Source organism: Rhodococcus sp. ACT016 (genome assembly GCF_050477185.1).
In the GTDB taxonomy this organism is placed as follows: Bacteria; Actinomycetota; Actinomycetes; order Mycobacteriales; family Mycobacteriaceae; genus Prescottella.
Genome location: NZ_JBEAET010000001.1, coordinates 3136648 through 3194318 on the forward strand (window position 1 = coordinate 3136648; position 57671 = coordinate 3194318).

General features: G+C 68.4%; 46 protein-coding genes and 5 tRNA genes (2 of these 51 only partly in view). 26 read left to right on the forward strand and 25 right to left on the reverse strand.

Going from position 1 to position 57671, the window contains the following annotated elements; translation table 11 throughout:
* The 4 genes from ACQ5DX_RS14400 to ACQ5DX_RS14415 form a co-directional block, all read right to left on the reverse strand.
* Nucleotides 1–1658 carry the 5' portion of an aerobic carbon-monoxide dehydrogenase large subunit gene (locus ACQ5DX_RS14400; protein WP_430333261.1) on the reverse strand. The gene continues 766 nt to the left of window position 1, outside the view, so the window shows 1658 of its 2424 coding nt (coding positions 1–1658); it begins with the start codon at nucleotides 1656–1658; its stop codon lies beyond the left edge, outside the window.
* Nucleotides 1655–2152, reverse strand: coding sequence for a (2Fe-2S)-binding protein (locus ACQ5DX_RS14405; protein WP_430333262.1), 498 nt, complete (start codon nucleotides 2150–2152; stop codon nucleotides 1655–1657). The genes ACQ5DX_RS14400 and ACQ5DX_RS14405 overlap by 4 nt, the downstream gene beginning before the upstream one ends.
* Nucleotide 2153: 1 nt before the next feature.
* Complete coding sequence (locus ACQ5DX_RS14410) at nucleotides 2154–3056, reverse strand: FAD binding domain-containing protein (protein ID WP_430333263.1); 903 nt, start codon at nucleotides 3054–3056, stop codon at nucleotides 2154–2156.
* 107 nt (nucleotides 3057–3163) lie between these two features.
* A complete protein-coding gene (locus ACQ5DX_RS14415; RefSeq protein ID WP_430333264.1) occupies nucleotides 3164–4300 on the reverse strand; it encodes an XdhC family protein in 1137 nt (378 codons plus the stop codon).
* Nucleotides 4301–4388: 88 nt separating this feature from the next.
* On the opposite strand from ACQ5DX_RS14415, the gene ACQ5DX_RS14420 reads away from it, so the two are divergent.
* The 3 genes from ACQ5DX_RS14420 (at nucleotide 4389) to ACQ5DX_RS14430 (ending at nucleotide 6423) form a co-directional block, all read left to right on the forward strand.
* Nucleotides 4389–5345, forward strand: coding sequence for a LysR family transcriptional regulator (locus ACQ5DX_RS14420; RefSeq protein WP_430333265.1), 957 nt, complete (start codon nucleotides 4389–4391; stop codon nucleotides 5343–5345).
* A gap of 60 nt (nucleotides 5346–5405) precedes the next feature.
* Nucleotides 5406–5482, forward strand: a tRNA-Arg gene (locus ACQ5DX_RS14425).
* 644 nt (nucleotides 5483–6126) lie between these two features.
* Nucleotides 6127–6423, forward strand: a complete 297-nt coding sequence (locus ACQ5DX_RS14430) for a type I restriction-modification enzyme R subunit C-terminal domain-containing protein (RefSeq protein WP_430333266.1) — start codon at nucleotides 6127–6129, stop codon at nucleotides 6421–6423.
* Nucleotides 6424–6603: 180 nt separating this feature from the next.
* Here ACQ5DX_RS14430 and ACQ5DX_RS14435 read toward each other — a convergent pair whose 3' ends face one another.
* Together ACQ5DX_RS14435 and ACQ5DX_RS14440 are read right to left on the reverse strand one after the other, a co-directional pair.
* Nucleotides 6604–7524, reverse strand: coding sequence for a hypothetical protein (locus tag ACQ5DX_RS14435; RefSeq protein ID WP_430333267.1), 921 nt, complete (start codon nucleotides 7522–7524; stop codon nucleotides 6604–6606).
* A gap of 284 nt (nucleotides 7525–7808) precedes the next feature.
* Nucleotides 7809–8390, reverse strand: coding sequence for a DUF3761 domain-containing protein (locus ACQ5DX_RS14440; RefSeq protein WP_430333268.1), 582 nt, complete (start codon nucleotides 8388–8390; stop codon nucleotides 7809–7811).
* 111 nt (nucleotides 8391–8501) lie between these two features.
* On the opposite strand from ACQ5DX_RS14440, the gene ACQ5DX_RS14445 reads away from it, so the two are divergent.
* The gene (locus ACQ5DX_RS14445; RefSeq protein WP_430333269.1) at nucleotides 8502–9026 is read left to right on the forward strand and encodes a hypothetical protein; all 525 of its coding nucleotides are present in this window, start codon (nucleotides 8502–8504) and stop codon (nucleotides 9024–9026) included.
* Nucleotides 9027–9532: 506 nt separating this feature from the next.
* A complete protein-coding gene (locus ACQ5DX_RS14450; RefSeq protein ID WP_430333270.1) occupies nucleotides 9533–9952 on the forward strand; it encodes a hypothetical protein in 420 nt (139 codons plus the stop codon).
* Between the two features lie 118 nt (nucleotides 9953–10070).
* On the opposite strand, the gene ACQ5DX_RS14455 is transcribed toward ACQ5DX_RS14450, so the two are convergent.
* Nucleotides 10071–14183, reverse strand: a complete 4113-nt coding sequence (locus ACQ5DX_RS14455) for a molybdopterin-dependent oxidoreductase (RefSeq protein ID WP_430335666.1) — start codon at nucleotides 14181–14183, stop codon at nucleotides 10071–10073.
* A gap of 217 nt (nucleotides 14184–14400) precedes the next feature.
* Entirely contained in the window at nucleotides 14401–14613 is a 213-nt protein-coding gene (locus tag ACQ5DX_RS14460) for a TOBE domain-containing protein (protein ID WP_430333271.1), read from the reverse strand.
* A 245-nt stretch (nucleotides 14614–14858) separates the two neighbouring features.
* On the opposite strand from ACQ5DX_RS14460, the gene modA reads away from it, so the two are divergent.
* On the forward strand, nucleotides 14859–15644 hold the full coding sequence (gene modA / locus ACQ5DX_RS14465) for a molybdate ABC transporter substrate-binding protein (RefSeq protein WP_430333272.1): 786 nt from the start codon (nucleotides 14859–14861) through the stop codon (nucleotides 15642–15644).
* Nucleotides 15645–15723: 79 nt separating this feature from the next.
* Here the strand turns inward: modA and ACQ5DX_RS14470 are convergent, their stop codons facing one another.
* Nucleotides 15724–17139 carry a DUF4185 domain-containing protein gene (locus tag ACQ5DX_RS14470; protein WP_430333273.1) on the reverse strand — a complete coding sequence of 472 codons (1416 nt, stop codon included), beginning with the start codon at nucleotides 17137–17139 and terminating at the stop codon, nucleotides 15724–15726.
* Between the two features lie 349 nt (nucleotides 17140–17488).
* On the opposite strand from ACQ5DX_RS14470, the gene gdhA reads away from it, so the two are divergent.
* Nucleotides 17489–18832: an NADP-specific glutamate dehydrogenase gene (gdhA, locus tag ACQ5DX_RS14475; RefSeq protein WP_430333274.1), complete on the forward strand. Its 1344-nt coding sequence runs from the start codon at nucleotides 17489–17491 to the stop codon at nucleotides 18830–18832.
* Between the two features lie 67 nt (nucleotides 18833–18899).
* Here gdhA and ACQ5DX_RS14480 read toward each other — a convergent pair whose 3' ends face one another.
* Genes ACQ5DX_RS14480 through ACQ5DX_RS14490 form a run of 3 tightly spaced genes read right to left on the reverse strand, consistent with a single transcriptional unit; the run spans nucleotide 18900 to nucleotide 21442 of the window.
* Nucleotides 18900–19112, reverse strand: a complete 213-nt coding sequence (locus tag ACQ5DX_RS14480; protein WP_430335667.1) for a hypothetical protein — start codon at nucleotides 19110–19112, stop codon at nucleotides 18900–18902.
* A 14-nt stretch (nucleotides 19113–19126) separates the two neighbouring features.
* Entirely contained in the window at nucleotides 19127–20317 is a 1191-nt protein-coding gene (locus ACQ5DX_RS14485) for a fatty acid desaturase family protein (protein WP_430333275.1), read from the reverse strand.
* Between the two features lie 33 nt (nucleotides 20318–20350).
* Entirely contained in the window at nucleotides 20351–21442 is a 1092-nt protein-coding gene (locus ACQ5DX_RS14490; protein ID WP_430335668.1) for a ferredoxin reductase, read from the reverse strand.
* Between the two features lie 144 nt (nucleotides 21443–21586).
* On the opposite strand from ACQ5DX_RS14490, the gene ACQ5DX_RS14495 reads away from it, so the two are divergent.
* Together ACQ5DX_RS14495 and ACQ5DX_RS14500 are read left to right on the forward strand one after the other, a co-directional pair.
* Nucleotides 21587–22216, forward strand: a complete 630-nt coding sequence (locus ACQ5DX_RS14495; RefSeq protein WP_430333276.1) for a TetR family transcriptional regulator — start codon at nucleotides 21587–21589, stop codon at nucleotides 22214–22216.
* A gap of 21 nt (nucleotides 22217–22237) precedes the next feature.
* Nucleotides 22238–23083 carry an alpha/beta fold hydrolase gene (locus tag ACQ5DX_RS14500; protein WP_430333277.1) on the forward strand — a complete coding sequence of 282 codons (846 nt, stop codon included), beginning with the start codon at nucleotides 22238–22240 and terminating at the stop codon, nucleotides 23081–23083.
* Here the strand turns inward: ACQ5DX_RS14500 and ACQ5DX_RS14505 are convergent.
* A complete protein-coding gene (locus ACQ5DX_RS14505; RefSeq protein ID WP_430335669.1) occupies nucleotides 23076–23654 on the reverse strand; it encodes a TetR/AcrR family transcriptional regulator in 579 nt (192 codons plus the stop codon). The genes ACQ5DX_RS14500 and ACQ5DX_RS14505 overlap by 8 nt on opposite strands.
* A 92-nt stretch (nucleotides 23655–23746) precedes the next feature.
* Between ACQ5DX_RS14505 and ACQ5DX_RS14510 the strand changes: the two genes are divergently transcribed.
* Nucleotides 23747–24592 carry an acyl-CoA thioesterase gene (locus tag ACQ5DX_RS14510; RefSeq protein WP_430333278.1) on the forward strand — a complete coding sequence of 282 codons (846 nt, stop codon included), beginning with the start codon at nucleotides 23747–23749 and terminating at the stop codon, nucleotides 24590–24592.
* Between the two features lie 61 nt (nucleotides 24593–24653).
* Here ACQ5DX_RS14510 and ACQ5DX_RS14515 read toward each other — a convergent pair whose 3' ends face one another.
* Entirely contained in the window at nucleotides 24654–26000 is a 1347-nt protein-coding gene (locus tag ACQ5DX_RS14515) for an MFS transporter (RefSeq protein ID WP_430333279.1), read from the reverse strand.
* 104 nt (nucleotides 26001–26104) lie between these two features.
* Here ACQ5DX_RS14515 and ACQ5DX_RS14520 point away from each other — a divergent pair, with 104 nt between their 5' ends.
* From ACQ5DX_RS14520 to ACQ5DX_RS14540, 5 genes are all read left to right on the forward strand, one after another.
* The gene (locus tag ACQ5DX_RS14520; protein ID WP_430333280.1) at nucleotides 26105–26665 is read left to right on the forward strand and encodes a PadR family transcriptional regulator; all 561 of its coding nucleotides are present in this window, start codon (nucleotides 26105–26107) and stop codon (nucleotides 26663–26665) included.
* Nucleotides 26666–26684: 19 nt separating this feature from the next.
* A complete protein-coding gene (locus tag ACQ5DX_RS14525; RefSeq protein WP_430333281.1) occupies nucleotides 26685–28715 on the forward strand; it encodes an FAD-dependent oxidoreductase in 2031 nt (676 codons plus the stop codon).
* A 45-nt stretch (nucleotides 28716–28760) separates the two neighbouring features.
* A complete protein-coding gene (gene cmrA, locus ACQ5DX_RS14530) occupies nucleotides 28761–29564 on the forward strand; it encodes a mycolate reductase (protein ID WP_430333282.1) in 804 nt (267 codons plus the stop codon).
* Between the two features lie 144 nt (nucleotides 29565–29708).
* On the forward strand, nucleotides 29709–31052 hold the full coding sequence (gene lysA, locus ACQ5DX_RS14535) for a diaminopimelate decarboxylase (protein WP_430333283.1): 1344 nt from the start codon (nucleotides 29709–29711) through the stop codon (nucleotides 31050–31052).
* Nucleotides 31053–31151: 99 nt separating this feature from the next.
* On the forward strand, nucleotides 31152–32270 hold the full coding sequence (locus ACQ5DX_RS14540) for an NDMA-dependent alcohol dehydrogenase (protein ID WP_430333284.1): 1119 nt from the start codon (nucleotides 31152–31154) through the stop codon (nucleotides 32268–32270).
* Between the two features lie 33 nt (nucleotides 32271–32303).
* Here ACQ5DX_RS14540 and ACQ5DX_RS14545 read toward each other — a convergent pair whose 3' ends face one another.
* Nucleotides 32304–34046, reverse strand: coding sequence for a helicase HerA-like domain-containing protein (locus ACQ5DX_RS14545; RefSeq protein WP_430333285.1), 1743 nt, complete (start codon nucleotides 34044–34046; stop codon nucleotides 32304–32306).
* Between the two features lie 84 nt (nucleotides 34047–34130).
* Between ACQ5DX_RS14545 and orn the strand changes: the two genes are divergently transcribed.
* Nucleotides 34131–34730 carry an oligoribonuclease gene (gene orn / locus ACQ5DX_RS14550; RefSeq protein WP_430333286.1) on the forward strand — a complete coding sequence of 200 codons (600 nt, stop codon included), beginning with the start codon at nucleotides 34131–34133 and terminating at the stop codon, nucleotides 34728–34730.
* An 83-nt stretch (nucleotides 34731–34813) separates the two neighbouring features.
* Nucleotides 34814–34886, forward strand: a tRNA-His gene (locus ACQ5DX_RS14555).
* Nucleotides 34887–35532: 646 nt separating this feature from the next.
* On the opposite strand, the gene ACQ5DX_RS14560 is transcribed toward ACQ5DX_RS14555, so the two are convergent.
* Together ACQ5DX_RS14560 and ACQ5DX_RS14565 are read right to left on the reverse strand one after the other, a co-directional pair.
* Complete coding sequence (locus tag ACQ5DX_RS14560) at nucleotides 35533–35760, reverse strand: hypothetical protein (RefSeq protein ID WP_430333287.1); 228 nt, start codon at nucleotides 35758–35760, stop codon at nucleotides 35533–35535.
* A 53-nt stretch (nucleotides 35761–35813) separates the two neighbouring features.
* On the reverse strand, nucleotides 35814–36950 hold the full coding sequence (locus tag ACQ5DX_RS14565) for a L,D-transpeptidase (protein ID WP_430335670.1): 1137 nt from the start codon (nucleotides 36948–36950) through the stop codon (nucleotides 35814–35816).
* A gap of 375 nt (nucleotides 36951–37325) precedes the next feature.
* Here ACQ5DX_RS14565 and ACQ5DX_RS14570 point away from each other — a divergent pair.
* Together ACQ5DX_RS14570 and ACQ5DX_RS14575 are read left to right on the forward strand one after the other, a co-directional pair.
* Nucleotides 37326–37398, forward strand: a tRNA-Lys gene (locus tag ACQ5DX_RS14570).
* Between the two features lie 22 nt (nucleotides 37399–37420).
* Nucleotides 37421–37493, forward strand: a tRNA-Lys gene (locus tag ACQ5DX_RS14575).
* A 161-nt stretch (nucleotides 37494–37654) separates the two neighbouring features.
* Here the strand turns inward: ACQ5DX_RS14575 and ACQ5DX_RS14580 are convergent.
* Nucleotides 37655–37876, reverse strand: a complete 222-nt coding sequence (locus ACQ5DX_RS14580) for a DUF3618 domain-containing protein (protein WP_430333288.1) — start codon at nucleotides 37874–37876, stop codon at nucleotides 37655–37657.
* A gap of 122 nt (nucleotides 37877–37998) precedes the next feature.
* On the opposite strand from ACQ5DX_RS14580, the gene bcp reads away from it, so the two are divergent.
* The gene (gene bcp / locus ACQ5DX_RS14585) at nucleotides 37999–38469 is read left to right on the forward strand and encodes a thioredoxin-dependent thiol peroxidase (protein ID WP_430333289.1); all 471 of its coding nucleotides are present in this window, start codon (nucleotides 37999–38001) and stop codon (nucleotides 38467–38469) included.
* Nucleotides 38470–38479: 10 nt separating this feature from the next.
* Here bcp and ACQ5DX_RS14590 read toward each other — a convergent pair whose 3' ends face one another.
* A complete protein-coding gene (locus tag ACQ5DX_RS14590) occupies nucleotides 38480–39850 on the reverse strand; it encodes a dipeptidase (RefSeq protein ID WP_430335671.1) in 1371 nt (456 codons plus the stop codon).
* Nucleotides 39851–39924: 74 nt separating this feature from the next.
* Nucleotides 39925–40653, reverse strand: coding sequence for a TetR/AcrR family transcriptional regulator (locus ACQ5DX_RS14595; protein ID WP_430333290.1), 729 nt, complete (start codon nucleotides 40651–40653; stop codon nucleotides 39925–39927).
* 111 nt (nucleotides 40654–40764) lie between these two features.
* Here ACQ5DX_RS14595 and ACQ5DX_RS14600 point away from each other — a divergent pair, with 111 nt between their 5' ends.
* The 3 genes from ACQ5DX_RS14600 (at nucleotide 40765) to ACQ5DX_RS14610 (ending at nucleotide 43259) form a co-directional block, all read left to right on the forward strand.
* Nucleotides 40765–41718: an ATP-binding cassette domain-containing protein gene (locus ACQ5DX_RS14600; protein ID WP_430333291.1), complete on the forward strand. Its 954-nt coding sequence runs from the start codon at nucleotides 40765–40767 to the stop codon at nucleotides 41716–41718.
* On the forward strand, nucleotides 41715–42500 hold the full coding sequence (locus ACQ5DX_RS14605) for an ABC transporter permease (protein ID WP_430333292.1): 786 nt from the start codon (nucleotides 41715–41717) through the stop codon (nucleotides 42498–42500). The genes ACQ5DX_RS14600 and ACQ5DX_RS14605 overlap by 4 nt, the downstream gene beginning before the upstream one ends.
* Nucleotides 42501–42605: 105 nt before the next feature.
* Nucleotides 42606–43259: a TetR/AcrR family transcriptional regulator gene (locus ACQ5DX_RS14610; RefSeq protein ID WP_430335672.1), complete on the forward strand. Its 654-nt coding sequence runs from the start codon at nucleotides 42606–42608 to the stop codon at nucleotides 43257–43259.
* Between the two features lie 21 nt (nucleotides 43260–43280).
* On the opposite strand, the gene ACQ5DX_RS14615 is transcribed toward ACQ5DX_RS14610, so the two are convergent.
* The 4 genes from ACQ5DX_RS14615 to ACQ5DX_RS14630 form a co-directional block, all read right to left on the reverse strand.
* Nucleotides 43281–44879, reverse strand: a complete 1599-nt coding sequence (locus tag ACQ5DX_RS14615) for an MFS transporter (protein WP_430333293.1) — start codon at nucleotides 44877–44879, stop codon at nucleotides 43281–43283.
* Nucleotides 44880–44886: 7 nt separating this feature from the next.
* A complete protein-coding gene (locus tag ACQ5DX_RS14620) occupies nucleotides 44887–45399 on the reverse strand; it encodes a hypothetical protein (RefSeq protein ID WP_430333294.1) in 513 nt (170 codons plus the stop codon).
* Between the two features lie 262 nt (nucleotides 45400–45661).
* Nucleotides 45662–46075 carry a holo-ACP synthase AcpS gene (acpS, locus tag ACQ5DX_RS14625; protein WP_127914271.1) on the reverse strand — a complete coding sequence of 138 codons (414 nt, stop codon included), beginning with the start codon at nucleotides 46073–46075 and terminating at the stop codon, nucleotides 45662–45664.
* Entirely contained in the window at nucleotides 46075–55383 is a 9309-nt protein-coding gene (locus ACQ5DX_RS14630) for a fatty acid synthase subunit beta domain-containing protein (RefSeq protein ID WP_430333295.1), read from the reverse strand. Before ACQ5DX_RS14630 ends, acpS begins: the two co-directional genes overlap by 1 nt.
* A gap of 457 nt (nucleotides 55384–55840) precedes the next feature.
* Between ACQ5DX_RS14630 and ACQ5DX_RS14635 the strand changes: the two genes are divergently transcribed.
* The 3 genes from ACQ5DX_RS14635 (at nucleotide 55841) to ACQ5DX_RS14645 (ending at nucleotide 56941) form a co-directional block, all read left to right on the forward strand.
* Nucleotides 55841–56506, forward strand: a complete 666-nt coding sequence (locus ACQ5DX_RS14635) for a hypothetical protein (protein WP_430333296.1) — start codon at nucleotides 55841–55843, stop codon at nucleotides 56504–56506.
* A 77-nt stretch (nucleotides 56507–56583) separates the two neighbouring features.
* Nucleotides 56584–56668: transfer RNA gene (locus tag ACQ5DX_RS14640), tRNA-Leu, on the forward strand.
* Between the two features lie 141 nt (nucleotides 56669–56809).
* Nucleotides 56810–56941, forward strand: a complete 132-nt coding sequence (locus ACQ5DX_RS14645; protein ID WP_430333297.1) for a hypothetical protein — start codon at nucleotides 56810–56812, stop codon at nucleotides 56939–56941.
* Between the two features lie 248 nt (nucleotides 56942–57189).
* Here the strand turns inward: ACQ5DX_RS14645 and ACQ5DX_RS14650 are convergent, their stop codons facing one another.
* Nucleotides 57190–57671: the end of a glycosyltransferase gene (locus ACQ5DX_RS14650; protein ID WP_430333298.1), read on the reverse strand. The gene runs 706 nt beyond the window's last position; 482 of the gene's 1188 nt are visible here — the last part of the coding sequence; its start codon lies off the right edge, out of view — the gene reads right to left on this strand; the stop codon is at nucleotides 57190–57192.

Consider the following 57671-nt stretch of genomic DNA (forward strand, 5'->3'; position numbering starts at 1 on the left):
GTGTCGCCGTGCACCACGTCGATGTCCGCGGGCGGGATGCCGAGTTCCTCGGCGACGATCTGCGCGAACGTCGTCTCGTGGCCCTGCCCCTGCGTCTGCACCGACAGTCGCACGACGGCCTTGCCGGTCGGGTGGACGGTCAGTTCGCAGCCGTCGGCCATGCCGAGGCCGAGGATGTCCATGTCCTTGCGCGGCCCGGCACCGACGGCCTCGGTGAAGAACGACATCCCGATGCCCATCAGCTCACCGCGCTCACGGCGCTCGGCCTGTTCGCGGCGCAGGTCGTCGTAGCCGATCATGTCCATGGCCTTGCGCATCGTGGTCGCGTAGTCACCCGAGTCGTACTTCCACCCGGTCTTGGACGTGTACGGGAACTGGTCGGGCCGCAGCAGGTTCTTCAGCCGCAGTTCGGCCGGATCCATGCCGAGGTCGAAGGCTAGACAGTCGACCAGGCGCTCGACCAGGTACACGGCCTCGGTGATGCGGAACGAGCACGCGTACGCGACGCCGCCGGGCGCCTTGTTGGTGTATACGGCGGTCATCTTGCAGTACGCGGCTTCGAGGTCGTAGCTGCCGGTGAACACCCCGAAGAAGCCGGCCGGATACTTCACCGGGGCCGCGGTGCCGTTGAACGCTCCGTGGTCGGCGAGGACGTCGGTTCGGATCGCGAGGATCTTCCCCTCGGACGTCGCGGCGATCTCGCCGACCATGATGTAGTCGCGGGCGAAGCCGGTGCTGGTGAGGTTCTCGCTGCGGTCCTCCATCCACTTGACGGGCTTGCCGGTGAGCAGCGACCCGACGATCGCGCACACGTAGCCCGGATAGATGGGGACCTTGTTCCCGAAGCCGCCGCCGATGTCCGGCGAGATGACCCGGATCTTGTGCTCGGGCAGCCCTGCCACGAGCGCGTACAGCGTGCGGTGGGCGTGCGGGGCCTGGCTGGTGGACCACAGCGTGAGCTTGCCGTTCACGGCGTCGTAGTCGGCCACCGCGCCGCACGTCTCCATCGGCGCGGGATGCACCCGCGGATAGACGATCTCCTGGCGCACCACGACGTCGGCCTTCGCGAACACCGCCTCGGTCGCGTCGGAGTCGCCCGTTTCCCAGTCGAAACAGTGGTTGTCCGCCTTACCGTCGAGGTCGGTACGGATGACGGGCGCGTCCGGCGAGAGCGCGGTCCGCGCGTCGATCACCGGGTCGAACGGCTCGTACTCGACGTCGATCAGCTCGAGGGCGTCGCGGGCGGAGTAGCGGTCCTCGGCGACGACGAACGCCACCTCCTGCCCCTGGAACCGCACCTTGTCGGTCGCGAGGACGGCCTGCACGTCGTTGGACAGGGTGGGCATCCACGCCAGGCCCTTCTCCGCGAGATCGGCGCCGGTGACGACCGCCGCGACCTTGGGATGCGCCTGTGCGGCAGTGGTGTCCACGCGCACCACCCGCGCGTGCGCGATCGGCGACCGGAGAATCGCCAGGTGGAGCATGCCGGGTAGTTGGACGTCGTCGACGTAGTGCCCCTGCCCGCGGATGAAGCGGGGGTCCTCCTTGCGCAGCATCCGGCCGTGCCCACACGGCTTGCCGTCGTTCGAGACGCTGTCGGGGTCGCTTGCTTCCGAGGCCGCGGGCGCTTCGGTCGCGTCGGGGTCGAGCGCGGTCACGGTGCACCTCCGGTCGTGACGGTGTCGGTGGTCGCCCCGCTGTGTTCGGCGGCCCATCGGACCGAGCGGACGATCGTGGTGTAGCCGGTGCAGCGGCAGATCTGGCCGGAGATGGCCTCGCGGATGGTCTGCTCGTCGGGGTCCGGATCGCGGTCCAACAGAGCGCGGGCGGTGATCATCATTCCGGGCGTGCAGAATCCGCACTGCAGGCCGTGGCACTGCATGAAGCCCTCCTGCACTGGGTCGAGGACACCGTCGTTCGCCAACCCCTCGACGGTGCGCACGGCGTGCCCGCCGGCCATGACCGCGAGCATCGTGCACGACTTCACCGGTTCGCCGTCCACCGACACCACGCACGTGCCGCAGTTGCTGGTGTCGCATCCCCAGTGGGTTCCGGTGAGCCCCAGCCGGTCTCGCAGGAAGTGCACCAGCAGCATGCGCGGCTCGACGTCCTCGGTCACCTCGGCGCCGTTGACCGTCATCGTCACCTGCATCTCACGTCTCCCTTCGTGTGGCGGCAGCCCGGTCCGCGGCGGTGCGCAGCGAGCGGACGGTCAATTCGTCGGCGAGGTGGCGCTTGTAGGCGGCGGTGCCGCGCGGGTCGGTGACCGGCGCGCACGCCTGCCCGGCGAGTTCACCCGCCCGCCGGAACGTCTCCTCCGTCGCGGGCTGCCCCTGCAGGAACTCGCCGATCTCGGCCAGCCGACCGGCGTCCGGCTCCACCGCGGTGAGACCGACGGATGCCCCGCCGATCCGGTCGCCGTCGAGCCACAGCGCGACCCCGGCTGCCGCGATGGCCCAGTCCCCGACGCGCCGTTCCACTTTCGAGTACGCGCTCGACGCGGGATGCCCACGCGCGACCCGCGGGATGCGGACCTCGACGAGGATCTCGTTGCCCCGCACCGCGGTCTCGTACGGCGCGACGAGGAACTCCGACATCGGCACCTCACGCACGCCGTCCGGCCCGCGGATCATGCACACGGCCCCGACCACCGAGCACACTGTCGTCAGGTCCTCCGCCGGATCGGCCTGGCACAGCGAGCCGCCGATGGTGCCGCGATTGCGGACCACCGGATCGGCGATCACCCGCTCGGCGTCCCGGAAGATCGGGAACACCGCGGCGAGGTCGTCGGACTCGAGGATCTGACGGTGCCGGACCATCGACCCGATCCGCACGTCATCCGCGCCCGCCACGTCCACGGTGATGTAGCCGAGTTCGTCGGCGAGATCGTTGATGTCGATGAGGTACTCGGGGTTGGCCAGCCGCAGCTTCATCATCGGCAGCAGGCTGTGCCCGCCCGCGACGACCCGCGCCTCGTCCCCGAGTCGGTCGAGCAGGGCGATCGCGTTCTCGACGTCGGTCGCGCGCTCGTATTCGAACAATCCCGGAACCTGCATGTGGCACTCCTCACAGTGCGGGATGGTTCCAGCCTGTGCTCGGCGGTCGCGGGCGTCAAGCACGATTCAGCGATCACTTGACGGCGGTGCCGCCGCGGGCGCCGCGATCATCCGGAATGTTCGTGATGGATGCGTCCGTGCAGGTCACGCAGGCGGCGGCCGTGTCCACCCCATCTGCCGGCGATGATCTCGGCCGCGATCGAGACCGCAGTCTCCTCCGGCGTGCGCGCGCCGAGGTCGAGCCCGATAGGACTCGCCAGCCGCGACAACTCATCGTCGGTGAGCCCGGCCTCGCGGAGCCGGGCGAGGCGGTCGAGGTGGGTGCGCTCGGATCCCATCGCGCCCACGTACGCCACCTGGGGCAACCGCAGGGCGACCTCGAGCAGCGGGACGTCGAACTTGGGGTCGTGCGTGAGCACGCAGATCACGGTGCGCCCGTCGATCTCCCCGGCCTCGGCCTGCGCCGCGAGGTACCGGTGCGGCCACTCGACGATCACCTCGTGGGCGGTCGGGAACCGCGTCCCGGTCGCGAACACCTGCCGCGCGTCGCACACCGTGACCCGGTAGCCGAGGAAGGCGCCCTGCCGCGCGACCGCGGCCGCGAAGTCGATCGCCCCGAACACCAGCATCCGCGGCGGCGGCGCATAGCTCGAGACGAACACGCGCAGGCCCTCGCCGCGTCTCTGCCCGTCCGGGCCGTACCCGAGCACCGAGGTCCGGCCGGCCGCGAGCAGGCCGCGCCCGTCGTCGGCGACGGCCTGGTCGGCGCGCGCGGAACCGAGCGTCCCGCTCGTGGTGTCGGGGCGGATGACGAGGTGCCGTCCGATGCGGAGACGATCCGGCGGGCACGCGTCTTCGATGACGGTGGCGACCGCGACGGGGCGCCGCGCCTCGATGTCGGCGGCGACGTCCGGGAGGTCCGGGAAGGTGCGGCGCGAGACCGGTTCGACGAAGACGTCGAGGATGCCGCCGCACGTCAGGCCCACCGCGAACGCGTCCTCGTCGCTCACCCCGTACCGCTCGAGCACCGGCCGCCCGGTACTCACGACCTCCGACGCCAGTTCGTACACCGCACCCTCCACGCACCCGCCGGACACCGAACCGGTGACCCGACCGTCCGGCGCGACGACCATCGCCGCCCCTGGATCGCGGGGCGCGGACCGGAACGTCGCAACGACGGTGCCCAATCCGGCGGTGCCCCCGGCGCGCCAGATTGCGAGCAGATCGGACAAGACGTCGCGCATCGCGTCAGCCTCCAGCTCCGGCCGTCGCCGCTGGTGAGACCGGTTCATTCGCGGGTTGCGGGCAGGGACGCCGACGTAGGCTCGAAACGTGACTCCCGCTCAACTGCGAGCCTATTCCGCGGTGGTGCGGCTCGGATCGGTTCGAGCGGCGGCACGGGAATTGGGCATGACGGATTCGGGCGTCTCGATGCATATCGCCCAGCTGCGCAGGGAACTCGACGACCCGCTGTACTCTCGCCGACCATCCGGTCTGGCCTTCACCCCCGGCGGGCTGCGCCTCGCGAGCCGCGCCGTCGAGATCCTCGGACTACAACAACAGACGGCCCTCGAGGTCAGTCAGGCCGGCCACGGACGACGACTCCTCAGGATCGCGGCATCGCCGTTGTTCGCCGAGCACGCCGCGCCCGGGCTCATCGACCTGTTCGCCGGGCGTGCGAAGGACCTGTCGGTGGAGTTGAGCGTCCATCCGGCCCGGCAGTTCACGAGCCTCATCTCGGCGCGCGCGGTCGACGTCGCTCTGGGCCCCCGAGTGCTCGGCGACCACCAACCGCTGTGCGTGTACCCGTTCCTCCACTACGAGGTGCTCACCGTGTGCGCACCGGACCACCCCCTGGCGCGCACGCGTCCCGCGCTGCAGCGACTGCGCGAACAGCAGTGGTTCCTCGGGCCGTCCGCCGCCGGCGGCGACGGGGTGATGCGCCACATGCTGCGTGCGCTCGACATCCCCCGGGACCGGCAGCGGATCTTCCAGAGCGACGCCGCGGCCGTCGAAGCCGTCCGCCGCTCGTCGGCCCTCACACTGGCGCTCGGTTTCGCCGTCAGCGACGAACTGTCCGGCGGCGCACTGGGAGTCGTCGAGGGACCCGAACTGCGTGCAGCCGGCGAATGGTGCGTGACGACACTGCACCACCAACACCTCCAGCCCGCCGCGTCCGAACTGCTGCACTTCGTCAGCACCCCCCGCTGCATCCAGGCGATGATCCGCGGCACCGGCGTGGAGGTATCCCACTTCAAGCCGAAGGTGCACGTGACACTCTGGAGTTGACGCCCCACCGGCCACCGGATGCACAAGGCACCGCCGTTCAACGGGTATGCTCTTGGCCGCGCCTCCGTAGCTCAGTTGGATAGAGCAAGAGCCTTCTAATCTCTAGGTCGCAGGTTCGATTCCTGCCGGGGGCACCAAGAATCGCAGGTCAAAGGATCAATCCTTCAGTGGAACTCCTGCCCCACATGGGGCAATCCCACGTTTATTCGCCCTTTATGGCCGAGATCGCCTCGTCCAACGCCTGCGCCGCGAGCCGGTGAACTCGCCTCCGACCGTGGTAGCGATCCTGGGTCATCGACACGTTTGCGTGCCCCAGATGGTCGGCGCCGACGCGCAGACAGCCCGGCCTCGTCGAGAATTGTCGCGGCAGTCTTCCTGAACACGTGGGTACCGACCCAGTCGAAGCCGAGGACGGCCCGCACTCGCCGCCACTGCCCCGCAAAGTTGTCGGGGTCGCGGTAGGTACCCGCACAGTGCGCTCGGCGCTGTCGTAGTCGCGCCACCTCAGCCCCAGCAGCTCGGAGCAGCGCAACCCGATACGGGCGAGCATGATGATCGGGTCGACGAGGTCGACGTCCCGTGCCCGCTGGGAGACGGTGCGCGTGCTGGTCGCCCTTTCTCGCCTTGGCGTGTGGCGGAAGTGGTGCGGTCGAGCTTTGCAGTCCGTCCAGCAATCCGGCCAGCTCCTCGCCGGTGAGCGCGTGCGTGGCGACCTTCCCCTCGGCGACCTCCACGCGGATCGGCTCGATGTCAGAACGGAGGCCTCGGTCCGTTCATTCGCTTGCTCGTCGGCCTTGACCATGCCGCAGCCACTGAGGCAATTGCGGACTACCTCGACGACTCGAAGTACACCGTCGAACAGGTGCGGTTCATCTCGCTGATCGTCGACGAGCTCACCGCCAACGGCGTCGTGGAGCCCGGGCGGCTGTTCGAATCGCCCTACATCGACCACGGGCCCGGCCCCGACCACTTCTTCCCCGACACCGACGTCGACAACATCGTCGGCATCCTCAGCAATTGTCAAGGCCCATGCCCTGCCAACCAGCGCCGCCTGACTGCACACCGTCGACGCCGTTGAAAGCTGTTCTGACACATGACGTCATCAACATCGCCGCCGGTGACTGACCGGCACCACTCGCTGAGGTCCTGATGCAATCACAGGCATTCACCTGACATAAGCGCCGATATCGGTGGGGAAGGTCGGCCCGGCCGACTCCTCCGGCCTTCCGGTGGGTCTCGGTCCGGAAGACTCGCTCCTCTAGTTGTTCTCGTTGAGTTTGAATATGCGGTGTGCATCGTCGATGAGACTCTGGAGCACGGCTTCACCGACGCCCTCGAGGTCCTCGGTGCGTCGGGCAGCGTCGGTGAGCTGCTGACGCTCCTGCTCGACAGCGATGGTGTTGTCGCGGCCGTCGTCGGTGGACTTTTCACGAATCCATTCGAGACGGTCGAACTCGCTGTCCAGGGTCTTAAGGTTGTCCCAGTAACGATTCAACGTCTGTACGCGCTCGAACAGCAGATCGATGCGCTCGTCGAGCGCGCCGCGGCGACTGTTGTAGATCGACATCACCTCGTCGTTCTTGGCGAGCTCGCCGGCGGGCTTGGGCCCGAGAGCCTCCTCGGCATCTCTGATGCTCACGGCTATCGCGGCGATTTGTCGTATCTCACCGTCAAGATCGATACGGATCGCGACGGAGTCGAGGATCGGGTTCGACCAACATTGCTGGAGCTCCATTGCGGTCGCCAGGGCACATGCCGCATAGAGCAGGCGTCCTGGTTGCGACACGCGGATCTTCAGCATCACCTGCAGATCGGTCGGGTTCAGCTTCGGGGATGACAGCATCGGCTCACCATTGCTGCCGTAGCGATCGCCCGACCCGCCGGTCGCCCAACGAGCGAGACGGCTCCGCTCGGCGTTCCGAGCGTTCTCCGCAACAAGCGCGTCGTACCGCGAGGACTTCTCCTGCCATGCGTCGATGGCGATGATGCCGAAACGAATGCCGGTCGCGCCCGCCGGTCGTTTCGCACCGAAGCCGCCCAGCCAGTAGGCGGGCTCGGCGTCCTTTCCCGCTCGGACTAGATCCCACTTGCGGTTGACCCGCGAACCAAGGATCCGACGTATGCCCATCTGAACTCCCTCAAGATAATCCGTCCGTACTATCCCGCACTTCGACTGCATGCAGCTGGAAATCGTGCACCTCACGCGGCGGCACACATGAACCTGTCCAGGTCTCGTGAGGTCTGTCGTCACAGATCCGCGGAACGAGCTGCCCTCCGGCGGAACGATCCTCGGTACAGTCCGTGTGGTCACTTTCCCACGGCCGCGCACAGATCGGGGTCGGTGATGTAGCCCGCCTGGCAGCCGGCCCGCGTCTGCAGATCGACGGAGTGATCGGCGGTCGACACCCTCCGATATACAAAGAGCGGCCCTGCTGGAAGCAGGGCCGCTCAACGCTCTGTCTTTCAGTCGAGCCAGACCGCGACACCTCCGTGCTTGGAGCATGCGCCGCGATGGTTAGTGCCGTAGCTGTAGGTTCCGTCTTTGCATTGAGCGATTGCTTCGCTGGGGGCGGAGGGGGCGGACTTCGGCGAGGGCACGTATGGAGCCGGCTCGGGTGCGGGCGCGGGCGCGGGTGCGGGTGCGGGCTCGGGTGCGGGCGGCGGTGCGATAAGGGGCGCGACGGCAACCTCGGTGGATGGATCCACCACAGGTGCCGGCGGGGGCGGTGCCACGGTGGTCGTCGGGGTCAGTGTTGTGGTGGTCGGCGGCAACGTCGTGGTCGGTGACGGCGTGGTGGTCGTCGTTGTCGGCCGAGCGGTCGTCGTCGCGGTGACCGATGTCGTCGGGCTCGAGGTGTCCGACACTGGCGCATCCTTGTCGGGCGCGATTGCACCGCTGACGAGTGCGAGGCCAAGTGCTCCGGCGGTCACGATGCCGGCGGTCTTGCGACTCGAGATACGCGCCCACTGCAGGTGCCCGCGGATCAGCGCGATGACACCGATGACCAGACCGATCAGGGCGACGAGCCCCAGGAACGTAGACAACGTACTTCCCCCGTGTGATTGAGCAGATGCGTCGCGACATCTAATCATGCGGTCGACTGTCCGGTATGTGAAATTCGAATCAAGTGCGATGGTCCGTGCGCGGCGGTCGTGATGGTCGCTGACAACCTCGCCCCCACGCACAGGCCAGCGATTCACGGGCGGGCAGTGTTCGCGCTCCCGGCCGGGACCTCCGCGCTCCGCAAGACCGTCGACTGCGAGATCGACATCGACGGCGTAGCTGTGCAGCTCAGCGTCCCAGACGCCCTTGGCGCGCTCGTCCTCAAGGGCGGCACCTATCGGGAAGACGCCCGCGACAGGGGCTGGCATCTCGAGGACGCCGCCGTCCTTGCCTGCACGCTCGACAATCCCGTCCGAGAGTGGGATCGCATGATCGGCAGCGATCGCAAACGGGTCAGGTACCTGCCGACTGTACTTGGCCCTAGTCCCAACTCCTTGCCAATTTGGATCGTCGACCAGCCCGCCTCGTACAGCTCTGTCGCGTGCGTGACGAGGCGTGGCGTCATTCTGGTTCGCGACCGCATCGCCACACCCTCTCGGTGCAAGTGCGCACTGACGGTCTGTCGGTGTATCCCGAATTGCTCAGCCAGCTCGAAGACAGTTGCGCCACGGCGGTAGGTATCGACTAGTTTGCTGATCTCGGCCGGCATCAGCTTGTGGTTTGGCCGGAGGGCGGCAGGTGAGTGCCGCGTAGCGGTCATCCTGATGCCACCTGGCGCTGTCGGTACAACGCCGACCTCATCGACTAGTCGCCGGAACGAACTTCTTTGGTTTGAAATGGCTTCACGCAGGAGCACCAAAAACACCTGGTAGATGGGTTGCAAACCCGACTCCATCGGTGACTGGTCCTGATCTCTCGCACCGGTTTCAGTGAAGACACCCGCAGGTAGCGCGCTCGCGCCGACGGTCTGATCGACGATGTCGGCCACCAATTCGTGAACACGACCGCGACCGAAGTACCAGTCTTTCGTCATCGAACTTCCCGGGTCGTTTTGCCGGATCCATGATCGGGTTCGGGCTACGATCCCCCGGACGCGCGGCCTGAGCGCGAGAGACGACTTGGGGAGGGTTCCGAGATGCTTGGTCGATCAGTCACGCCCGTGCGCAGGCCGACGAATTTGGTTGTGGGAGTTGTCGCCGCGGCCGCCACTGCCGCGATTGCAGTGGGTGGGGCCGGGGTGTCGTCAGCCGCCGACGCCGGATCTCTGGACGTGCAAGCGACGCGGATCTCGGTGGACGGCGTCTACCGCGTCGGATTCGACGTTCAGCCGGGGACGTACACGACCGCCGGCGCCTGGCCTGGCGGCCTGCTGCCCTGCGCGTGGGCCCGCACGAAGGATCTGCCTCTCGGCGGTATGGCGACGATTGCGAGTGGGATTTCCTTCGGGCCGGTCACCGTCACGATCGAGCCGGGAGACGACGGGTTCATCACCACCGGCTGCCGAGGGTGGAGTCAGCCTGGCGGAGCCGGCTCTCTCGATGCCGGATCGTCGAGTGGTTCGCTCGACTTCGGGTCACTCGGTACGGGCTCGCTCGGCTCCTGATCGAGAGGGCGCCCGTGGAAGACCGGCACCGCGCTGGCGCCAGTGACGTCAGGGACGCCCTGATCTCCAGGTCGCCGGTTCGATTCCTGCAGGGGACTTCCGAAAGCGGCCTTCGCCGTCAGTACACGTCACGCACGTAGCGCTTCTCGGCGGCGAGCGCCTTGACGTAGGCCTCGGCGCTGCGGGGTGCGAGCCGGCCGTGTTGCGCGACGATCCCGCAGAGTGCGTGATCGACGTCGCGGGCCATCCGGCTCGCGTCGCCGCAGACGTAGAAGTGGGCACCGTTCTGCAGCCATGCCCACAGTTGGGCGCCGCGTGCGCGCATCCGGTCCTGGACGTAGACCTTGTCGGCCTGGTCCCGGGAGAAGGCCAGGTCGAGTTCGGTGAGCACTCCGTCCCTGAGCAGTTCCTCGATCTCCTCGCGGTAGTAGAAGTCGGTGGCGGCGTGCTGTTCTCCGAAGAACAGCCAGTTCGGTCCGGTGTGACCGAGCGCGCGCCGTTCGTGCAGGAAGGCGCGGAACGGCGCGATGCCGGTGCCGGGTCCGACCATGATCATCGGGGTGTCGGAGTCCGCCGGGGGTCGGAAATGGCGCGACTTCTGCACGTAGATACCGATGTCGTCGCGCTCGGCGTGGTCGGCGAGGTACGTCGAACAAACGCCTCGACGCGGGATGCCGACGACGTTGTACCGGACCGCCGAGACGGTCAACTGCACTTCGCGGGGGTTCTCCTTGGGACTGGACGAGATGGAATACAGCCGCGGCTGAAGGGATTTGAGAACAGTGAGCCACTCGTCGACGGAGGCGCGGACGGGGTGCTGGGTGAGCAGGTCGAGGGATTGGCGGCCCCACGACCAGTCGTCGAGCAGCACCTTGTTCGCGGGCTTCATCAGCTCGGCCAGGTAGTCGTCGCCGGTCCGCTCGTGGACGAAGGCGAGCAGGTCCCCCGTGATGCGGGTAATCTCCAGTCTTTCGGCCAGCGCGGTGCGCAACGTCATCGCACCGTGGTCGGCGAGCTCGACGGTCGCCTCGCCGTCGAGGCAGGTGACCGCGAGCCACTCGTCGACGAACGGTCCACTGTTGCGGGGCCACACTCCCAACGCGTCACCCGCCTCGTAGTCGAGGGTTCCCTGAGGAAGGTGGAACCCGAACTGCCGCACGTCTTTTGCCGATCCGGGCAACGACAGCGCGACATTGCGGATCAGTGAGGTGAGCAGCGGAGCCTTCCTGTCGAACCGGGGCGCCGCATCCGACGACTCCGACAGCGGTGCCGGCGATGACATGGTCGTGGCCGACGCGGGCCGCAGTGCGTCGGTCACCGCCGTGAGCCACGCGGCCGCGGCGTCGTCGTAGTCGGGCTCGCAGTCGACGCGATCGAGGATGCGGGTGGCGCCGAGTTCGGCCAGTCGGGCGTCGAGTCTGCGGCCGTGCCCGCAGAAGTCGTCGTAGCTGGAGTCGCCGAACGCAAGCACGGCGTAGCGGGTGTCGTCGAGCAGCGGTGCATCGTCGCCGGACAGGGCGTCCCACAGCACGCCGCCGTTGTCCGGCGGATCGCCGTCACCGTAGGTACTGGTGATCACCAGCAGCTCCTGGGTGCCCGCGAGGTCCGTGACGGAGAACTCGTCCATGCTCCGCAACACGACGGGGAGCCCCGATTTCGTGAGCGCGGCCGCACAGCCGGTGGCGATCTCCTCGGCGTTGCCGGTCTGTGAGGCCCAGACGACCACGATCGGCGGGCGTTCGGGCGTGGAATTGCTCATCGGCCCCGGCACCGAGGGCGCGGCGGCGCGGACCGGGGCGCGGGAGAACAGCCCCGCCAGCACCCCGTCCACCCACGCCCGGCTTCCCGGCTCGAGAGGGGCGTCGGCCGGCACCACCGGAACCCCGGGTGCGCTGCGGCCGGCGTCGGTCCGCAGTGCACTGAGCAGTCCGGCGACGTAGCGGCGTTCGAGCGGGCCCAATTCGAGTGCGGGTTCGTCGGTCACGCCGAGGAGGTCGGCGACGGTGTCGAGTCGAGACACGCTGATCTCCTGCGTCGAAGGTGGCGCGGCGGTGGTCGGCGATGCCTGCGCGGGCGCGCCGGGGGTCGTGGCGGTGGCGTCGCCGTCAGCGTTGGCATCGACCTTGACGAGATCGACTGCGCAGGCCTTGAACTCGGGCTGTCGGGAGTCGGGGTCGATGGCGTCGTTGGTGACGGCGTTGATGGCGAGGTACTCGCCGAAGACGTCGTTCCAGTGGAACGGGGCGAAGCAGTTCCCGGGCCGGACCCGGTCGGTGACGACGGCGGGCAGGACCGCGCGGCCGCGGCGGGATGCCACCTCGAGCCGATCCCCGTCGGTGATCGCGAGACGCCCGGCGTCCTCGGCGTGGATCTCGACGAACGGGCCCGGGTTGAGCTTGTTCAGCTTGGCGACCTTGCCGGTCTTGGTCATCGTGTGCCATTGATGCGCCAACCGGCCGGTGTTGAGCAGGAACGGGTAGTCGTCGTCGGGCATCTCGGCGGGCGGCATGTGCGGGCGCGCGAAGAACACCGCCCGTCCGCTCGCGGTGGGAAACGCGAGTCGCGGTGCGGTGCCGTCGCCGCGGACCAGAAGCGTCTGACTGACACCGTCGTTGAGGTAGCGGATCGGATGACGGTCGGTGTCGACCCCGGGCGGGCACGGCCACTGGATCGGGGTCTCCCGCAGCCGCTCGTAGGTGACACCGCGCAGGTCGTATCCGGTCCTCGGGTTCCAGAACTGCTTGATCTCCTCGAACACCTCCTCCGACGACGCGTAGGTGAAGGCCTGCGAATGGCCCATCTCGCAAGCGATCCGGGCGACGATCTGCCAGTCCGGGAGTGCCTGCCCCGGCGGATCGAGCGCCTGCTGGAACAGGGTGAGGGTGCGTTCGGAGTTGATCATCACTCCGTGCGACTCGGTCCACAGGGCGGCCGGGAGCAGGACGTCGGCGTAGTCGTTGGTCTCGGTGTCGAGGAACGCATCCTGGGTGACGACCAGTTCGGCCTCCTCCAGGCCGGCGAGCACCGTCTTGCGGTTGGCAACGGTGGCAACAGGATTGGTGCAGATGATCCAGCAGGCCTTGATCTCACCGTCGGCCATCCGGGAGAACATGTCGATCGTGCCGCCGCCGATCTCGCTGCGCAGAGATCCGCGGGGAATGCCCCACCGGTCCTCGACGAACCCCCGGTCGGCGTCGGACGTCACCGCCCGCTGGCCGGGCAGGCCCGGGCCCATGTAGCCCATCTCCCGGCCACCCATCGCGTTCGGCTGCCCGGTGAGCGAGAACGGTCCACTGCCCGGTCGGCAGATCGCGCCGGTCGCCAGGTGCAGATTGCAGATCGCATTGGTGTTCCAGGTGCCGTGCGTGCTCTGGTTCAGCCCCATCGTCCAGCAGCTCATCCAGTCGCCGGCCTCACCGATCAACTGCGCCGCGGTGCGGATGTCGGCCTCGGGGATGCCGGTGATCTCAGCAACCCGGTCCGGGGTGTACTCGGCCAGGAAGGGGGGCATCGCGTCCCAGCCCTCGGTGAAAGCGCCGATGAACTCGGGGTCGGTGTGCCCGTTCTCCACGATCAGATGCAGGAGACCGTTGAGCAGCGCCAGATCCGTGCCGGGCGCGATCTGCATGAACAGGTCGGCTTTGTCGGCGGTCGTGTTGCGGCGGGGATCGACGACGATCAACTTCGCGCCGGCCTTGACGCGGTCCATCATCCGCAGGAACAGGATCGGGTGGCAGTCGGCCATGTTGGCGCCGATGACGAAGAAGACGTCGGCCCCGTCGAAGTCCTGGTACGACCCGGGCGGCCCGTCCGCCCCGAGGGACTGCTTGTACCCGGTCCCGGCGCTGGCCATGCACAGCCGCGAGTTCGACTCGATCCACTTGGTGCCGATGAACCCCTTGGCCAACTTGTTCGACAGGTACTGAGCTTCGAGGGACATCTGCCCCGACACGTAGAGCGCGACGGCGTCGGGTCCGTGTTCGTCGACGATCGCCCGCAGTCGCAGGGCGGTCTCGGTGATCGCGGCGTCCATGTCGGCGGACTCGATCGGCGCACCCCGCGCCGGACGCCGGTGAGGCACCGTCATCCGGCCAGGGCCGGCGAGCATGTCGGCGGTGGTCGTGCCCTTGGTGCACAGCCGCCCGAAGTTCGTGGGGTGGCTCTTGCGGCCCGGGGACTTCACGACCCGGCGGCGCCCCGTCCCCGGGTCCGCGGCAATCTCGAGGACCATCCCGCACCCCACCCCGCAGTAGGCGCACAGCGTGTCCACGCTCTCGGTATCGGAGCCCACAGTTCGACCGTCCTCCTCTGCCGGTGACGCAACGGCTGAGGACGATCATCGGACCCGGATGTTTCCGCTCCTTCGATCCGATGTTGCGGGGTGATGACACTTTCCACCCGGCAGTGACGGTTCGGTTGTGCGCGATCGGAAACGTCGCAGGGCTCGGCTACTCGACGCCGAGCATCACCTCGGTGGACTTGACGAGCACCGTCGCCGCAACCCCGGGCTCGAGTCCGAGTTCCTCGACGGCTTCCTTGGTGATCGAGGCGGTCACGATCTGCTCACCGCCGTCCAACTTCACTTTCACCGTGGCCATGACCGCCCCGGGGCTCACCTCGGTGACCGTTCCGGTGAGCTGGTTCCTGGTGGACAGACGCATCGCAGACCCCCTCGATCGACGTGTACGACGTCGAACGGTAGCCGGGCATTCCGCCGACGACCGGCAGTTCGCAGATACCGGCCCCGATCCGGTGGAACCGACGCGCGGGGAAGATTCACATCGATTCCGCATGAGCGGTGCGATACCATCCGTGACTCCGCAACTGCGCCGAAAACGCCCTCGTGCGCCCGAATGTCAACGTCAACGGCGCGGTCGGCACCCCACCACAACCCAGGAGACGATTGATGAGGAAGATCTTCGGCACTGCTCTGATCGCACTGACGGCCACCTTCCTGGCCGCCGGGTGTTCGAGTTCGGAATCGTCGTCGGCGAACACGACCAGCGAATCTGGGGTCACCGGTGACATCACCGTGTACGCGGCCGCATCGTTGAAGAGCACCTTCACGCGGCTCGGCGAGCAGTTCGAGAAGGATCACCCGGGCACGAACGTCGAGTTCAGCTTCGCCGGATCGTCCGATCTCGTCTCGCAACTGAACCAGGGCGCACCCGCGGACGTCTTCGCGTCCGCCGATACCGCGAACATGACCAAGGCCGTGGACGCCGGGCTGGTCGAAGGCGCCCCCGTCAACTTCGCCACCAACACCCTCACGATCGTCACCCCTCCGGGAAATCCGCGAAACATCACGTCCTTCGCGGATCTTGCCGCGCCCGGTAACAAGGTCGTCGTCTGCGCCCCGCAGGTGCCCTGCGGGTCCGCGACACAGAAGATCGAAAACGCCACCGGCGTGACCCTCTCGCCGGTCAGCGAGGAATCCTCCGTCACCGACGTCCTCGGGAAGGTCACCACCGGACAGGCCGACGCCGGCCTGGTCTACGTCACCGACGCGGCTGGCGCAGGGAACGCGGTGACCACCGTCCCGTTCCCCGAATCCTCCACCGTGGTCAACACCTACCCGATCGCCGAACTGAAGAACTCGGGGAACAAGGCGACGGCAGAGCAGTTCATCGCGCTCGTCACCGGACCGGACGGACGCCAGGTCCTCGCCGACGCCGGCTTCGGCGCCCCCTGATTCGCCGAAAGACCGCTCGAACATGACAGCGGCCCGTCCCCGGTTGTCGGGGACGGGCCGCTGTCATGACGTCAGGAACTCACTCCTCGACAGGAGTATCGAAACCGAGGAGCTTCTGCTCACCGGTCAGCGCCGGGTCCGGACGGTCGATCTGATCGGCGGCCGCCATCTTCATGGTGCTCAGATCGGTCTTCATGTAGATCACGTTGTACCGATCCCACGTCGTCAGCACGAAGTAGAGGTTCTTGTCCCTGTCCTTGTTCGACCAGGGATGCATGAATCCGCCGTACAGCGAGGGCAGCGTTACCCCGCTGATCAACGTCTGCGCGGCGCTCCAATTCACCAGATCCGGCGACTGACGAATCTTCAGTCCGCCCAAGTCCGTGTACATCGCGACGTATTGGTTCAGGTAGGGGTTCCACTGCACCGACAGCTCGCTGACCGCCGGCTCGATCACAGGCACGGCATCCTCGATGTTGGACGACCAGCCGGAACCCTTCCAGTACTCGTAACTGCCCATGTCGCGAATGTCGCCCGCTAGCACCCGCGCGAGCCGAGCGGCACCGGAACGCCCTGAGGGAGTGCCGAATTCGTAGACATACCCATCGCCACGGTTCGGAACGAAGGCGCTCATCTGCCAGTCCTCATTGCTCGGCGCGAACGCCGGCATGCCGTCGACCGGGGTCTTGAAGGCGTCTTCGCGATTGACCCGCACGGTCCGCGGATCCGTCTCCCAGGTCTCACCGTTGTTCGTCGAAACAGCGAGACCGGAGTAGTTCGTGGTCCACTCGCCCGGCGTGTCCCACGAACGAACCGACATCCACCGCACGTACTGCACACCGTCGACTGCCACACCACCGGTGGGGATGACCGTGAACTCGGGCCAGCCTCCCGGTTCGGACGAGAGCAGGCCCTGGATGACCTGCTTGGAGAACCCACGCGACGCCAACGGCGAGCTGTCGATCCGCATACCGTCGGACAGGTTGGTGTCGCCGCTCCGGAAGAGGACGTTGCTGCGCCATTGGTCGCCTCCGACGCCGCACGCGCCGACCGTGTCACCGAACAGCATCATCACGCCGCGGGCATCGCCGGTCTTGCCGTTGTCCCACATGATGCCGAGGTCGGTGCCGGAGACGCTGAAGCGTTCGATGCTCTTATTCGGGCTACCCGGCCCGGTGACCATCTCGAGAGCCTTGGTCTTGCCGGTCAGGATCGGCAGCGCACCGTCGGGCGAACCCGTGATCCACGGCAGCGAATTGGCCAGCGAACCCGTTGCGCTGCCGAGGCTTCCAGCACCCAGGCTGCCCATCAGGCTGCCGGTGAGGCCGGCGCTCCCCGAGCTACCCGAACTTCCCGAGCTGCCGACACTTCCGCCGCCGTTCTGCCCGCACGGCCCGCCAACTGCGACGGCCGGTGTCGCCATCGCGACCGACAGACCGACAGTCACCGCGGCCGCCGACAGCGCAGCGGTCAGCCCCCGATTCACTGCTCTCACAGACTGCTTCCTTCCGTACAGCGGGAGGCAATCCGTGCGCGGCCCATCGCGCTCTCCCCCCGAAGATGTGCATTGATCAACAGCACACCATGTCACAACCAAGAGATGGCCGGTACCGGTGTGATTGGTGTGAAAATTGAGACTACGCCGACTGCCGGGATCCCGGGCCTTTTGCCGGGATCGCGGCCGGGGTCCGATTCGCATCCGCCCAGGTCCCCAGGCCACGTAACACAATCTTCACACGTGGCTAATCTCACTTTCCCCAGGTAACCGTCGAATTCGACGCCCTGCGCGGACTAGCCTGTAACAGAAAGATTAATAACTGCTCACGGAATCAGGTAGGTGAAAGTTGTCTGTACGCGACCGCGTTGAGGAGATCTACAAGCAGGTACTCCTTCGCAATGCTGGCGAGCCGGAGTTCCACCAGGCGGTCGCCGAGGTCTTCGAATCGCTCACCGTGGTGCTCGATCGGCACCCCAACTACGCCGACGGCGCCCTGATCGAGCGTCTCTGCGAGCCCGAGCGGCAGATCATCTTCCGCGTTCCGTGGCAGGACGACAACGGAAACATCCACGTCAACCGTGGTTTCCGCGTGCAGTACAACAGCGTGCTCGGCCCCTACAAGGGCGGCCTGCGCTTCCACCCGAGCGTCAACCTCGGCATCGTCAAGTTCCTCGGCTTCGAGCAGATCTTCAAGAACTCCCTCACCGGCCTGCCCATCGGCGGCGGCAAGGGCGGCTCGGACTTCGACCCCAAGGGCAAGTCCGAGGCCGAGATCATGCGCTTCTGCCAGTCGTTCATGACCGAGCTGCAGCGCCACATCGGCGAGTACACCGACGTCCCGGCCGGTGACATCGGCGTCGGCGGCCGCGAGATCGGCTACCTGTTCGGCCAGTACAAGCGCCTCAACAACTCCTACGAGTCGGGCGTCCTCACCGGCAAGGGCCTCACCTGGGGCGGCTCGATGGTCCGCAAGGAGGCCACCGGCTACGGTGCCGCGTACTTCGTCGCCGAGATGATGGCCGCCAAGGGCGAGTCCATCGAGGGCAAGAAGGCCGTCGTGTCCGGCTCGGGCAACGTCGCCATCTACGCCGTCGAGAAGATCCACCAGCTCGGTGGCACCGCGATCGCGTGCTCCGACTCGTCGGGCTACATCGTCGACAACAACGGCCTCGACGTCGACCTGCTCAAGGAGATCAAGGAGGTCCGTCGCGGCCGCATCTCCGAGTACGTCGACGAGCGCACCGGCGCCCAGTTCTTCCCGGGCGGCAACATCTGGAACGTCCCGTGTGACATCGCGCTGCCGTGTGCAACGCAGAACGAACTCGACGACGTCTCCGCGAAGACCCTGGTGAGCAACGGCGTCAAGGCCGTCGCCGAGGGCGCCAACATGCCCACCACCCCCGGTGGCATCGCGGTGTTCCGCGAGGCAGGCGTTGCCTTCGCTCCCGGCAAGGCCGCCAACGCCGGTGGCGTCGCCACCTCGGCACTGGAGATGCAGCAGAACGCCTCGCGCGATTCCTGGAGCTTCGCCTACACCGACGAGCGCCTCGAAAAGATCATGCGCGGCATCCACAAGCGCTGCTCCACCACGGCCGAGGAGTACGGCAAGCCGGGCGACTACGTCCTGGGCGCCAACATCGCCGGCTTCGTGAAGGTCGCCGACGCCATGTTCGCCATGGGCGTCATCTGATCTACCCACGCACGGGATCGGGCCCGGCACCTTTCACAGGTGCCGGGCCCGATTTCTTTGTACCGCTTCAGCTCTCGTCGGACGCTGTCCGCTCGCGATCCTCGCGGGCCTTCTGCGCCGCCTCACGCATCTCGATCCCGTCGGTGATCCAGTCCCCCACCTCCCGGGTGACGTCCCGGACCGCGCCCGCGATGATCACTGCGATTCTTCCGACGTGTGTGGCCGCAGACTCGGTGAGCTCCTGCACCGTATCCTTGCCCCGCTCGAACTTCCCCACCATGTCCGACGTGCCTCTCATGCAGCGGTTTTCCGACGCTCGACGATAACACCGCGAGCCTGCTCGCGGCCGACGAGTGAGGGCGGCAGTGCCAGCCGGACGATCTTCGCCCACACGGTGCCGATCTGACGGAAGAATCCCCCGGTGTTGTACGGCAGGCCGTAGCGCTCGCACAGTTCCCGTACCCGCGGCGCCATCTCCGGGTAGCGATGCGCCGGGATGTCCGGGAACAGATGGTGCTCGATCTGGTGCGACAGGTTGCCGGACATGATGTGGAACAGCGGACTGCCGGTGATGTTCGCACTGCCGAGCATCTGCCGCAGGTACCACTGGCCGCGCGTCTCGTCCGCGGTCTCCTCCTCGGTGAAACTCTGCACGCCCGAGGGGAAATGGCCGCAGAAGATGATCGAGTACGCCCACACGTTGCGGACGACGTTCGCGGTCGCGTTGCCGAGCAGCGTCGAGACGAACAGCGGTCCCGTCAACGCCGGGAACAGCGCGTAGTCCTTGAGGACCTGGCGTCCGGCCTTGCGCCACCATCCCCGCACGAGCGGCTTGACGTCGGCCCAACTTCGATTGCCCCGGATCACGTTCTCGGCCTCGAGGTCGTGCAGCATGACGCCCCACTCGAATCCGAACATCAGCGCAGTCGCGTACAGCGGATTACCCAGATAGTAGGGATTCCAGCGCTGCGCGTCGTCCATCCGCAGGATGCCGTAGCCGATGTCCCGGTCGCGTCCGACGATGTTCGTGTACGTGTGGTGCATGTAGTTGTGGGAGTGCTTCCACTGGTCGGCGGGGCACACGGTGTCCCACTCGAACACCCGCGAGTTCAGACCCGGTTCACGCATCCAGTCGTACTGACCGTGCATGACGTTGTGCCCGATTTCCATGTTGTCGAGGATCTTCGAGACCGACAGCGCACCCACGCCGGCCAGCCAGAACGGCGGCAGGAAGCCGAGGTACATCAGCCCGCGACCGGCCACCTCGAACCCTCTCTGCGCCTTGATGATCCGGTAGATGTACTCGCGATCGGTCGCGCCTAGGTCGGCAACCACCTCCGCCCGCAGCGCGTCGAGCTCACGCCCGAGCGCCTCGACGTCGTCGTATCCGATCACCGTGAGCTCGTCTCGAGGTTCGTGGTCGCGAGCCCCGAACCGCACGAACCCGGGCATCGACAGGAACCCGGGAAGACTGATTCCGAACATGGTTTCTCCTCTTGGGTCGTGGCACCGGCACGGTCAGACGTCGATCTCGACGTCACCGACCGGCGCGGAGATGCACAGCTGGATCGGCTGGTCCGGGTCGTCGTGCGTGTCGCCGGTGCGAACGTTGCGGGTGCGACCGGAGCGCTTGACCGCGGTGCACGAGAAGCAAATCCCCATCCGGCAGCCGTACTCGGGCTGCAGGCCCGCCGCCTCGGCCTGCTCGAGCAGGGTCGCACCGGTGTTCGCCGCCACGACGCCACTGCGCGCGAAGGACACCGCGCCGTCGGCGGGTCCGGCCGGCACCGGGGGAACGAGCCGGAAGCACTCGGTGTGCATCTGTTCACCGAATCCGTCGGCATCGAGCAACTCCCGGAGAGCGTCGGTGAGGGCGTCGGGGCCGCACACGAACACCTCCGAGTCGGCCCCCAGCCACGGGGCCACGCCGCGCAGATGCTCGCGACACAGACGCCCCTCGGTCGACGTCTCGACGATTCGAACGGCAAGGTTGTCACGCGCCTCACCGAGCGCGCTCAACTCGCCGAGCACCGGAACGTCCGCGAGTGTCCGCGTGTAGTGCAGGAAGGCGATCCGGCCGGGAAACTCCTCGCGGACGAGGGTCCGCACCATCGCCAGCACCGGCGTGATCCCGCTGCCACCGCTGACGAGCACCACCTCCCGCGGCCGAGGCTCCGGGAGCACGAATTCCCCTGCAGCCGAGGACAGATCGACGACCATCCCCGCGCGGGCCTCACGGACCAGGTATTGCGAGACGAGCCCACCGGGGTGCGCCCGCACGATCAGTTCGACCGCGTCACGCGACGCCGGCCGCGCCCCCGTCGGCGAGTAGCACCGCGTGTGGCGCACCCCGTCGATCACCACGCCGACCTGCACGAACTGCCCGGCCTCGGCGCCCCGCCATCGCCGCGACGGACGCAATTCCAGCACGACGGAGCCCTCGGTCGGGCGCATGACCCGCACGATGCGGGCGCGCACCTCACGCACGGTCGCCATCGGATCCAGGAGTTCGAGGTAGCGGTCCACCGCATGCGGCGTGACCAACGCCTCGAACAGGGACGTGAGCGGTCGGAGCACCGCACCGCCGGAAGAACTCGCCGTCATGATCATCTCCTCACGAGAGATTTCAGTGCACACTCGTACACTGGATAGTGTGAACGCGACCACCCCCCGCCTGTCAATCCCACGGAAACGTGACCCCGGTCACCCCGGCGCTGCAGCGGACGCCGGCACCCGGTGCCTACACTCGACGCCGTGACCGAACCGGTGGAGACGCGAGCGCAGCGCAAGGAGCGCACGCGTCAGGCACTGCTCGACCGGGCACTCGAACTGCACGCCGACCGCAGTTTCGCGAGCGTGAGCCTGCGAGAGGTCGCCCGGGCCGCGGGCATCGTGCCGACGGCCTTCTACCGGCACTTCGCCTCGATGGACGAACTCGGCGTCGCGCTGGCTGAGGACAGCATGCGGGTGCTGCGTCGAATGCTGCGCGACGCGCGACGAAACCCGAGCACCGACAACGCCCGTGCATCGCTCGACATCCTCGTGCGCCAGGTGCACGCCCACCCGGCCGCGTTCCGATTCGTCGCCCGCGAGCGGTACGGCGGCGTATCGGAGGTGCGGCGTGCCATTGCCACCGAACTACGCCTGTTCGTCAGCGAGCTCACGATCGACCTGGGCCGCACGCCCGCGCTGGCCGATCGGGACGTCGAGGACCTCGAGGCAGCCGCAGACCTCATCGTCCAGGCGATGCTCGCTGTCGTGGCCGACCTGCTCGAGGTCGACCGTCCCGGCTCGGCCGGTGAGCGGGCGGTGATCGAGCGCGCCGAGAAACAGCTGCGGATGATCATGTTGGGCATCGGGAGCTGGAAACCCCCGCGCTCGTAACGGTTCCGCTACCGTGTCCCCATGACTGCAGAAGCTCGGATCGACCGAGTTCGCCTGGGCGACCTGACATTCGATGTCGCCGTCGCGGGACCGGACGACGGTACGGTGATCGTCCTGCTGCACGGGTTCCCCGAGAGCGCGGCGACCTGGCGGCCGATCACGCCGAGGCTCGTCGCCGCGGGCATGCGTGTCATCGCCCCGAATCAGCGCGGTTACTCCCCCGACGCCCGCCCACGGCCGGTCGAGGACTACCGCTTCGATCACCTCGTCGGCGACGTCGTCGGCCTGCTCGACGCCTACGACCTGCCGTCCGCGCACTTGGTGGGGCACGACTGGGGCGCGGCCATCGCCTGGCAGACCGCGGGACGCCACCCGAATCGGATCCGCAGTCTCACCGCCGTGTCGGTGCCGCATGCCAAGGCAATCGGGTGGGCTCTGCGCGAGGACGCCGACCAGAAGCGCCGATCCGGATACGTGGGACTGCTCCGCCAGGAGGGAACGGCCGAAGAGTATCTGCTCGAGGACAATTCGCGACGCCTACGCGCGGCGTTCGGTGAGGGCACCGCCCCGGACCTGATCGAGGAGCACGTACGACTGCTGTCGCAGCCCGGCGCGCTGACCGCGGCCCTGAACTGGTATCGGGCGCTGGTACGCGAGTTCAGTGACCTGCCACCGGTACGAGTGCCGACCACGTACGTCTGGGGCACCGCGGATCCGACGCTCGGCCCGGCGGCAGCGCGGCGGTGCGCCGAGTTCGTCGACGCGCCCTACCGATTCGTCGTCCTCGACGGCGCCGGCCATTGGATCCCCGAGGAGAACCAGGACGCCCTCGCCGACGCCGTCCTGGCACGGGTTGCACTCAGCTGACGGGCGTCACCAGCAGCACCTCGAGTTCGTCGACCACCGCCTCGAGCGGGTCCGACGTGCCCTGCGCCTGCGCCATCACCAGCGCGCCTTCGAGCGCGCTGACGACCAGCACCGACAGTGACGCCGCGCGATCGTGCGCGATGCCGTCGTCGACGAGGCTCGCCGCGATCAGCTCGCACCACTCGGTGAAGGTGGCCCCCGCCACCTCCCGGGCGCCGCGCTCGGTGCCGAGCGCGGCCGCGACGATCGGGCACCCGGCCGCGTAGTCGGTGGCCTCGAGGCCGCGCCGCCACAGGTCGACGAGCGAGCGCAGCGCCGACACGGTGTCGCCGGAGTCGAGGACCCGCGTCATGCCCCGTCCGAGATAGCCGGCGGCCGAGCGCGTCGCCTCCTCCACCAGCTGGGACTTCCCCCCGGGGAAGTGGTGGTAGATGGAGCCGCGTGGAGCACCGCTGTGGGCGAGCACGTCGGCGAACGACGTCGCCGCCACCCCCTGCTCGCGAATCAGTGCGACGGCGCTGTCGATCATCGCGGCCCGCGGGCCACCTGTGGGATCCTGCCGCCTCGCCATGTCCTCGCCCTTTCCGCCCGTCGTTCGGTTGCCGGTCCGTCCTATGTATGTTGTCATACTTAGAACCGGATCGTCACCCGTCAGGAGTCGTCGTGACCCAGATCGTCGCACCTACGCACCCATTCGACGCGGCCGTCGAACTCGCCTCCGAGGGGGGCTCACCCGACGCGTTCCGCGGACACACCTCCGCCGCGTACGCGAACATGGTCGGCCCGTTCGGCGGTATCACCGCCGCGACGCTGCTGAGCGCCGTCCAGCAGCATCCAGACTGCCTCGGCGATCCCCTGTCGTTGACCGTGAACTACGCGGGTCCCATCGCGGACGGCGAGTTCGAGATCGCCGCGCACCCGACCCGCACCAACCGGTCGACGCAGCACTGGAACATCGAGCTGATCCAGGACGGTGTCGTGATCACGACCGCGACCGCGGTGTTCGGCAACCGCCGCGACACCTGGTCGTCCACCGAGATCGCGGCACCCTCGGCGCCCGCCTTCGACGACGTTGCCGCACAGGCGTTCCCCGACTTCATCGCGTGGGCGCGCAACTACGAGCTGCGGTTCGTCGAAGGCGCGGTCCCCAATCCCGAAGACGACGCTGCCGGCTCCGACCTCGCCCAGCCGAGTTCGACCAGCACGCTGTGGATCCGGGACAACCCGCCGCGCCCGCTGGACTTTCCCGGACTCACCGCCCTGTGCGACGTCTTCTACCCGCGCGCGTTCCTGCGCCTGGGCCGATATCTGCCGGCGGGCACCGTGTCGCTCACGGTGTACTTCCACGCCGACGCGGCGATGCTCGCGGCGCAGGCCGACGACGCGGTCCTCGGCACCGCTCGCGCGCAGCGCTTCGGCAACGGCTACTTCGACCAGTCCGGCGAGATCTGGGGCCGCGACGGCGTCCTGCTCGCGACGACGCACCAGTTGGTCTACTTCAAGGACTGACCCTTTGGTGGCCGAATGTCACACGCGTTCAGTCGGACCGAACCGATGTGACATTCAGCCGTCAGCCGGGGAGGGCGCCCGCGACCTCGCGTTCGGGCGCGCGCACCGCCAGTAGGGCGGCGAGCCCGACGCCCAGCACCACCAGCAGCCCCACGATGCCGGCGCGGTCGGCACCGAACCACCACGCGAAGAAGCCGAACAGCGTCGGCGCGAGGAACGACACCGCGCGCCCGGTCGTGGCGTACAGCCCGAACATCTGGCCCTCACGCCCCGGCGGGGTGACCCGGGCCAGGAAGGTCCGGGCCGACGACTGCGCGGGGCCGACGAACAGGCACAGCAGCAGCCCGAAGACCCAGAACATCAGGGTCCCGGAGATCACCAGCAGCACGACGCCGACGACGATCATCGCGGCCAACGATCCGACGATGACGCTCTTGGGTCCGATGCGGTCGTCGAAGCGCCCGGCGACGATCGCGCCCAGTGCGGCAACCACGTTCGCCGCGACGCCGAACAGCAGCACGCTGTCGGACGCGAGCCCGTACACGTTGACCGCGAGGACGGCGCCGAACGTGAAGACGCCCGCGAGCCCGTCGCGGAAGAGCGCGCTGGCGATCAGGAAGCCGACGGTTCGGCGGTCGACGGCCCACAGTTCGCGCACGTCGCGCCAGAGCACCCGGTACGAGTCGACGAACCCGGCCTTCGCGGCGCCGGGGTCGGCGGAGGTGCGCGGCGCCTCGGGAACCATGACCAGCACCGGGATCGCGAACACCGCGAGCCACACCGCGGCCAGCAGTGCCACCAGGCGGATGTTCATTCCCCCGTCGGTGGTGATGTCCAGGAACCCGCGGGTGTCGCCGTCGCCCGCGATGAACCCGAGGTAGCAGACGAGCAGCAGCACGATTCCACCGAAATACCCCATCGCCCAACCGAACCCGGATACCCGGCCGATGTTCTCCGGCGTCGACACTTGCCGCATCATCGCGTTGTACGGCACACCCGCGAGTTCGAAGATCACCGATGCGAACCCCAGCAGCACGAGGCCGAGCCACAGGTAGTGGTAGTCGTCGACGACGAAGAACATCGCCGCCATCGCCGCGACGGTGAGGAACGTCAGGACCGCGAGCGAGCGCTTGCGCCGACCTGTGGCGTCGAACCGCTGTCCGCTCACGGGCGCGAGCACGGCGATGCAGAAACCCGCGAGGCCCAGCGACCAGCCCAGCCACGTACTGGCCGAGACCGAACCGGGCAGGTCGTCGCCGACGGCGTCGGTGAGGTACACCGAGAACACGAACGTGAGGATCACGGCGTTGAACGCCGCGCTACCCCAGTCCCACAGCCCCCAGGCTGCGATCTGTCGTCGCGTCGCCGCCTGACCGATGCCCGCCTCCCCCACCATGCCGCTGCTCATGGCCGCGAGCCTAATCGCGCCGGGCCGCATTTCCCCGACGACAGCACACCGAACGGTCTATTCATCTGGTTGCATACTCACCCAGTTGCATACAGAATGGCGGGGTGGCACTCGAACACGCGATCCTCGTCTCCCTCAGCGAGCAGACCGGCTCGGGATACGAACTCGCGCGCCGGTTCGACAAGTCGATCGGCTACTTCTGGAGTGCCACCCACCAGCAGATCTACCGCGTACTCAAGCGGATGGACGACGCCGGTTGGGTCACGGGCGAATCGATCGCACAGGACGGCCGCCCCGACAAGAAGGTGTACCGCGTGTCGAGCGCCGGACGGACCGAACTGGCCCGCTGGATCGCCGAACCCACCGAACCGGGGCACCTGCGCAACGAACTCGCCGTGAAGATCCGCGGCGCCTCGTACGGGGACCTGGCGCCGCTGCTCGCCGAAGTGCACCGGCACCGCGACGAGCACGCCGCCCGCCTGGACCTGTACCGCCGCATCCAGCAACACGACTTCCCCGAGTCCCGTCCCCGCAGCGGCCGGGCCCTGCACCAGTACCTCGTCCTGCGCGGTGGCATCCGTGTCGAGGCCGGGTTCGTCGACTGGTGTGACGAGGTCCTCGACGCCCTGACCGGCGAAGCGGACTCGGGACCCACGCAGCCCTGACCCGACCGAAAGGCCCGGCATGACTTCCCCGTTCCCGCACTTACTCTCACCACTCGATCTCGGATCCACGACGCTGAAGAACCGCGTGATCATGGGGTCGATGCACACCGGCCTCGAGGACCGCGCCAAGAACACCGCGCGCCTCGCCGAGTTCTACGCCGAGCGCGCGCGGGGCGGCGTGGGCCTGATCGTCACCGGCGGCTACGCCCCCAACCGCACCGGATGGCTACTACCGTTCGGCGCCAAGCTCACCAATCGGCTCGAGGCCCGCCGACACCGCACCATCACCCGCGCCGTGCACGACGCCGACGGCAAGATCGCACTGCAGATCCTGCACGCCGGCCGCTACAGCTACCAGCCCTTCAGCGTCAGTGCGTCGTCGATCAAGGCGCCCATCAACCCGTTCCGGCCGCGTCGGCTGACGAGCCGCGGCGTGCGGTGGCAGATCCGCAACTTCGTGCGCTGCGCGCGCCTGGCCCGCTCGGCGGGCTACGACGGCGTCGAGATCATGGGCGGCGAGGGCTATTTCGTCAACCAGTTCCTGTGCGAGCGCACCAACCGGCGCCGCGACGAATGGGGCGGCACCCCGGAGAAGCGGCGCCGCATCGCTGTCGAGATCGTCCGGCGTACCCGCGAGGCGGTGGGCCCGGACTTCCTCATCCTGTTCCGGTTGTCGATGGCCGATCTCGTCGAGGGCGGGCAGACGTGGGACGAGATCGTCGCGCTCGCACAGGAAATCGAGTCCGCCGGGGCGACGATCATCAACACGGACATCGGTTGGCACGAATCCCGCGTGCCGACCATCGTGACGTCGGTGCCGCGCGCGGCGTTCGTCGACGTCACCGAGAAGCTCGCGAAGCACGTGTCCATTCCGGTCGTCGCATCGAACCGGATCAACATGCCCGAGGTGGCCGAGGAGATCCTCACCCGCGGCGAGGTGCAATTGATCTCGATGGCGCGGCCGATGCTGGCCGACCCGATGTGGGTGCGCAAGGCCGCGTCCGGTGCGCCCGACGAGATCAACACGTGCATCGCGTGCAACCAGGCGTGCCTCGACCACGCGTTCGTCAACAAGCACGTCTCGTGCCTGCTCAACCCGCGCGCCGGCCGCGAAACGGAACTGACGCTGCTGCCCACGCGCCGCAAGAAGCGTCTCGCCGTCGTCGGCGCCGGTCCGGCGGGACTGTCCGCGGCACTGAACCTCGCGCAGCGCGGACATGCGGTCACGCTGTTCGAGGCGCGCGGCGAGATCGGCGGCCAGTTCGGCATCGCACAGAAGATCCCCGGCAAGGAGGAGTTCGCCGAGACCATCCGCTACTACCGGCGCCAACTCGCCCTCGCCGGTGTCGACGTGCGCCTCGGCACCCGCGCCCAGGCCGCCGATCTGATCGACGCCGGCTACGACGAGGTGGTGATCGCGACCGGCGTCGTCCCGCGCATCCCCGCGATCCCCGGCATCGACCACCCGAAGGTGCTCTCGTACGCCGACGTCGTCCGCGACGGCAGACCCGTCGGAAGGTCCGTCGCCGTGATCGGAGCCGGCGGCATCGGCGTCGACGTCAGCGAGTTCCTCACCCATGAGCACTCCCCCACGCTCGACCTCGCCGAGTGGAAGCGCGAGTGGGGCGTGACCGACCCCGAGACCTCCCCCGGCGCGCTGACGACCCCGCGGCCGTCGCCGTCGCCGCGCCAGGTGTATCTGCTGCAGCGCAAGCCCGGACGGATCGGCGCGGGACTCGCGAAGACCACCGGCTGGGTGCACCGGGCCGCGCTGAAGGCCAAGGGCGTCGAGGAGATCGCCGGTGTCAACTACGAGCGCATCGACGACGCCGGCCTGCACATCACGTTCGGCGAGAAGCGGGAAAGCCCACGCACCCTCGCAGTCGACACGGTGGTGATCTGCGCGGGCCAGGAATCGGTGCGCGACCTGGCCGACGAGCTGACCGTCGCCGGCGTGCCGACCCACGTCATCGGCGGCGCCGACGTCGCGGCCGAGCTCGACGCCAAGCGAGCGATCGAGCAGGGCACGCGCCTGGCGGCGGGCATCTGAGCGCATGAGCACCACGTTTCCGTCGACCCGCTACGCTGCACTGTCGTGAGCCTGCCGAATCCCAACCCTGACGCCCGCGCGGTCGTGACCGGCGCCTCCTCCGGCATCGGCGAGGCCCTCGCTGCCGAACTGGCCGCGCGCGGGCACTCGCTGATCCTCGTCGCCCGCCGCGGCGACGTCATGGAGAAGCTCGCCGCCCAGCTGCGTGAGAAGTACGGCGTCGAAGTCGAGGTCCGTGCCGTGGACCTGTCCGACCGCGACGGCCGCGCCCCGCTGGTCGCCGAGCTGTCCGAGCGCGAGATCTCGATCCTGTGCAACAACGCCGGCATCGCGACGTTCGGCCCGGTCGTCGACCTCGATCCGAGCTACGAGCGCGACCAGGTCGAGCTCAACGCGGTCGCCGTGCACGACCTGACGCTCGCGGTGCTGCCGGGCATGGTCGCCCGGAAGTCGGGCGCGATACTCATGGTCGGCTCGGCGGCCGGCAACATGCCGATCCCGAACAACGCCACCTACGCGGCCACCAAGGCGTTCGTGAACACGTTCTCCGAGTCGCTGCGCGGCGAACTGAAGGGCAGCGGCGTGAACGTCACGCTCCTCGCTCCCGGTCCCGTCCGCACCGAGACCCCGGACCCGGCCGACGCCTCCATCGTCGACAAGCTGGTCCCGGACTTCCTGTGGATCTCGAGCGAGTACGTCGCGAAGGTCTCCCTGGATGCCCTCGCCGAGAACAAGATGCGGATCGTGCCGGGCATCCTGAGCAAGGGCATGTCGGTGGCCGGCCAGTACAGCCCGCGCGCCGCCATTGCCCCCATCGTCGGCACGTTCTACAAGAAGCTGGGCGGCTGAACCGACCGCGTCAACCACGCGTCAGAGCTGTCTCGGCCGGCGTCAAACAGGCGTCAAGACCCGGCTACCGGGCACCGCACCGGCGTACTTCTGAAGGTTGAACCCGCTCCGACCGGATTGCGGGCACTTTCCAGGAGTACGCCGGTGACCCTGCTCGACATCTTCCCCTCGCTCCGCGCCGCGATGGTGCCGCGTCTCGACCCGGCGCTGTGGCCCGTGAACACGAGCTACGACGACCGCGGTCGCATCCGGGTCGGTGGCGTCGCCCTCGACGACATCGCCGACCAGTACGGCACCCCCACGTACGTGCTGGACGAGGACAACGTGCGACACCGATGCCGCACGTATCGCTCGATCTTCCCCGAAGCCGAGATCGCGTACGCGGCAAAGGCACTGATGGCCCGGGGCGTCACGAAGTGGGTGACGGACGAGGGTCTGTCGCTGGACGTCTGCTCGTCCGGTGAGCTCGCGATCGCGCTGTCCGCGGGCGCCGACCCGCGTCGAATCATCATGCACGGCAACGCGAAGACAGCATCCGAACTGAGGGCCGCCGTAGCCGCGGGAGTCGGCCGGATCGTCGTCGACTCGCACACCGAGATCCGGCTCCTCGCGTCCGTCGCCCCTGCACGCCAGAAGGTCCTGGTCCGGGTCACGCCCGGCATCGACATCCACGGACACCCCGCGGTCACGACCGGCGTCGACGACCAGAAGTTCGGATTCCCGCTCGCGGGTGGGCACGCCGACGCGGCGATCCGACTGGTGCTCGAGCAACCCAACCTCGAACTGGTGGGGCTGCACTGCCATCTCGGCTCCCAGATCACCGACTCCGGCCTGTTCGGCACCGCGGTGGCCCGGCTGATCGGACAGATGGATCAGGTCCGGCGCGACCACGGCGTCATCCTGACCGACCTCGACCTCGGCGGCGGACACGCGGTGCCCTACCGACCCGGGGACCCGCAGATCGATCTCACCGCACTCGCGCGCACCATCGACGACGCCCTCGACGACGCATGCGCCCGCAACCGCTTCCCGCGGCCGCAACTCACCCTCGAACCGGGGCGCGCGATCGTCGCGCGGGCCGGAGTGACGCTCTGCCGGGTGGTGTCGATCAAGACGGCCCCGAGCGGACGGATCTTCGTGGCCGTGGACGGCGGCATGAGCGACAACCCGCGGGTCGCGCTGTACGGCGCACACTACGACGTCGCGGTCGCCAACCGGCACCCGTCCTGCGCCCACGTCCCGATGACCGTCGTCGGGCGGCACTGCGAGGCGGGCGACATCCTCGCCGGCGACGTCATGCTCCCGGCCGACCTCCATCCCGGCGACGTGCTCGCGGTGCCGTGCACGGGCGCGTACCACCACAGCCTGGCGTCGTCGTACAACGCCGTCGGCCGCCCCCCGGTGGTGGCGGTCAGAACCGGAGACGCCCGTGAGCTGATCCGGCGGGAAACGGTCGCCGACCTACTGTCCCGAGACATCGGACTGTAACCCGATTCCAGTCAGTGAGACCGGTCACACCGGAGCAGACCGCCTGGACGGATAGTGATGCGCACCACACCATCACCATCCACACAGGAGGAGCCACACGTGAAGACTCGCGGAGCCGTCGTCACCGAAGCGCCCGGCACGTACAAGGTTGTCGAACTCGAGCTTGACGGACCTCGCCAGAACGAAATCATGGTCAAGATGGTGGCCTCGGGTCTGTGCCACTCGGACGACCACATCGCGCAGGGCGACCAGCCGTCCACGCGCTACCCGATCTGCGGTGGCCACGAAGGTGCCGGAATCGTCGTCGAGGTCGGACCGCACACGCCCGGCTTCGAGGTCGGCGACCACGTCATCTTCTCGTTCCTCGCCGGCTGTGGACGCTGCCGGTGGTGCGCGAAGGGCCACCAGAACCTGTGCGACCGCGGCGCCACGATCCTGACGGGCGGACGCCCCGACGACCCGGACAGCTACCGCCTGACGATGGACGGCACCCCGGTCGCGCAGATGTGCGGTATCGGCACGTTCAGCGAGTACTCCACCGTGCACGTCGATTCCGCGGTCAAGGTCGACAAGGACCTCCCGCTCGAGAAGCTCTGCCTGCTGGGTTGCGGCGTCGGCACCGGGTGGGGCGCCGCCGTCAACTCGGCCGAGGTCTACCCCGGCCACACGGTCATCGTGATGGGCATCGGCGGTATCGGCATCAACGCCGTCCAGGGTGCCGCGCACGCGGGCGCCGCCCACATCATCGCCGTGGACCCGGTTGCGTTCAAGCGCACCACCGCTCTGGAACTCGGCGCCACCCACGCGGTCGCGACGATGGAAGAGGCCACCGAGATCGCACGCTCCTACACCAACGGGCAGGGCGCCGACTCCGCGATCGTCACGGTCGGCGTCACCACCGGCGAGCATGTGGCGCAGGCGTTCTCGTCGATCCGCAAGGCCGGCACGGTCGTCGTCACCGGACTCGGCAAGCTCACCGACTTCGGCATCCCCGTCAGCCTGCTCGAACTCACCCTGTACCAGAAGCGCATCCAGGGCTCACTGTTCGGCGCCTCGGCCCCGAGCGCCGACATCCCGTGGATGGTCGAGATGTACAAGGCGGGCAAGCTCGAGCTCGACAAGCTGGTGACCACCACCTACACGCTCGACGACATCGCGCAGGGCTACATCGACATGCACGAGGGCAAGAACATTCGCGGCGTCGTGCTGTTCGACTGACCCCGCGGGTACCGGGCGCCGGCCGCGCCTCCCTCAGCGTCGACGCCGGCGTCCGGTACCGAAGATGCTCCGCGAGATCTCCCGGCCCGCGGCCGACCCCGCCGACCGCAGGAAGCTCTTGACGGCCGAATTGCCGAGAATCTGCTCCGCGACGCTCGGCCCCTCGGATGCGGGAGGGGGCGGCGGAGGCAGGTCCGGGAGATCCGGCAGCGGAGGCACGTCCAGCGCCGGATCGATGTCCGGCGCGGCAGCCACCTTCGCAGTGAGCTTCTCGTACGCCGATTCCCGATCGATCGTCTGCCCGTACTTGGCGTGGAGCGCGCTCGCCTCCGCCGCGGCCCGGATGGCGTCGTCGCCGATCGCATCCATCAGCGAACGCGGCGGGCGCACCCTGGTCCATGCGACCGGCGTCGGGGCGCCCTTTTCCGAGAGCACCGTGACGATCGCCTCGCCCGTGCCGAGTGACGTGAGTGCCTTCTCGAGGTCGTAGTGGTCCGTCTTCGGGTACGTCTTCACGGTCCGGTTGAGCGACTTCTGGTCGTCTGGAGTGAAGGCCCGCAGCGCATGCTGGACGCGCGCACCCAGCTGCGACAGCACCACGTTGGGGATATCGGTGGGCAACTGGGTGCAGAAGAACACGCCGACGCCCTTGGACCGGATCAGTTTCACGGTCTGCTCGACCTGCGCGAGAAACGCCTTCGAGGCATCGGCGAACAGCAGGTGCGCTTCGTCGAAGATGAAGACCAGTTTCGGCTTGTCGAGGTCGCCTGCCTCCGGCAGCGCCTGGAACAGGTCGGCCAGCACCCACATCAGGAACGTCGAGAACATCGCCGGCCGCGCCGCCTGCGCCCCCAGTTCGAACAGCGTGACGACGCCGCGCCCGTCGGGGCCCACGCGCAGCAGGTCCTCGGTTTCGAACTGGGGTTCGCCGAAGAAGGTGTCGCCGCCGTTCGCTTCGAGGTTGACCAACGCGCGCAGGATGACACCGGCAGTGGCAGCGGACACGCCCCCGATGCCCTTCAGGTCGGCCTTGCCCTCGTCGGACGTCAGGTGGGCGATCACCGCCCGCAGGTCCTTCAGGTCCAGCAGCGCGAGGCCCTGCGTGTCGGCCCAGTGGAAGATCAGACCGAGGGTGGATTCCTGGGTCTCGTTGAGTCCCAGAACCTTGCCGAGCAGGATCGGCCCGAAACTCGTGATGGTGGCGCGCACCGGGATCCCGATGCCGCCGGTGCCGAGGGAGACGAACTCCACCGGGAAACCGGCGGGCTCCCAGTCGGACTCACCGGTCTCGGCCGCGCGCGCCGCGGCCTTCTCGTTCGCATCCCCCGGCCTCGACAGACCCGACAAGTCGCCCTTGATGTCGGCCATCACGACAGGAACACCTGCGGCCGAGAGCTGTTCGGCCATACCCTGCAGGGTCTTGGTCTTGCCGGTACCGGTCGCTCCCGCGATCAGCCCGTGCCGGTTGACGGTGGCCAACGGAATTCGTACCCGCGCGGCCGGATCGACGGTGCCGTCGACCACGACGGTGCCGAGTTCGAGTGCGGCACCGTCCGATTGGTAGCCGGCAGCGATCTCTGCCGCGACACCGCCGGACTCCACCCGTGCCGAATCCGCCGACGCGACCTGGGCGGCCTCCATCTCACGCTCCGCTGCCTCCGCCGCGGCGGCCGCCTCTGCCGCGGCCCGGGCCGCTTCCTCCGCGGCCGCCTTCGCAATCCTGGCCTTCTCCGCCAGCGACTGGGCGTCGTCCCCCGGGACCGAATCATCAGCCATGAAGCGTCCTCCTCGAAGCAGAAGCGAGCGGGAAGTTCTCCACCGTGGACAATATCCCGGCCACGCCTGACTACTGTGTTTCTCGTGCAGGACAAATTGGTATGGATCGATTGTGAAATGACGGGCCTTCGGCTCGGCTCCGACAAGCTCATCGAGATCGCCGCCCTGGTGACCGACAGCGACCTGAATATCCTCGGCGACGGTGTGGACATCGTGATCCACGCCGACGACGACGCACTGGCCGCGATGCCGGACATCGTGAAGGAGATGCATGCCCGCTCGGGTCTCACCGAGGAGGTGCGCGCGTCGACGGTGACGGTGGCAGAGGCTGAGCGGATGGTGCTCGACTACATCCGCGAGCACGTGCCCGTCGCCGGCACCGTGCCGCTCGCCGGCAACTCGATTGCCACCGACCGCGGATTCATCGCCCGCGACATGCCCGACCTGGACACACACCTGCACTACCGGATGATCGACGTCAGCTCGATCAAGGAGCTGTGCCGACGCTGGTACCCGCGGATCTACTTCGGCCAGCCGGAGAAGGGGCTGTCGCACCGCGCCCTCGCGGACATCAAGGAGTCGATCCGCGAACTGCAGTACTACCGACGGACCGCATTCGTCGCGGATCCGGGACCGTCGACCGTCGAGATCGCGGCCGTCGCGAAGGAGCTGGGACCCGCCTGACCTGGCGATTGGCACTTTCGTCGATCGACAGGCTAATATTCATCTCGCTGCAGCAACCGGTTCCGCCGGAAGCGACAGCGATGGTGACTGTAGTTCAGTTGGTAGAGCACCAGGTTGTGATCCTGGCTGTCGCGGGTTCGAGTCCCGTCAGTCACCCCGAACAAACGCCCCCCGGCATTGCCGGGGGGCGTTTTTCGTTTCGGTCACCCGCGTCGGATGCCCGCGCCAGCCGCCCCCGAGCGTGCCCGCCGGCCCGTCGGCACACCCCTTGTGCGCCAGCTCCCCGACACCACCCGGTCGACACTCCACCCTCACACCGACCGTGTGATCCAGTTCACTTTTCTGATACCCGGCGATACACACAAATGCCGTTGAACAGGAAATTCACGCAAGTCTCACTCAGTGGGACTTGGAATTAACCGTTTGTTCAAGCGCGCCCTACTGTGACGCACAGCATCTTCGATGCACGGAATGGCCTGTGTCACTTCCGCACCCCGTTTGCATCCAACTACAGGAGTCAACATGCCTGAATTCGGTTCTTCCACCGCCGAGATCCGCAGCTACATCGGCCTCGGCGCCGGCCTGCTCAGCGGCATCGGCGCGATCCTGGGCCTCGGCGCCCTGCTCGGCCTCATCTGACACAGGCTGACGAGCAGAACCCGCAAGCTACGAGAAGTGGCCGGCACCCGAAAGGGTGCCGGCCACTTCTCGTTGCGGGACGTACCAGCCTCGCCGCCCTCGGTCCGACCGAGCTCGGCAGCACGTCGTCTCCCGCGCGGCGACGGGAGACGACGGACGCGTACTAGTCGAACAGCGTGGGCGCATCTCCGCCGTCGGCGCCGTCGGCCGTTCGAGGGGGACGCGTCCCCGCTTCCGCCTTACGAACCACGGTCAGCGTCGTCGTGCGACGCGACAGACGATGCCCGTCTGCGTGTTCCAACAGAGCCATGCCATGCCGGACCTCGAGCACCGTCCACGGGCCCGCATGTCCCGCGGCCTGAACGAGATCCCCGACTCCCACCGTTTCCACCGCTGCGCTCCCGTTCCTTCGGACGATTCGGTCGCCACCAGGATAATCGGCCGCTACGCGTTGCCGGCGCGCCAGGTCTCCCACGGAATGTTCCAGTCGCCGAGGCCTTCCGTACCCGACAGGGTGCCGCCGACCGTGTTCTTCACGATCACGATGTCGCCGCGCTTGGTGTTGTCGTAGATCCACTTCGCGTTCGACGGGCTCAGATTCAGGCAGCCGTGGCTGGTGTTGGTGTAGCCCTGTTCGCCCACCGACCACGGGGCCGAGTGGAAGAAGATGCCGCTGTACGACATTCGCGTGGCCCAGTCGACGGGCGTGCGGTAGCCGGCGGGTGAGTTGACCGGCACACCGTAGGTGGACGAGTCCATGACGAGATGGTCGAACCGGTCGCCGATGATGTAGACACCGTTGTCGGTCGGGGTGCTGTCCTTCCCCATCGACGTCGGCATCGTCTTCACGTCCTGGCCCGACCGGTTGACGGTGACCTGCTTGGTGTCGTCGTCGGCCGTGATCACGACGGCGTCGCCGATCGTGAAGGACGAGTGCACGTCCTCCTGCCCGAACATTCCCTTGCCGAGGTCGCGGCCGTACGCCTTGACGTCGACCGTGACCGTGGTCCCCGGCTGCCAGTATTGCTGCGGCCGCCAGCGCACCTCGCGGTTGCTCAGCCAGTAGAAGGCGCCCTCGACCGGCGGCACCGTGACGATCTCGATGGCCGCCTCGGCGGCCTTGCGATCGGGGATGTTCTCGTCGAACTGCACTGCGACGGGTTGCCCGATGCCGACGACACTGCCGTCTCCCGGCATCACGTAGGGCTTCGTGAGGTTTCCGGGGGCACTGGTCGTGAACGACATCGTGGTCGACGTCGAACCACCGAGTCCGTACGCGTCGGCCTGCAGCGAGTACTTGCGGTTGTAGCCGAGCGGCTCGGTGTTGGTCCACGACAGGCCGTCGGACGCGACAGTCCCTGCGACAACCTTGCCGTCGGGATTGCGCAGGGTCACGTCCGCGAGTCGGCCGTCGGCGACCCGCACCGTGACGGGGTCACCGGGAGAGAACCCGACCGCACCGTCGACCACGGACGTCGTGAGCTTGGGCTGGATCAGGGCGACGAGCGGATTGGAGTCGACCGGAGCCGAGTCGGCGGTCGACGCATCACTGGTGGAGATGGTGCAGCCGGTGACGAGCATCACGATGCCGAGCGCTGCGGACCCGACCGTGATCAGAGCCGGCCACCTCGAACTCGATTCGCCGCCCTCGCGACGACACTCGCGACCGCCCCAGATCCTCATGAAAACCCCACTTCACACTGCACAAACTTCACGGTGCACCCCTTCGGACGCACCCCCACCCGCGGACCGTCAGAGCGATCCCGACCTCCCGCGCACCTGAATGATGCCAGGTCACTCGGACACCACACCTCGACGTGCCGCGCCGGTGAATAACGGTCGAATACCAATCGCCACCTGCGGCTGGAGGGTTACAGCCGGACTGATTTGCTTTCGCTCGAAGCGGTCCGTTAATGTTCTCTTCGCACCGAGCGAGGGACACCTCGCGAAGGCAATGCGCCGCTAGCTCAACTGGCAGAGCAAGTGACTCTTAATCACTGGGTTCGGGGTTCGAGTCCCTGGCGGCGCACGCTAGTTCACTAGCAAGGTTGGCGCCTATAGCTCAGTTGGTAGAGCAAGTGACTCTTAATCACTGGGTCCGGGGTTCGAGTCCCTGTGGGCGCACCGAGAAGGCCCCCGCACGCATCGCGTGCGGGGGCCTTCGTCGTTTCCACCTTCGAAAATCCGAGGACGCCGGGAAACGAAAAGGCCGCCACCTCCCTCACCGGGATCCAGTCCCTGGGACTGGTCGCGGATCCGGAGACGACGGCCGGGTCGCCCGATCGTCAGCGGAAGATCTTGCGCAGCACCAGGAGACCGACGACGGCGCCGGCGCCGATGAGAGCCGCCTTCACCGCGGGCTCGTTCAACTTGGCGAGCACACTCTGCTTGGTGGTCTCGACGAGACGCTTGGGATTGGTGCGGACAGCGAGCACGTCGAGTGTCTGTGCGAGCTGATTGCGGGCGTTCTCGATGTCCCGCTCGATGGCCTCGGTGTCCCTGGACACGTGTCCTCCAACTGTCGAATCGGTGCGGCGTGATGCTGCTGTGCCGGTCACGCTACCGGCAACACTGGACACAACCGTAGAACAGAAGGGCGAACCGTACGTCTTCGGTAGCCTCAGACGCTGTGACCGACAACAGGCTTGCCCCCGGAGACATCGCCCCCGACTTCACGCTGCCCGACGCCGACGGCAACGAGGTGTCGCTCGCCGACTACCGCGGCCGCAAGGTGATCGTGTACTTCTACCCCGCCGCCAGCACGCCGGGCTGCACCAAGCAGGCCTGCGACTTCCGCGACAGCCTCGCCGAACTGAACGAGGCCGGCCTCGACGTGGTCGGGATCTCCCCCGACAAGCCCGCCAAGCTCGTGAAGTTCCGCGACAACGAGGGCCTGAACTTCCCGCTGCTGTCGGATCCGGAGAAGGCGACGCTCACCGCGTGGGGCGCGTTCGGCGAGAAGAAGATGTACGGCAAGGTCGTCCAGGGCGTGATCCGCTCGACGTTCCTGGTGGACGAGGACGGCAAGATCGAGGTCGCGCAGTACAACGTGCGCGCCACCGGCCACGTCGCCAAGCTGCGCCGCGACCTGTCCGTCTGATCCGGCGCGGTCAGTCCGCACGCCCGCCGAGGCTCTGCAGGAACAGAGCCTCGGCGACGGCCAGATTCTCGATCTCCGACGGATCCACGCTCTCGTTCGGGGCATGGATCAGCGCGCGCGGTTCCTCGACGCCCATGAGCACGATCTCGGCGTCCGGGAACTGCTCGGCCAGCACATTGCACAGCGGGATGGTGCCGCCCTGCCCCGCCACCGCGACGTTCGCGCCGAACGCGGACCTCAGCGCGGACTTCAGCGCCGTGTAGCCGGGCCCCGACGTCCGCGCCCGGAACGGCGCGCCCACGGACTCCCGCTCGACCGTCACCCGCGCACCCCACGGCGCCGCCTTCTCGAGGTGCGCGACAAGTGCGTCCTGGGCCCGCTGCGGATCCATTCCCGACGGCACCCGCAGGTTGAGGCGAGCGGCAGCCCGCGGCTGGATCGCGGCCGCGGACCCCACCACCGGTGGGGCGTCGATCCCCAGGATCGTCAGCGCCGGCCGCGCCCACACCGCGTCGGCCACCGACCCCGATCCGGTCAGCCGCACCCCGTCGAGCACGCCGGCATCTTTGCGGAACTGTTCCTCCGGGTACTGGACTCCGTCCCAGTCCTGCGCGGTATCGAGGCCGTCGACGACGGTGTTGCCGCCGTGGTCCCGCAACGTCGAGAGCATCTGCACCAGCGCCGCCAGCGCATCCGGTGCCGATCCGCCGTACATGCCCGAATGCAGCTCGCCGGCGAGCGTTTCCACGTGCACGACGACATTCGCGATCCCGCGCAGGCTGGTCGTGAGGGTGGGGGCGCCCACCGCGACGTTCCCGGTGTCGGCGATGACCACGACGTCGGCCACGAACAGTTCGGGCCGGTCCTGGACGAGCTTCTCGAGCCCGCCGGCCCCGAGCTCCTCCGATCCCTCCGAGACGATGCGGACTCCGACCGGTAGCGGCGCGCCCGACGCCGTCAGCGCCCGCAGCGCCAGCAGGTGCATGACGACGTTGCCCTTGCAGTCGGCGGCGCCGCGTCCGTACCACCGCCCGTCACGCTCGGTGAGCTCGAACGGCGGCGTCTCCCACAACGCCTCGTCCCCCGCAGGCTGAACGTCGTAGTGGCTGTACAGCAGAACCGTCGGCGCACCGTCCGGGCCGGGCTGGTGGCCGACGACGGCCGTCGACCCGTCGGAGGTCTCGATCAGTTCGACGTCCCCGATGCCGGCGGCGCGGAAGGCGTGGGCGACCCAGTTCGCGGCGCCCACGCATTCCTCCGGTGGCGCCTGACGCGCGTCGGCGATCGACCTGAAGGCCACAAGGGCCGCGAGTTCCTCGCGGGCGGTCGGCATCAATGCCGTGACCCGGTTCCGAATCTCGCCCGAATGCTCCGTCACCACGGCCACCTCCACACGTTCACGACAGGTCCCATCGAGCCTACGAGCCGGGGCCCGTCGGCGTACGGCAGAGCGCCCTAGGAGTCGTAGTGCTCGACGATGCGTTGCACACCGTCGAGGAGAAGGCCGAGTGCGAACCGGAAGTCCGAGTCCTCCCAATCCACGTCGTCCTCCGCGAATGCCTCCGCATCGAGAGCCGCGGTGAGCGCGGGGAACTGCGCCGGGTCGAGTACGCGCCGCAGGACGGTCGAGTAGTTGTCCGTTTCCGTGTCCAGGACGAGATCGACGGTGAAGCGCGCCCGACTGATGACGTGCACCGAGAGGTTGAGCGCGACCTGCACCTTGAGCGGCTCCGGTAGCCGGGTCGACGCGAGGCAGCCGAGGGCGGCCTCGAGCCAGGCGATGTTGTTCGGCCCCAGGGGCGGGCCGCTGATCGGCAAACGCAGCCACCATCGGTGACGCATGAGGACGTCGTACTCGGCGCGCGCCCACGTCTCGAGACCCTCCCGCCACGAGGAGGTCGACGGAATCTCCGGGGGTGTCCCGATGACCCGATCGGAGATCAGTTCGAGCAGTTCGTCCTTGCTCGCCACGTAGCGGTACAGCGACATCGTGGTGAAGCCGAGTCGCTTGGCGACCCGGGCCATCGACAGCGCGGCCACGCCCTCTTCGTCGGCGAGTTCGATTGCGGCGTCGAGGATCTCACCGAGGCTCAACCCGCGCTTGGGCCCCCGGCGCCCGGCCTCGTCCAGTCCCCATGCCAGCTCGACGAATCGGGGCAGCGTCTCCCCCTCGGTGGTGTCCATCCGCGTCATTGCTCCTGCCTGCCACTCGAGTCGACTCTTGCGCTCATCCTAAAACTGCGTATCGTCTAAACAGTTGTGTATCACGTACGCAGTTTCAGGGAGGAGAGGTCCATGGACCAGTCACAGTCCACACACGCCGTCTCGGTCACCGGCTTGCGCAAGAGCTTCGGCGGCCGAACGGTGCTCGACGGAATCGATCTGCACGTGCCCGCCGGGACCGTGTTCGCGCTGCTCGGCGCCAACGGGGCCGGCAAGACCACCACGGTCCGCGTGCTGTCCACGCTGCTGCCGTTCGATGCCGGAGAAGTCGAGGTCGCGGGCCATCGCCTGCCGTCCGACGCCCGCGCGGTCCGCGCCGACATCAGCGTCACCGGCCAGTACGCGTCGGTCGACAAGCTGCTGACCGGTCGCGAGAACCTCGTCCTGATGGGCGAACTGCACCACCTCGGTCGACGTCGGGCGCAGCGCCGCGCCGACGAACTCCTGAGCACGTTCGATCTGGTCGACGCGGCCGGCCGCCGAGCCGACACCTACTCCGGCGGCATGCGCCGACGTCTCGATCTGGCGATGAGCCTGGTCGCGCGCCCCAAGGTGCTGTTCCTCGACGAGCCGACCACCGGCCTCGATCCGCGCAGCCGCCGGGACATGTGGGAGATGGTGCGGGAACTGGTGCACGAGGGCACCACGATCGTGCTCACGACCCAGTACCTCGACGAGGCCGACGAGCTCGCCGACCGGATCGCAGTGCTCGACGGTGGACGGATCGTCGCCGAGGGCTCGGCCGACCAACTCAAGCGCCTCGTCCCCGGCGGACACGTCGAGCTGAGGCTCCACGATGCCGCGCAGGTGGCCCGGGCGAGCGCCGCGCTGCCCGACGCCGGCGTCGACCACGACAACTCGACGCTGACGATCCCGACCGACGGCAGCATCAGGTCCCTCAAGGAGATCCTCGACCGACTCGACGATCCGACGTTGTCCGTGGAGAGCTTCACCCTGCACACCCCGGATCTGGACGACGTGTTCTTCGCACTCACCGGCACCGCAACCAAGGAGGAAGTCCGATGACCACCACCACCGAATCGCGTCACCCCTCCACCGCCCTCGCCGATTCCTGGGCGATGCTGCGGCGCAACCTCGTCCACATCACCCGCAGCCCCGACACGATGGTGATGGCTCTCGCCCTGCCGATCATGCTGATGGTTCTGTTCGTCTACGTCTTCGGCGGCGCGATCGCGACCGACACTGCCTACATCGACTACGTCGTGCCCGGCATCGTGCTGCTCTGCGCGGCGTTCGGGTCGTCCACCACCGCGGTGAGCGTGTCGAGCGACATGACCGACGGCGTCATCGACCGGTTCCGGACGCTGCCGATCGCCCGCTCGGCGGTGGTCAACGGGCATGTCCTCGCGAGTGTGGTGCGGAACCTGGTCACGACCGCCGTCGTCGTCGCGGTCGCTCTACTGATGGGGTTCCGTCCGACGGCGGACCCGTTGCGTTGGCTCGCTGCGATCGCGCTCGTCGCGCTGTTCGTCCTTGCCCTGTCGTACGTGTCCACCGCCCTGGGCCTGTTGGCGGCGAACCCGGAGGCCGCCGGAGGGTTCACCTTCGCAATCCTGTTCCTGCCCTATGTGAGCAGCGCGTTCGTTCCGACCGACACGATGCCGACGTGGCTGCACTGGTTCGCCGCCAACCAGCCCGTCACACCGATCATCGAGACGGTGCGGGGCCTGCTCACCGGCACTCCGATCGGCGACAGCGCCTGGTTGGCGGTCGGGTGGTGCGTCGCTTTCACGGTGGTGGGTTTCGCGGCCGCAACCACGCTCTATCGTCGGCGGACCTCCCGTTAGCGGTACCGCGAGAAACACCAGAACGGGATCTTCGTCGAATCCAAGGCCAAAGACCGATAACCTGTGCTCGTGGAGTCCACTACCAGCCGCCGTCCGCCCCGCCGGGTGGACCCCGCGCTGGAGGTCGACAGCGACCCCCAGGAGCTGATGCCACGGCGGCGCCCGACACAGGAACGAAGCCGCCGTAAGTTCGATGCACTGCTCGCCTCGTCCCGCGAACTGCTGGTCGACGTCGGGTTCGAATCGTTCACGTGCGAGGAGGTGGCGGCGCGCGCCGACGTCCCGATCGGCACGCTCTACCAGTTCTTCGCGAACAAGTACGTGATCGTGTGCGAGCTCAACCGCCAGGACCTGGTCGGCGTGCAGCAGGAACTCGAGGCGTTCGACGGAGAGGTGCCGTCGCTGGACTGGCTGCGCTTCCTGAACAAGTTCGTCGACCACATGGCGGGGCTGTGGACGTCGGATCCGTCGCGGCGCGAGGTCTGGCTGGCGATGCAGTCGACGCCGTCGACGCGGGCCACCGGGGTGATCCACGAGAAGGAGTTCGCCGAGCAGGTCTCGCGGATGCTCGCGCCGCTCACCCCGCACACGCCGCGCGAGCGCCGCAAGATGATGGCCGAGGTTCTCGTCCACGTCGTGTACTCGATGCTCAACTTCTCGGTCCAGGACGGCCAGAGCCACGCCGACGCGGTCGTCGAACTCAAGCGGTTGATGGTCGCGTACCTGCTCGTGGCGGAGAAGGAATCCCGCTCGAAGTAGGTGCCGTTCGGGCACTCCGGGTCACTCGCGGCGCGCCGGCACCTCAGCGACGTCGTCGTAGCCGCCGTGGGTGGTCCCGCGGGCACGCACCGACGACACGACCGTGACCCCGGCCGCGACGAAAATCATGATCGCGGAGACCAGCAGTGCGGTGTCGAGGCCGGCGTGGAACGCTCGGTAGGTGGCGTCGATGACCTGGTCGACGATGGGGCCGTAGGCCGACGACGCCTGCTGGTCGCCGCCCGCGGGCACCGCACCGGTCTTGATGGCATTGATGACGATCGCCTGGAAGTTCGCCGGAATGTCCAGCTCGTTCAGCCGCCCGGTGAGGTCGGATGTCATGTGCGCGTTGACGAGTGCCCCCAGCGCCGCGACGCCGACGACGGCGCCGATCTGCCGCATCGTGTTCGTGGCGGCGGCCGCCATACCCGAATGCGCGGCCGGGACGCCGGTCAGGACGGCCGACGTCAACGGCACCACCGCCACCCCGAATCCGAGTCCGGCGACCGCGAGGGCCGTCGTGAGCGGCAGGAACGACGGGTCCCCGCTCAGAGCCGCCCGCGTGAAGAGGATGCCGATCGCGCCCACGACGCACCCCACGATCATCGGCACGGCGGCAGAGCTGCGCGCGACCCACCGGCCGCACAGGATCGAGCCGACCACGATCGCCACCGCCATCGGGGTGAAGATCGCCGCCGCGTGCAGACCCGAATATGCGTACACCTCTTCGAGATACAGCGCGGTGAAGAAGAAGATCGAGAACACCCCGAAGTACACGGCGAACGCCACGATCAGTGCGCTGCGCACCATCGGTGGGCGCAGATAACGGAAATCGAGCATCGGGTTCTGGACCCGCAACTCCACGACCACGAACGCGACGAGCGCCACCGCACCGACGACGAACAGGGTCACGACCGACGGCGCGTCGTAGCCGACGTTCTCCCCGGAGATCCCGGCGTAGATCACGCATCCGAGGAACGTCGAACCCAGCACGAAGCCGCCGAGATCGAGCGGGCCCGGTTGTGGGTCGGCGCTTTCCGGGACCAATCGCAGGGCGGCGACCAGCAGTACGACGCCGAGGAGGAGGTTGAACCAGAACACGGCGCGCCAGTCGTAGGTGCCGACCAGGATTCCGCCGACGACCGGGCCGAGGGCCAGGGCCAGCCCGGACACCCCCGCCCACACGCCCAGCGCCCGTGCCCGCTCGCCGCGGCCGGGGAACACGTGGCGGATCACCGAGAGGGTGCCGGGCTCGGACGCCGCCGCCCCCACCCCCATCACCGCCCGGCCCACGATGAGCAGTGCCACCGATGCGGCCGCGGCGCTGATCACGGAGCCCACACAGAAGATCACGATGCCGGCGACCATGACGCGCTTGCGTCCCCACCGGTCGCCGAGCGAGCCGGCCGTGAGCATCAGACTCGCGAACACGAGCGTGTACGCGTTGACGACCCACTGCAGCGACACCACACCGGCATGCAGGTCGGACTGCACGCTGCCCAGCGTGACGCTGACGATCGTGGTGTCGAGAAACGTCAGGAAGAGCACCGCGCACACGGTTGCGAGCGCGGCGCGCTGTCCCGACGCCGTGCCCGACCGTGCTGCGACGCCGGGCCTCATGGCGAACTCAGCTCGGGGCGGCCGGCGAGGTCGTGGGCTGTCCGCACGCCGGCGGCGGGTTGCCCTGGAGGACCAGCAGGTCGCAGAACGTCGCCTGCGCGACCTTCCACTGGCCGTCCACCTTGACCGCCTCCCCCATCTGGTTCGCGAGCACCGGCTGCCCGTTCATGGACACCGAGTAGGTGACGGTGGCGTGGGTGGGCGTGTCGACGTCGACGTTCGTCACCGTCGCGGACGTCCCCTGTGCGATGGGCGACGCGGCCTGCGCGTTGATGATCTCGGCGAACTCCTGGCCGTTCTCGACGAGCATGATCTTCTGCTCACCCGAGGTGGTACTCGAGAAGAATCCGACGAACGCGTCGTTGACGGCCTGGGCGTCCCCCGACATCGCGGCCGTCCCCGACATGGTGGTCGACGGTGACGACGACTTGCTCGACGAGTCGTCGTTCGACGAGCTGCAGCCCGCCGCCGCGGCCAGCAGCACTGCACCGAACGCCAGCGCTGCCGCGGCTCTGATCACGCCGGCCGGGCCTCCGGTTCGGTTCCTCGGTGTCGAATCGCGCATGTCACGTCCCTTCCGTCGTCGTCTCTCGGATCTCGAACGGTTTTCGAACGGCTTTCGAACGCCATCGAGCGGCGCCTCACAACGCGGAACAGTTCCTCCCACTGTTCTACGCCGCTTCGACGATCTTCACGTCGGGTTCGGTGCGACGGGCGCGCAGACGACGAGGCCGGTCGACGGATTGTGTCCGTCGACCGGCCTCGTATTTTTCCGTGCTCGATCAGCCGATGGGCTGGATCGGGTCAGGCTCTTCGATGACCACCATCGCGCCGGCGACGTCGCCGTCGTGGGTCAGCGACAGGTGAATCTTCGCGCTGGGCAGGAACTCGGCGGCCTCGCCGTGCAGCTTGATGGTGGGACGCCCCCACGCATCGTTGACCACCTCGACCAGCACGTAGGCGTTGTCGCCGACGGCCGGCGGCCGGGCGAACCGCGAGGCCGCCCAGGCCTTGATCACCGCTTCCTTCGCGGCCCACCGGACCGCGTAGTGCCGCGCCGGGTCGGTACTGCGGGATTCGCAGTACCGACGCTCGGCGGGCCGGAAGCTGGACAGCATCGCGGTGCCCGGACGCTTCATCTGTTCCGCGAACTCCGAGATCGTGACGACGTCGAAGCCGATTCCGAGAACCGCCATTACTGGCACCCCGGCTTTCCGCTGCGGTACACGTCGTCGGCGCCCAGACGTGCCTCCTCGGTGAGGAGCATGTCGGCCTCGAGCTGACGGGCAGCCTTGGCCGGGACCGAGTCGCCACCGAAGCGGCGGTCGGCCGGACGCTCGTACAGGCTGTCGCCGCCGCACATCGCCGACGCGAGTCGACGCTGGCCGTCGATCGTGCGCTGCTGAGCCTGCGCCAGGTACGCCTCGCGCTGATCCGCCGGGATCGACTCGACGAACGCCTGCGAGTGCACGATCGCGATCAGACCCGACACGTGACCGAAGCCGAGGCTGGTCAGCAGGCCGGCCTTGAGCGGGAACTGCTCGCCGAAGCGCAGCGGCGTCCGCGGCCACACGAGGTGGGAGAACTCGGCCATCTTGTCGTCGACGCAGTCAAGGCTGCGGTTCGGCGGAATCACGCCCTGGCTGAGGACCTGGCACAGGCCGATCAGCTGGAACGCCGCCGCACCACCCTTGGCGTGGCCGGTGAGCGTCTTTTGCGAGATGACGAACAGCGGGGCGCCGTCGCTGCGGCCCAGGGCCGCGGCCAGACGCTCGTGCAGTTCGGCCTCGTTCGGATCGTTCGCCGCGGTCGAGGTGTCGTGCTTGGAGACCACCGAGATGTCGTCGGCGGTGATGCCGAGCGCGTTGAGCGACAGCGCGAGCTGCGAGTCCTGTCCCCCGCGACCGGCGCCGAGGGCACCGATGCCGGGAGCCGGGATCGAGGTGTGCACGCCGTCGGCGAACGAACCCGCCCACGCGACCACACCGAGGACCGGCAGGCCCATCTCCAGCGCGACGTCACCGCGTGCCAGCAGGATCGTGCCGCCACCGGCCGACTCGACGAAGCCGCCGCGACGACGGTCGTTGGCCCGCGAGAAGCGGTTGTCGGCGATGCCCTTGGCGGACATCTCGTCCGACTTCGCGGTCGCGGACATGTCGCCGAAGCCGACGATGCCCTCGATGCCCAGGTCGTCGAAGCCGCCGGCGACGACCAGCTTGGCCTTGCCGAGCTTGATCTTGTCGACGCCCTCCTCGACGGAGACCGCGGCCGTGGCGCACGCCGCGACCGGGTGCACCATCGCGCCGTAGCCACCGACGTACGACTGGACGACGTGCGCCGCAATCACATTCGGCAGGGCTTCCTGCAGGATGTCGTTCGCGCGGGACTCACCGAGCAGCGTGTCGATGTACAGCGAGCGCATCGACGTCATGCCGCCCATGCCGGTGCCCTGGGTGTTGGCGACGAACGCCGGGTGCACCCAGCGCAGCAGCTCGGACGGGGTGAAGCCGCCGGTGAGGAACGCGTCGACGGTCGTGACGATGTTCCACAGGCCGACGCGGTCCACGGATCCGGCCATGTCGGCGGGGATGCCCCACTTGGTGACGTCGAATCCGGTCGGGATCTGACCGCCGACCGTGCGGGTCAGCTTCACCTTGCGCGGCACGCGGATCTCGGTGCCGGCCTTGCGGGTGACCGTCCAGTCGCCGCTCTCGGCGTCGACCGAGGCGACCGTGTTCTCCGGATCGGAGTCGACGAACGCGCGGGCCTCGGCCTCGGAGCCGACGACGAAGGACAGGTCCTTGTCGATGAACACCGACGTCAGCAGCGGGGCCGTGTTGTCGACCATCGCGCCCTCGTCGCCGTAGGTGCGGATGCCGCAGCGCTCGACGACCGTGTCGTGGTAGCGCTCGGCGATCTCCTCCTCCGGCACCAGGTCACCGGTCTCGGCGTCGTACCAGCCCGGCTTGGGATCGTTCTCCCACGCGACCAGCCCGGTGTTCCACGCGAGCTCGAGCACACCGGCGGCCGAGAGCTGTTCGTCGACCTCCATCTCGAAACGGGTCCGCGAGGAGCCGTACGGGCCGAGCTCACCGGCACCGACGATCACGACCAGGTCGGCAGGATCGACGTCCAGTTCCGGCCACGACGGCGCATCGAGCGCGTCGATGATCCGCGGCGGGGCAGGCAGTGCGGCAATCGAATTCGCATCCGCTGCGGCCTCGTCCTCGGCCTTACCCGCGGCCTCGGCTGCCTCGGCGGCCTCCTTGGCGAGCGCCGGCAGATCGAGATCGACCTCGGCGAGCCCACCGGTGAGATCCACGACTCGCGGTGCGTCCGCGGCGGCGCGCTTGGCGTCGGCGGTGCACGAGAGCAGCAGCTCGGTGGCCATCTCCTCGGTGGACCACGTGCGCACGCCCTTGGCCTCGACAGCCTCGACCATCGGGTCGTTGCCGCCCATCAGGCCGGTGCCGCGCACCCAACCGATCAGCGCGTGGACGATGGTGACCCGCTCGGCCCACGTGCGCTCGGCCGACCAGCGGCCGACGACCGCGTCGAGTGCGGCCTTGGACTCGCCGTAGGCACCGTCACCGCCGAACAGACCACGGTTCGGCGAACCGGGCAGCACGACGTGCAGGTGGGTGTCGACGTCGCTGTCGTAGCCGATCTTCGACAGACCACCGATCAGGCGCTCCACCGACCACAGCAGCACCCGCATCTCCATCTCGGCGCGGGCGCCGGCGTCGGAGAGCTCGCCCGCGACACGCGGAGCGGCGAACGGGAACAGCATCGTCGGAGTCATCGCCTCCTTGATCAGCTTCTTCGCGCCACCGGCGGTCTCGGTCTGGACGTTGCCGACCCACTCGACCAGCGCATCGACGTCGGTGTACGACGCCATGTTCGCGGACACAACCCACAGGGCGGCGCCGGCGCGAGCATTCTGGCTGTAGAGCTTGCGGTAGAAGCCCAGGCGCTCGCTGTCGAGGCGCGAGGTGGTCACGACGACCGTCGCACCGCCGCCGAGCAGCTTGCCCGCCACGGACGCGGCGATCGAGCCCTTGCTGGCGCCCGTGACGACCGCGATCTCACCGGTGTACTGGCCGGTCTCCTCGATCGGCGCGACCGCGACCTGTGCGATGCGGCCGTAGATCTCGGCGAGCGTGGTGCGACCGGACTCGGTCGCCCGCTGCTGCCACCACTGCGCGTGGGTGGCCACGGCGGCGCCTGCGCCGTCGAAACGCTCGACGGTGATGTCGATCTCGCCGCTCCAGGCGCGGGCCAGGTCCTCGCGTGCGGTGGCCCAGCGGTCGTCGATCAGGACGGCCTTCTTGGCGTCGAACGCGGGGGCGACCAGGCGCGGCCAGTCGGAGCCCAGCTCCGCCGACACGAGGTCGACGAGAGTGGTGTCCTCGGCGGCGACGGCGGCAGCGGACTCGCCGAAGCCGAGCTGCTCGAGCACCAGCCGGGCCGCGGAGGCGAGCACGCCGTTGCGTCCGGTGATGTGCTCGGTGAACTCGCCGAGCGCGGCCGCGTCGACGGTGCCACCGGCACCGCCACCGGCGGCCGGCATGGAGACCGCGACACCGCGGCGCGACGCGACCGCCTGCACAGCGGCGTCGACGAGCGCGTCGACGGCCGCACCGTCGGCGATCGCACCCTCGTGCAGGCCACCCATCGCGCCACCGCGGACGCTGGAGCCGTCACGGGTGCCGAGTGCGACCTCGGCGGTCACGTGGTTGGCCCAGCCGTCGCCGAGCTCCCAAACCTTCTTGACGCGGTCCGCGATCGCCGCGGGGCGACGGCCCGACGGGCCGAACACCTTGCGCAGGTGATCGTTGATCGAGTCGCTCAGCACCGGGCCGAACGGCTTGTAGGTGCGGGCCAGTCGGTCGACCGTGACGGCAAGCGAACCCATGTCCGCGTCTGCGGCACCGTCGATCGCACCGAGCGACAGCTCGGAACCGAGGTCGACGAGCAGCTGGTTACGGCGCGAGGACACGCCGTCGCACAGCGCCTCGATCGTGTCGGCGGGGCCGATCTGATCCGGGCGCAGCTTGGTCCACAGTGCGATGAGCACCTTGGTGGCGTCGGCGGCCTTGAAGGCGATGTCGTCCGGACGCGGGCCACCGGCCGGTGCGGCCGGGGCCGCGGCGGGTGCGGCAGCGGCCGGAGCAGCGGCAGCGGCCGGAGCGGCGGGCTCGTCGGCAGGATCCTCGTCGACCGGCGCCGGATCGACGTCGGTGCTGTAGACGATCGACGCCTCGCGCTCGATGTTGAGCACCTCGACCTTGGTGTTGGCGTGCTCGTCGAGCTTGAGCGTCTGCGACGCCAGGTTCGCGACGGTCGGGGTGGCACCCAGACCGATCTCGACGAAGCGCTCGACACCGAGACCACCGGTGATCTCGTCGGCGAACAGCAGGTCCTGCGTCTCGATCCAGCGGACCGGGCTCGCGAACTGCCACGCGAGCAGCTCGACGAGGATGACGCGGGTGAGCGCGACGGGACGCTCGCTCCAGCTGTCGAAGTCGGCGAGCACGGCCTGCAGCTGCTCCGACGGCACCAGGTCGGCGATCTCCTGGACGAAGTCGCGGCCCAGGTTGAACAGCTTGGGCACCAGGTTCGGGATGTAGCGCCCGATCAGCAGCGACGGGTCGATGTCCTGCGGCAGCAGCTCGTCGAGCTTGGCGCGGAAGTCGTCGACGCCGCCACGCAGGACGGTCGAGTGGAACGGCACGTCGATGCCCGGAACCAGGATGAAGGCACGCTTGCCACCGAAAGCCTCACGGCGGATGTCGATCTCACGCTCGAGGGCCTCGAGGCCCTTGACCGTGCCGGCGATCGCGTACTGCGAACCCTTGAGGTTCAGGTTGACGATCTGCAGGAATTCGCCGGTCGCGTCGGCAACACCGCTCACGAACGCCTGCAGTTCGTCGTCGGCGACGCCGATCTGCGACGGACGGATCGCGGCCATGCGGTAGTCGCTGCGGCCCGCGGCGTCGCGGGGCACCAGCTCGTGCATCGCCGAGCCGCGCTGAAAGACGACCTCGAGCAGCGCCTCGAGCGGCAGCACCCCGGCGACCGCGGTCAGGGCGTTGTACTCGCCGACCGAGTGGCCGGCCAGGTAGGAGCCCTCGACGAACGCGCCGGACTCACGGAGCTCGGCGACCTGCGCGACACCGAGGGTCGCCATCGCGACCTGGGTGAACTGGGTCAGGTGCAGCACGCCGTCCGGGTGCCGGTGCTCGACGCCGCGCGCCTTGACCAGCGTCGGGTTGTCGCGGACGACCGCGAGGATCGAGAAGCCGAGGGCCTCACGGGTGTGCTTGTCGGCACGCTCCCAGATCTCGCGGGCGGCCTTGCTGCGCGAGCGGGCGTCGAGGCCCATGCCCGGGCGCTGGATGCCCTGGCCGGGGAACGCGTACACGGTCTTCGGGGCGGCGGTGCGGCCGGTCGCGACCATCACCAGGTCGCCGTCGACACGGCAGCCGACCTCGACGATCTCGTCACCGCGGTCGGTGGCGACCCGGTCGACGCGGACGTCGATCTCGGCGCCGGGGCGGACCATGCCCAGGAAGCGAGCGGTCCACGCGGTCAGACGCCGTGCCGGCACCTTCGACTCGGGATCGATCGCGGTGACGGCCTGCTGCGCCGCCGCCGACAGCCACATGCCGTGGACGATCGGGCTGCCGAGCCCGGCGAGCAGTGCCGCGGAATCGGAGGTGTGGATCGGGTTGTGGTCACCGGAGACCCGGGCGAACGCAGCCATGTGGCGCGGCGCCACCATCGTCAGGTCGCGGCGACGACGACGCGACGTCTCGGCGACGTCCTCGCTGAGCGAGCCGCCGGCACGCGCCGGGTCGGCCAGCTCACCCTTGCCGGTGCGGCCGCGGATCGCGAAGCGCTCCACCAGCTTTGCGACGGCCGGGGCGTCGAGGCCCTCACCGAGCATCGCGCCGATCTCGACGCGGACCTCGACGACGCGACCCATGTCGGTGTCGACGACGTCGCCGGCCTCGGCACGGACGACGAGAATGCTGGTCTCGGTGGGCAGTTCACCGACGAGTTCGACCGCGTGGTCGAGGTGGACCAGGTCGAGCATGCCCTCGATGACGTGGACGCCGGACTCGGTGGTGGCTGCGCCGAGCACCGCGAACACGGCCGGCCAGCACGCGCCGACGACGACGTCGGGCACGGCCTTGCCGCTGGTGCTCACGGTCGCGGGCAGACCGGAACCGGTGACGCCGGCGTGGTCGGCGATCAGGTCCGGGGTCCACGCCAGGTTGATGTGCGCGACACCGTTCTTGACCGACGGAAGCTCCTGGCCGGCGGCGACGCCGAGCAGCGCGGACATCGACGCCTCGGCGTCGGCCTCGGTGATGACAGGGGCACCGCCGTCACGGACCGCGGCGGGGACGGTGATGCGGATCTCCACGGCCTTGCCGAGTGCCAGCGGCACGGTCAAGTCGACGTGCTCGGCGTCCGCGACGACCAGGCGCGCGCCGGTCTTGTCGTGGCTCGCGACGGTGTCGGACTCGATGGTCCACTCGACGACCTCGCCGAGACGGCGGACCGGGTTCTGCGTCAGACGCGCAGCCCACAGGATGTCGGGGGCGGTGAGGACGGCGTCGAGCAGTCCGGTGCCGAAGCCGCCGTGGCGACGACCGGCGATGGGCGTCGGGGTGGCGCCGGAGGCGACCAGCTCGTCGGCGGTGGCCTTCTCGAAGCGATCGAGCAGCTCGCCGACGGGCTCGTCGACGCGGGTGATGCCGGCGACCGCGACGGTGCCGGGGATGATGCAGACCTGGTCGGCGGTGTAGCGCGGATCGTGCGCCTGCCACAGCGAGTCCGACCGCCACCATCGGCGCACGTCGCCGTCGACGACGGGCACGAAGTTGACCGGCTTGCCGGGGGTCTTGCACAGCGCGACGAAGAACGGGACGTCGGCCGGATGCAGAACGGTGGTGGCGTAGTCGGGGTACGCGGCCTCGAGCGCGCACAGCGCAGCGAACGGCTGGTCGAGCGTGGCCGAGTCGGCGAACAGGGTCTGGATCGGACCACGGTCGTTGCGGTGCAGGCGGGCCTCGGCGCGCTGCAGCATCTCGCCGAAGCGGTCGCGCCACGACACGTCGATCCACACCGACTGGGTGGCGTCGGTGATCGCGTCCTGCAGGTCGCCGCCGCAGTCGAACGCCTGCGGGGAGTCGACGCCCACGGCCAGCTCCAGGTAGCGGCGCAGCCACCGCTGGTACGTCATGGATACGACGTCGCCGAAGTACGGCTTGGCGGTCACGTCGAGCGCGGCGATGATCTCGTCGCGGCGGGCCGCGACGGCCTCGGCGTCACCGGCGACCTCGTCGAGCAGACGCCCGGTGCGCGATGCCGCGTTGTCGATCTCGTGGATGTCGGCGCCGAGCTGGCTGCGGCCGGAGGCCATGCCGCCCTGAGCGGTGCCCGCACCGACCCAGTCGGGGGTGCCGGGGGTGTCGACCAGCATCTGCTTGACGTCCGCCGAGGTGGTCGCCTCGAGCGTCGCCATCGCAGCGGTGCCGACCAGGATGCCGTCGAGCGGCATCGCCGGGAAGCCGTACTCGGTGGCCCAGCGACCGGTCAGGTAGTCGGCAGCCCGCTCGGGCGTACCGATGCCGCCACCGACACACAGGACAAGGTTGTCACGGGTGCGCAGCTCGGCGTACGTCGCGAGCAGCAGGTCGTCCAGGTCCTCCCACGAGTGGTGGCCGCCGGCGCGGCCGCCCTCGATGTGGACGATGACCGGGAAGTCCGGAACCTCGTTCGCGATTCGGATCACGGAGCGGATCTGCGCGACGGTGCCCGGCTTGAACGCGACGTAGCTGAAACCGGCCTCGGTCAGTTCGTCGATGATCGTGACGGCTTCCTCGAGCTCCGGGATGCCGGCGGTAACGACGACGCCGTCGAACGGGGCACCCGCGGCGCGGGCACGCGGGACCAGGCGCTTGCCGCCCACGTGCAGCTTCCACAGGTACGGGTCCAGGAACATCGAGTTGAACTGGACGGCGCGGCCCGGCTCGAGCAGGCCCTTCAGCTCCTCGACGTGGTCGGCGAAGATCTGCTCGGTGACCTGTCCACCACCGGCCAGCTCGGCCCAGTGGCCGGCGTTGGCGGCCGCGGCGACGATCTTCGGGTCGACGGTGGTCGGGGTCATGCCCGCGAGCAGGATCGGGGAACGTCCGGTCAGTCGCGTGAACGCGGTCTCGACGGCGACGCGGCCGTCGGGCAGCGCCACGGCCTGAGGCGCGAACTCGGTCCACGCCCGCGACACCTCGGGCGCTGCGCCCGGCGTGAGCAGGTTGCGGTGACCGGCGCGGGTGGAGGCAGCGATGATGCCCACGCCCTGACCGCGCAGGCCCGCCGAGGTCATGCGGGTGAGCAGGTCACCGGGGCCCAGGTCCAGGATCCACGCGGCGCCGGCAGAAATCGTGCCCTCGACCTCCGCGACCCAGTCCACCGGGTCGACGAGGACGGCCTGGGCGAGTGCCCGCACCTGGTCGGCGTCGAGACCACAGCGGGTGGCCCAGCCGCCGATGATGTCGACCGCCTCGTTCAGGGCCGGGTGGTGGAAGCCGACCTCGACGGGCAGCGACTCGAAGACAGGCGAGAACACCGCGCCGCCACGGGACTTGGCCTCGCGGGCGCGGGTCTCGTCGGCCGCGATCTGCTCGCAGCGCTGCTGCACGCGAGCCAGCTGCGCGGGCGGACCGGACAGCACGACGCGGCGGCGGCCGTTGCGGATCGCCATGACGGCGGCGCGGTCGGCGTCGACGCCCTCGGCCAGTTCGGCGACGATCGCGGCCAGGCGCTCGGGATCGATGTTGGAGACGGCCAGCATCGGCGAGCGGTCCGCGGTGGCGAGGATGCCGCGGCGGCGGCCCACCAGGCCGGCGCCGGCTCCGATGAGCTGTGCGGTCGCGAGAAGCGCGCCGTCGGCGGCGCCGGCCCCGGCGACCGCGGCGGCGGCGATGAGGCCCTGCGAGTGGCCGATGGTGGCGACCGGCGCGGTCACGGCGGGGTCGAGGCCCTGCTGCTGCAGCGCCCGCAGCGCGGCGAGCTGGGTCAGGAATACGCCGGGCAGCGAGACCGCGGCGGAGGTCAGTGCGGCCGCAGACGGGCCGGCGGCGTTGGCAGCGTCTTCATCGTCCGCGAGTTCCTGCTCGAGAATCCATGCGATCGGGTCGAACCCGACCGGGCGCACAACGAGCAGTTCCTCCGCCACCGGTTCGAGGATGGTGGAGGCTTCGTTCACCAGTTCGGTCAGCGTCGGCTCGAGGCCGCTGTCACGGGTGAGCTCGGCGAGCGCGCTCAACCACGGCGCGCCCTGGCCGCCGAACGCCAGCGCGTACGGCTCCCCGGCGCGCAGCCGGTCCACGAGCGGCCCCTGCGCGGCGGACCGGATGGGGGTCCGATCGGCACCGAACTGGCCGCGCTCCTTCGAGGTTCGTCCGTTTCCTGCAGTGTCGTCAATCGTCACTGAAGTTGTGTCCTCTCCTGGTTCCCTGACGGGAGGTAGGTCGTGGTCGGCCGCCCTCGGCAGAGCTGACGCGCGATTTTCCAGAGACATCCCGAGAAACCCGCGGCACCCCTCGAACACGCTTCGAAAGAGCGAATTCGGGCTCGTCAAGGTTGGCACAAAATCATGAGGGAAGCCTCACGTTTGGTTTCATCCACGGTTCCTACCAGCGAGTATCGAGTGACGTTGACCACAGGATGCCACTCAAGTGACCCGCGAGTAGACCACGTATCCGCGGGTCACGGGCCATGCGTGGACGTCCACAAACCTGAGGAAACCCTCACGTTGATTGTTATCAATTCGTGATCCTCTTGACGGCGGGGCCTCGACGTGCGGTCCGGGAGCGCGGGCGCTGTCGGAGGCGCCGACTAACGTGCCGCCCCGAGCACCTGACAACCGAACATCCTGGGGGGGAACCATGAGCACACCGGAGGTCCGCGCGCTACTCACGTTCGTCGACGACGTCCTGCCGCCCGATCGGTCCCACTGGCCGGCGGGCTGGCACGGCGAGGCGGAGGCCGCGCTGCTCGACGCCGTCTTCTCGGCCCGCGCCACGTACGGCACACCGACGTCCGGTGTCCGCCGGGTGATCGGGAACTGGAGGGAACACCGCGCCGCGAGCCTGGACGACTTGGCCGCGCTGGCCGCGTTCACCGGCACACCCGAGGGACTTGCGGAGATCCTCGGCAACCGCCAGCGGGTGCCGGGCAACTACACCACCAAGGCCGAGGCCGCGGCCCTCGCCGCGGCGGCGCTGGTCGAGGCCGGGATCGGCGGCAGCGGCCGGATCGGCGACGGCCGCGCGGCATGGGAGGCGATCGCGGCGGTACCCGGGCTCGGCGCCACCACGTGGGAGACGTTCATGCTGCGGCTCGGACTGATCGGACCTTCAGCGCTCGATGCGGTGCGCCAGTTCGCGGCAGAGGCCCTCCGCGCCGACGAGTCGTCCTCGACGGAGGCGCGGGCCCTCGAGTTGCTCGGTGCCGCGGCCGAGAGCGCCGACATCGACCCGGCCGCACTGCTGGGCGCGATCTGGCGATACCACCGGACGCGGGACCGCACACCGAAGCCGTTGTCCGCGTAGCGGAGTCGACCCGCACTCCCCGGCGGCCGATCCTGCGGATCGGGACCGGCCACCGGTGGCGTAGGCTGACACCGCTCGCGCGAGTGGCGGAATTGGCAGACGCGCTGGATTTAGGTTCCAGTGTCTCAGGACGTGGGGGTTCAAGTCCCCCCTCGCGCACCAAGATCAGTTCGAATGAACTGCGAAGAACGAGGTCACGAACTCGGAAGAGATCGTGACCTCGTTTTCGTTTTGCCGGGTCGACCGAGCCGGTTCAACGGACGTCGTGGTTGGCTCGGCACGAAGGCCACAAATGGTCCTGGATTGGAATCCACGCAGGACCAGCGAGCAGACCGCGTCTCTATCGACGACGTCGACACCACGCGGTGGTGGATGCTCGCCGCGACAGGTGGCGCGATCGCGCTCATCGCCCTGGCGATCAGACGACTGCAGTAGGACAAGAGGTGACGCATCGTATGCCGTGCACATCGCGATCGGTACTGGCCGCCAACAGATCTGGAGAAGTCCACGCACCCATGCGTCGTGAACGATCCGATGGCCACACGGTGATGCCGTCCTGCTCGAGGAGCGTCATCCAAGACATCCGAGTCAGTGTCGCAGTCGGAGGTCGACTCCCACACGACAAATCGACCGTTAGGCAGGATGGGTCCGAGGGCGTCGGCCACCGCACGGGACGCCGACACTCACGCCATTTTGCTTTGCATCTTTGACCCCATCAAATTCTCCAATTCTGTAGCTATCGATGCGGTCCAGGGCAGCTCTGCGATTTCGTCGCCCAGACGCCGGGCTCCGGCCAGCAGGGGCTCCGAGGCAAGGGTGCTGCGTGCCGCTTCGCGGAGCTCGTCGGACGACACTGTGGTCGGATCGAGTGCCACCCCAGCATCCAGGGCTGTCAGGCGCTGGGCGTTGAGTTCTTGGTCTGCCCCTATGGACAGAGTGATCACGGGGACACCATGGGCCAACGCGCCGATGACACTTCCGGATCCGCCGTGGTTGACCACAAGATCGCAGTGCGCCAGCACTACCGATTGCGGTATGAACCGTTCGATCCGGATGTTGTCGGCAGTGACCGGGATCGCGGCTGGATCGACGTTACTGCCGACGGTCGCGAGGACCCGAACAGGCAAGGTGCGCAGCCCCTCGAGAACGCGTGTGAACAAGTCAC

Coding starts and splice junctions, on each gene's coding strand:
- ACQ5DX_RS14405 (WP_430333262.1), bottom strand. CDS start 2,152: ATGCAGGTGACGATGACGGTCAACGGCGCCGAGGTGACCGAGGACGTC.
- ACQ5DX_RS14410 (WP_430333263.1), bottom strand. CDS start 3,056: ATGCAGGTTCCGGGATTGTTCGAATACGAGCGCGCGACCGACGTCGAG.
- ACQ5DX_RS14415 (WP_430333264.1), bottom strand. CDS start 4,300: ATGCGCGACGTCTTGTCCGATCTGCTCGCAATCTGGCGCGCCGGGGGC.
- ACQ5DX_RS14435 (WP_430333267.1), bottom strand. CDS start 7,524: ATGCAGTCGAAGTGCGGGATAGTACGGACGGATTATCTTGAGGGAGTT.
- ACQ5DX_RS14445 (WP_430333269.1), top strand. CDS start 8,502: ATGGTCGCTGACAACCTCGCCCCCACGCACAGGCCAGCGATTCACGGG.
- ACQ5DX_RS14455 (WP_430335666.1), bottom strand. CDS start 14,183: ATGGTCCTCGAGATTGCCGCGGACCCGGGGACGGGGCGCCGCCGGGTC.
- ACQ5DX_RS14460 (WP_430333271.1), bottom strand. CDS start 14,613: ATGCGTCTGTCCACCAGGAACCAGCTCACCGGAACGGTCACCGAGGTG.
- modA (WP_430333272.1), top strand. CDS start 14,859: ATGAGGAAGATCTTCGGCACTGCTCTGATCGCACTGACGGCCACCTTC.
- ACQ5DX_RS14480 (WP_430335667.1), bottom strand. CDS start 19,112: ATGGTGGGGAAGTTCGAGCGGGGCAAGGATACGGTGCAGGAGCTCACC.
- ACQ5DX_RS14485 (WP_430333275.1), bottom strand. CDS start 20,317: ATGTTCGGAATCAGTCTTCCCGGGTTCCTGTCGATGCCCGGGTTCGTG.
- ACQ5DX_RS14490 (WP_430335668.1), bottom strand. CDS start 21,442: ATGATCATGACGGCGAGTTCTTCCGGCGGTGCGGTGCTCCGACCGCTC.
- ACQ5DX_RS14500 (WP_430333277.1), top strand. CDS start 22,238: ATGACTGCAGAAGCTCGGATCGACCGAGTTCGCCTGGGCGACCTGACA.
- ACQ5DX_RS14505 (WP_430335669.1), bottom strand. CDS start 23,654: ATGGCGAGGCGGCAGGATCCCACAGGTGGCCCGCGGGCCGCGATGATC.
- ACQ5DX_RS14515 (WP_430333279.1), bottom strand. CDS start 26,000: ATGAGCAGCGGCATGGTGGGGGAGGCGGGCATCGGTCAGGCGGCGACG.
- ACQ5DX_RS14525 (WP_430333281.1), top strand. CDS start 26,685: ATGACTTCCCCGTTCCCGCACTTACTCTCACCACTCGATCTCGGATCC.
- ACQ5DX_RS14545 (WP_430333285.1), bottom strand. CDS start 34,046: ATGGCTGATGATTCGGTCCCGGGGGACGACGCCCAGTCGCTGGCGGAG.
- ACQ5DX_RS14565 (WP_430335670.1), bottom strand. CDS start 36,950: ATGCTCGTCACCGGCTGCACCATCTCCACCAGTGATGCGTCGACCGCC.
- ACQ5DX_RS14595 (WP_430333290.1), bottom strand. CDS start 40,653: ATGGACACCACCGAGGGGGAGACGCTGCCCCGATTCGTCGAGCTGGCA.
- ACQ5DX_RS14600 (WP_430333291.1), top strand. CDS start 40,765: ATGGACCAGTCACAGTCCACACACGCCGTCTCGGTCACCGGCTTGCGC.
- ACQ5DX_RS14605 (WP_430333292.1), top strand. CDS start 41,715: ATGACCACCACCACCGAATCGCGTCACCCCTCCACCGCCCTCGCCGAT.
- ACQ5DX_RS14615 (WP_430333293.1), bottom strand. CDS start 44,879: ATGAGGCCCGGCGTCGCAGCACGGTCGGGCACGGCGTCGGGACAGCGC.
- acpS (WP_127914271.1), bottom strand. CDS start 46,075: ATGGCGGTTCTCGGAATCGGCTTCGACGTCGTCACGATCTCGGAGTTC.
- ACQ5DX_RS14635 (WP_430333296.1), top strand. CDS start 55,841: ATGAGCACACCGGAGGTCCGCGCGCTACTCACGTTCGTCGACGACGTC.